Genomic DNA, 57,671 nt, shown 5'->3' with positions numbered 1-57,671 from the left:
TTTGCCACATATGCCGAATCAAGTAATTGTTTGCCGTGCCATTGTCCGAAATCTTTGTAAAGTTTGCCCAATCGAGCAAAATCACGCGCATTGGAAGCAATACAACAATATGCCTTTTCTGTGCCTTCTTTGCCATCTAACTGCCAAAGAGCATCATATTCACAGCCCAAAGGTTCCCAAAGTGATTGAGACAAATATTCGGATAAAGTTTTGCCAGTAGCTTTCTCAATAACCATTGCTAAAAGCTGGGTATTACCGCTTTTATACTCGTATTTTTTCCCTGGGGGGTCAGTCACTTTAAGATTTAATATTATCTCTTGCAAAGGCGCGTCAAAATAAGCCTTGGTGGTAATGGAAAAAGGATTGTAATAATCCTCATTCCAGTCCAAACCAGAAGCCATAGAAGCCAAATCGCCAACGGTAAGTTTGGCAGCTAATCCTTTTGAAAATTCGGGGAAAAAATCACCAACGGGTTGTTGTAAATCTTTGATGTACCCATCAGTAATGGCTTTACCCAACAATGCCGAAACATAAGTTTTCGCCATTGAAAAAGAATTACTCAACGATTTTTGGGTATATCCTTCAAAATATTGTTCGTGCCAAATACTATCATTTTTAATAACTAAAAAAGCTACCGTTTTGTACTTTTGGTGCAGTACTTCTAAAGATTTAGGTATTGGGGCTTGATTGTATTGCGTATGTAAAGCCCAAGGTTCAGTATAGCTTCCTTTTCGGATAACTCGATTATCAAAGCGCTGATAATCTGATAAAAATGCCGTTTTATGCCCTGAACCGTAAATGATACGCATCGCTTTGAAAATATAGCCATACCCCATAGCATACATTCCTCCTACAACAAAAAGCAATAGTAACAAAGCACCTATGACAAATTTTTTTATCTGTTTCATCATACGAAAATCTAATTATGCATTGTCCTTTTTTTGTAAATTTTATCAATTATCAAAGCAATGGCACCATCACCCGTAACGTTACAAGCCGTTCCGAAGCTATCCATAGCAATATAAAGGGTAATCATCAAAGCGACCTGCTGTTGGTCGAATCCTAAAATGGTTTGTAAAACCCCAACGGCAGCCATTATCGCACCTCCTGGAACCCCTGGAGCCGCCACCATAACAATACCCAACATCAGTATAAACCCTACAATAAGTTCAAAATCATAAGGAATTTGTTGAATAATCATTAGGGCAATGGCACAAGCTACTATCTTCATAATGCTTCCTGCCAAATGAATGGTAGCACAAAGCGGTACCACAAAACCTGCAATATCAGGAGAAACTCCGTTAGCTTGTACTTGTTTGAGCGTAACGGGAATAGTCGCTGCCGATGATTGTGTTCCTAAAGCCGTGAAATAAGCAGGCATCATCGTGAGCAATGCCTTAAACGGATTTCTCTTTGCTATAGCCGCTGCTACCAAATACTGAATAAGCAGTAAAACGATATGCATCAGAAAAATAATTCCGACAATTTTCAGAAATACGGATAAGATGGTATATACCTTACCATTAAAAGTCATCTGCGAAAATATTCCTAAAATAAAAATAGGCAAAAGCGGAACAATTACCCTTTCAATTACCTTAATAATAATCTCTTGAAAATCCTTAACTACTTGTACCAAAATAGCCTCTTTTTTAAAGGAAAGTCCCAAACCTATCATAAATGCCAAAACTAAGGCAGCCATTACATCAATAACTGGCGGAATAGGAACCGTAAAAAACGGAAGTAATTCAGGGTAAGTGGTATTATTTTCGGTTATGCCCTCTGTATGCTGTATTAAATCTGGAAAAATAGCATCGCTAACCCAATACGTTGCAAATCCAGAAAAAAAAGTAGAAGTATAGGTAATACCAATTGTGATGAGCAACAATTTACCAGCATTTTTACCCAAATCGGCAATGGCGGGCATAATCAGCCCCATAATGATTAATGGTATGGAAAAGGAAAGAAACTGACTAAAAAGCCCATTAAACGTAGCAAAAATACGATTGAACCACTCGGGGAAAAACTGCCCAAACAATATCCCCAACAAAATAGCAATAATTACTTTGAATAGCAGATTCGAAAAAATTTTTTGGAGCATTTTGTGTTGTTTTAAAGTTGAGATAGAACAAAGGTAATGTTTTTTCAAATACGAATAATCAAGAATGGAATCAATGGTACAAAATAATTCAATTTTAACAAAAAATTAAGTGCTTAAACTAATTAAAGTAATTCAAGCTGTTTATAAACTCCTTGCCGAAATAATACCATATTGTAAGACCTCAAGAGTATAACAGGTTCAACAAATTTACATTCATAGGTTTATAAAAACAACGAAGCTATCCTTTTCGGACAGCTTCGTCTAATTTTTATAAAAACCTAAACATCAATACCTAGTATTCTTTATTAGTTTTTTTATAAATCAAACCACTGACTATCCCATAATTTGGGAGATGTTTTAGGAGCTTTTTGATTTCCATTCAATTCATCTTTAGGATATTCCCAACGTCTCATAATCTCACCATTAGGTACTGGAGCATCAGCTGGTGTTTGAAGGTTAGGGATTTCTTGACCCTTTGTTCCACTTCTTCTTTGTTGTACCCAAGCCTCTAAAGATCTCTCAAATAAATCAACATATTGTTGTTCTCTTAAAACCTTTAATACATTGGAAGAAGTTGTTAAGTTCAATTCTGGTTGTTCCACAAAAGTTTTAATTTTTGCGTCATCTACTTGATAATATTTTAAAGATTGACGCAATCCTTTCTCAAAATAATTCTGAGCTTGTGCATTGTCTTGTGCTACACCTAAACCTCTAGCATACGCTTCGGCTATCAATAAGTTAATTTCTTGGCTACTTAATACCAAATCGGATCGTTCTGGACTAAGAATTGTCTTTTCACTTACAAAAGCATATTTCTTGTTAGGCGCTGTTAGTGTACCAACTGGAGCTCCCCAAAATTCTCCGTTACCTTCTTCTCCAATAACAAAGTATTTCTCCAAACGAGGGTCGTTATAAGGTTTCATAAGCCCATCAATAACTACATCACTTCCGTAAAACCAAGTATTTTTTCCTCCGTTATATTTTTCCAAAAGTCTATATTTCGGATTTTTGTGTCCCGAAGTATTATAATATGGGAACGCTACATTAGAGGAAGGTTCTGTAGCTAATTGTATTGGGTCGGCAACCAAACTTCCGATTAATGCTGCTTTTGAAGGGTCTTTATCTACCATTAAAAAAGCAATTTTCAGTTTTAAGCTATTCGCATATTGCTTCCATTTGTTCATATCCCCAGAGAAGAATAAATCCTCAGTAGTGATTTTTTCACTAGTTGCGTCCACTAAATTAGTAGCTTCAGTTAATAAATCAATCAATTGATTAAGCACCTCTTGTTGTGAATCAAACTTTGGAGAATTTTCTTCTGTCCAAGCCTCTGAATAAGGGATATCTCCATAAATAACTGTTGCCTCATACATTAGGTGGGCGAGTACAATTTTAGCTTGTGCCACAGTATTATTACTCCCTTTATTTTTGGCAAGTTTTATAGCGTCAACAAGGTTTGCTCCTGACGTTGCATAATACATCTTCCAAGTATTTCCTAAAGAGTATGGAGAAATATCGTATCTATCAGCATCATGTCCCCACTCGTCATCAACAGAGTACAATTGTGCACCAATGGAAAGTGGTAATCCACTATCTCCTCCAGTTCTATTTCCGCTCCAAGAAGTAATTGCATATCCAAAAAGGTAGCGAGGTTCTACTTCTGTTGCAGCATTTGGATTTTTATTAACATCTAACCAATCAGAAGAACATCCTCCTAATAGGAATGCCCCTAAAAATCCACCTATTATATATTTTTTTAGTCTCATTTCGTATTCAATTTAAAAATTAACTTTACAACTTACTCCAAAAGTTCTTGTCAAAGGAATGCTGTTAAACTCTACTCCACCTCCTGTTGTACCAGGTCCGAAGAAGTTTAACTCTGGGTCTACGTGAGGTACATTATCTATAATATTCCATAAGTTACGTCCTTCTATTCCAACCATAACTCCTTTAATAAAGGAATTCTCGGGAAGGTATTTTTTAGGCATGTTCCATACTAAACTCACCTCTCTTAGTTTCATATACGAAGCATCATAAACATTTCCTTCTGTATTACTTGTACTGCTGATATGCCCCCAGTAAGTTTGCATATTTTTCACAGGGGTTGCATTAGGTTTGTATCCACCGCCAGCAACTGGATTTACTCCTGTATCGACAAATGTTTCTCCTCTATGTGCTAATGTTTCTTGAACCAAACCAGTTGATCGGAGTGAAGCGGCTGTTCCTGAAAACATTTTACCTCCTTGTTTCCAATCAATTACAGCAGATAAAGTGAAATCTTTGATACGGAATGAATTATTAATACCCAAACGGAAATCAGGATCTATATTACCTAAATTCTTTCCTGTTTCCACTTCTCTTAAACCTGTTTTTTCATTTATAATAATTTCTCCATTATCATTACGTTTCCAAGCAGTTCCAAAAATACTTAAAGGTTCTCCTGGTGCAGCTTTGATTTGTAAACCAGACCAACCACTCGTTACACTATACTCTTTAAGATTACCATCCAATTCAATTATCGTATTTTTGTTTTGGCTGAAATTGAAAGTCGTATTCCATTCAAAATCTTGTGTTTTTATAGGAATTATTCCCAATTGAATCTCAAATCCTTCGTTACGAACTTTCCCTGCGTTAATTTTTTTAGCAAAGAACCCAGTAGATAGAGGTACATCAATAGATATGATTTGATCATCAGTATCAATACGATATACTGTGGCATCAATATTTACTCGGTTATTAAATAATCTCAAGTCTAAACCTGCTTCGTAACTTACTTGATTTTGAGGTTTAAGATTTTTGTTAGGTAGTGTTCTTGGAATTGAAAATGCACTAACTCCTTTATGAGGAAATTCCCCTCCTGCTCCATATTGAGAGAACCAAGTAGATTGAGCTGCATACTCATACTCTAGCAAATAAGGATCTTCATCACTACCAACGTTTGCCCAATTCAGACGAACTTTACCAAAATTCAACCAATTTAAATGCAGGTTTTTAGTAAATACATAACTAAAACTCACTGACGGATAAAAATAACTATTATGCTCTACTGGTAAAGTACTTGACCAGTCATTACGCCCTGTTAAAGTCAAGAAAAATGTATCGTCATAATCTGCACTAATCTCACCATATACCCCATGAATTCTTTTTATAGAGTAATAATTTGTAGGAACATTTGCTTTCGCATTGGCATACGTCAACAAATCAGGAACAATCAATTCAGAAGCTGTATTTCCTTTTCGAGAATATTCTCTTTGGAACACATTATATCCCAGGATAGTATTTAAACCAAATTTATTTCCTAACTTGAAATTTCCCATAGCAATCAAGTCATTATTCAATATACGGGTTCTATAAACCTGATCAGAAAATTTACCTTTTATCTCACCAATAGTTCCTACTGACCATAAAGTATTTCGTTCTTCAATACTTGTATCAATTCCTGATTGGTTTTTAATTGTAAGCCAACTCAATGGTTTTGCTTGAAAAGAAACGGATCCTAAAAATCTTTCATTGTCACTTCCTATTTTATTGTTTTCTAGCACATAATAAGGAATATTTGTTTTTCCAGCACCATCCCAAGAATTAGGTTTTCCTTGTTCATTGTATACATTTTTTCTTAGAAAATCAATATCTGTAGTTCTTGGCATACCCAAAATGCTTCCAATAATAACATTCGGATCATTAGAGCCTTGTGCAGAAAGACCATTTCTTAAACCACGTGTATAAGTACCTGTGATACGGCTATCTAACCACTGATTTAATTTGCGCCCTACATTGAAGGTTAAATCGTTTTTCTTGTAAGAACTGAATGGCATAACACCATTTTGTAAGGTTAAAGTATATCCAAATCGATAATCACTTTTTTCATCACCTCCATTTAAATCAAAACTATGTATTTGGGTAGTTCCTGTATTAAAAAAGTTTTTCACATTATCAGGATATGCTTGTAAAGTTACATCTTGACCTAAAAAGTTTTTCACAGTTTGACCATTTATTTTTTCTCCCCAACCATTAAAGCTAGTCACTGAATATCTTCCGTCAAGACCTTGTGAATATTCATTTTGGTAATCTGGTAGTTTAGCAACTCTATCCATACGGATACTTGTGTTGTACACCAAATTCATTTTTCCTTGTTTTCCTCTTTTAGTTGTAATAATGATAGCACCATTTTTGGCACGAGCTCCATACAAAGCGGTTGCAGCAGCACCTTTAAGTATATCCATTGATTCCACATCTAAAGAGTTAATATCGGCAGCAGCATTTCCATAATCAACAGCCCCTTGAATACCATTAGACAAATAAGTATTGTTAATAGGCATACCATCAACTACAAACAAAGGTTGGTTATCTCCACTTAATGAAGATGCCCCACGTATTACGATTTTAGAAGAACCTCCTACACTTCCTGATTGTTGAGTAATATTGATACCCGCAGCCTTTCCAGCTAAACTATTAACCAAGTTAGGATCTTTGGTTTTTACAATATCTTCTCCACCAATTTTGGAAACCGCGTAACCCAAAGATTTTTCACTACGAGATATCCCCATAGCTCCAGTAACCACAACTTCTCCCAATTGATGAGTATCCTCCTCCATTACCACGTTTATGGTATTGGAATTCCCTACGGTTTTCTCTACATTTTTCATTCCTAAATAAGAGAAAACCAGAATTTTTCCTGGAGCTACTTGTAGTGAGTAATTCCCGTCAAAATCTGTTTCTGTGCCTCGCTGCTCTCCTTTAATTTGAACAGCTACTCCTGGTAATTCTACACCAGAGGCATCCTTTACTGTACCTTTCACCGTTTTTTCTTGTGCAAAGGACAGTTGCAATGCTGTAAAGAACAACATTACCATCCAAGTTAATTTTAATCTCATAGTTATTCTTTTTGAATTAGTCTCGAGGCAAATATTTATCATTTTTTTTGAAAAAACAAATACCTTCTGTTTTAAATAAACTTTTTATCAAAAAAACATTTCAGTTATTCATTATATTTAAAAAACAATTGAGTTAAAAAATTGAATAATAATAATAAATTTATACATAAAAATTATTTTTTAAAAAATAATAAATAAATTCATTGAAATATTATTTCATGTGTTAAATTTTGTATTCATTAATAAATGGGCTGAAAAAATGAACAATTCTATATTTTTATATTCATTTTTCGAAAGCAGAATGCAACTATAATTAGATAATTTTACAAACTTTATTTTATGAATTTATGATTGAATATAAATTTTTTATCTATCTAAGTATTCAATAAAGATACATGTACTAACTTATTAGTCACTGCTTAGAGTTATCAACAATATTGTTAGCTATTTTTTATAAGATTCTGATATTAAAATGTTTATTTTTTTTCTGGAAAAGTTAATAATTTACGATGTAAAATTTCGATAGATTATTTGTCACTGTAAAAAATTTGTACATACAAGGCTTACTACTTACAAAACAAATTTATTTTTATAAAAATATCACTGATTTTTTGAACAGTTATTAACAATCCTATTTTTGAAAGTTATCTTCAAATAGAAAGAAAAATCATTTATTAACATTACTAATAACATTTATATAATAACTGATTTCTAATATATTAAAGCTATAAAGAATGTTTAAAACTGTTGATAAATTGTGAATAACAATATTTCCAAATTTTTTAATTTCATTTTTTCTATACAATTAACAGCCTATAATAATCATCATTTTATTTTTAAATTTTTAAATTCTATTTTTATTATAAATTCAATTGTGGAAAAATTTTAAAAACGTTTTTTTAAAAATATATGTGTACAAAAATTTGTTTTTAACTTATTTATTGTACATTGTACGCTCTTTAAATAATAAAGCAAAAAATATATGGCAAAAAAATCTAAGAAAACAGCTAAAGCTAAAAAACACGACCTTACCAAAGGCATCTTTTCTGTATTGGAAACCAATCAGAATGAGAGTTTTAACTACAAACAAATTGCTGCAAAATTGAACATTACCGATGCCTCCGGACGTAATCTACTCATAAAAAGATTGGTACAACTCAAAGAAAAAAAGAAAATCCTTGAAGTTGAACGCGGAAAATACAAAGCCATTCCAAGTCAGAATTACTATACAGGAACGGTAGATATTACCTCTCGAGGAAATGCCTATGTTATTGTAGATGAGTTAGAAACAGATGTGTTTGTTCCTTCCAATATGCTCAACAAAGCTCTTCACGGGGATTTGGTGGAAGTTTATATTTTTCCTCGATTCCGAAAAGGAAATAAATTAGAAGGCGAGGTTACAAAAATTATCGAGCGTAAAAAAATGCGCTTTGTGGGCGTGGTGCAAATGCAGAAAAATTTTGCTTTCGTCTTGCCAACCGACCACCGAATGTACACCGATATTTTCGTATCGAAAAATGACATTAACGGAGCTGAAAACGGCGATAAAGTCATCGTTCGTATCGAAAAATGGGAAGGAAAATCCAATTCGCCTTTCGGAGTGATTGAGCAAATTCTTGGAAAACCCGGTGAACAATCCACTGAAATGCATTCCATTTTGGCAGAATATGGTTTGCCTTACGAGTTTCCGCACGAAGTGGAAGCCTTTGCAAAACAATTGGACACCTCCATCACCGCTGAGGAAATTGCCAAACGCCGTGATATGCGTAACGTGCTGACTTTCACTATTGATCCGAAAGATGCCAAAGATTTCGACGATGCGCTTTCGTTCCAAATTTTGGAAAACGGAAATTACGAAATTGGCGTACACATTGCCGACGTGTCGCATTATGTCCAAGAAGGAACTATTTTAGATGAAGAAGCCTACAATCGAGCCACTTCCGTGTATTTGGTGGATAGGGTAGTGCCGATGCTCCCCGAAGTGCTTTCTAATTTTGCGTGTTCGTTGCGTCCGAATGAAGAAAAGTACACATTTTCAGCGGTTTTTGAGATGAATAAAAAGGCAGAAATCCTAAATACGTGGTTCGGACGAACCGTAACGCTTTCCGACCATCGTTTTGCGTATGAGGAAGCTCAAGAAATCATTGAAAATTTTGCAGGAGTAGGAGAGAAGCAAGAAAAAGTAGAACTATCTGATTTTCAAATGCCTTCTGAAATTTCAATTCGTAAAGAAGGAAGTTATTCTGTTCCAAAAGATGTAGTTCAAGCCATTTTACTTATGGACGATTTGGCTAAAAAACTGCGTACCAAACGAATGCGATTAGGAGCGATTTCTTTTGACAAAATTGAAGTAAAATTCCATTTAGATGAAAACGATAATCCAACGCACGTATATTTCAAAGAAAGCAAAGATGCCAACAAACTCATTGAAGAATTTATGCTTTTGGCAAACCGAAAAGTAGCTGAATTCATAGCCAAGCAGAAGAAAACTTTTGTGTATCGTATTCACGATGAGCCTGATGACGAAAAATTGATGCAGCTCAATGGTGTGATTTCTCGTTTCGGTTATGGCATCAATATGAAGGACAGAAAGAGTATTACACATTCGTTGAATTCTCTTTTGGAAGAAGTAAAAGGCAAAAAAGAACAGAATTTGGTGGATACACTTGCTATTCGTTCTATGGCAAAAGCCTCATATTCAACGGAAAATATTGGTCATTATGGCTTGGCATTTGATTTTTATACGCATTTTACTTCGCCTATTCGTCGTTATCCTGATGTGATGGTACATCGGCTATTGCAGAAATATTTGGATAATCAACCTTCTGAAAAACAGGAAGTTTATGAAACGAAATGCAAACATTCTTCACAGATGGAAAATTTGGCTTCGTCTGCCGAGCGTGATTCTATCAAATATATGCAAGTGAAATTTATGGAAAATCATAAAAATCAGCATTTTAAAGGAGTCATTTCAGGAGTTACCGAATGGGGTATTTATGTTGAAATTGTGGAAAACAAGTGTGAAGGTTTGGTCAGAGCTCGAGATATCAAAGACGATTATTATATTTTCGATGAGAAGCAATACGCTTTGGTAGGAGAGGTAACTAAAAATATGTATCAGCTTGGTGATGAAGTAGTTGTTCGCGTAAAAAATACGGACTTACTCAAAAAACAACTAGATTTTGAGTTGATGGGAACAAATTAGAAAAATTGATTAATAAAATTATTTTAAGGGATATATAAAATATTATTGCAAATGAATTCTTGTATTAAAAGATAATTTAAAAATTTTGTTATTTTGACTTTTTTATATATTTGTTTTTGATAGCTATAACTAAACTATTTCTGCTATGGAGACAAAAAATCAGTTGATAAAAAAGAAATTTGGATTGTTTTTTTTAATATTCTGTTTGGTTACTTTCTTGATATGGCTTATTTTTCCAGACCAATTGGTTGGGAATATCTATGTTTTAATGGCATATTTAGTAGCAAATTTAATTTTTTTTATATTTTGCATAGATATAAAAAGCGTTCAAATAAAGTAAAATAATTGTAATGAAGTAGGGGAGAGGTCAAAAACTTCTTCCTTATTTTTTTGATTTTTTTTGATTTTTCTTTATTTTTGTTAGCTCACTTTTATTTCATTGATTATAACTATGTTACACGATATATTAGTTGCTTTGCCTTTGGGTTTAATATTAGCTTTTACCATTGGTCCGGTTTTCTTTGTTTTATTGGAAACGGCTATTACTAAGGGTTTTCGTATGGCAATGGTTTTTGATTTTGGAGTTATTCTAGCCGATATTCTCTTTATTTTGATTGCTTATTTTACTACCAGTAATTTATTAGAAAAGATAAAGGACGATCCACGTTTGTTTATGTTTGGAGGTATTATAATGATTTTTTATGGCTTGTTTTCCTTTATTAAAGAGAAAAAGGATTTTAATAAGCAACGAAAAATCAAGGAACAAGGTAGCGAGATTTGTCTTCAAGTAAAGAAGAATTACTTTTCCACATTTGTAAAAGGATTTTTACTTAATTTTATAAATATCGGGGTTTTAGGTTTTTGGTTAGGAATTATTATTGTTTTTGCTCCAAGGTTGGATATGGATACTTATCGCATATCTGTTTTCTTTTCTGCGATTATTCTTAGCTATTTTTTGGTAGATTGTTTGAAGATGTTTTTAGCTAAACAACTTAAAAATAAGCTGACTGCTTTCCATATTCATAAAATAAAACGCATTATAAGTATTGTTTTGTTGGTTTTCGGAGTGTTGCTATTTCTTCAAGGAATTTTCCCAGAAAGTAAGGAAACTATTGGTGAACAATTGAATAAATTTGAAATTTTCAATTAAAATAGGTATAAAAAAAGCAGTTTTTAAAAACTGCTTTTTTTATGAATTTGTTATTTTTTGTAAGATTCGTTCATAGCTTTGATAACTTCAGCGGTGATGTCTTTCTTTTCATCGCCGTAAAGTACACTTCCTCCATCGTTAGCACCAAGTATAAAAGTATATTTTTTCTCTTTTCCGTAATTTTTTACAAACTTTTTTACCTTGTTTACTAAACTATCCATTTGGGTTTGGCTTTCCATTTTAATGCTTTCTTCTTCTTGCATCAAATGTTGTTGTAGCATTTGACTTTTTTGAATAAGTTCATTATACTTTTTTTGTGCTACGTTTTGAGCCAGATTTCTGGATTGTGCATCGAAGGCTTGTGCTTCACTTTGAAATGCTTTTGAAATACTATCTCTTTTTTTCTCGTAAGCACTGATTTTTTCTTTTAGTTTTTCTTCAATGTCTTTTTTCTCTTGATATTCGTTTAGTAGTTTGGTATTGTCAATGTAGGCAATTTTTTCCTGACAAGCCGTCAAAGTAAAGATGGCAATTCCTCCGATTAAAATTTTTTTCATTTCTAAATTTCTTAAATATTGATTCGATTACAAAAATAGAAAAGTTTTTACACGAAATGAAATTATCATAGTGAAATTCATTTTTCTTTTACAAATACTATTTTATGGATTTTTTCTATGATATTTTTAAAAATATAAATTTTATCTATAAAAATCGACCTTCAGAAATGGCTTAAATTTTGATTTTTAAAAATTTTCCGTATAAAGTTATATTTCTACTCGAGATAATCAAAAAAATAGACTTAAAAATAATTTTTCACTTTTTGAAGGACGTAAATATGTGATGAAAACTCTTTTTTTCGCATTCCATAGAGGTTTGAACGCATTCCGTTTACAAATCCTTTGATGAAATTCTTTTTTCCAGTTTTATATTGTTCGGAAAGTATCGATACGTAAAAAGCGTCGAAAAGCATCGGTTTGATTTCTAAAAGTTGAAATCCTTTTGAGGTAAAAATTTTCTGTATGCTTGTTTTTGAAAAATGCCATAAATGACGAGGAACATCATACGCTGCCCAAAATTGTTTATAATGCTGGGCGTCCCACGATTTGTAATTGGGCACGGCTACAATCAAGATTCCGTCTTCTTTTAAGAGTGAATTTATTTTTTGAATTTCGTTTTCTAAGTCGGGAATGTGTTCCAGTACGTGCCAGAGGGTAATTACGTCAAATGATTTTTCTTTTAAATCATCGTAATTCTCAAGCAAACGGATTTGTTTTTTTTTGGCTAATTGTCTTGCTTTTTCATTAGGTTCAATACCTGTGGCTTCCCAATGCATTTGTTTTTTGCAACTCAAAACGAAATCACCAGTTCCTGCACCGATATCTAGTAATTGAATTTTTTGCTTTTTGTACTTAGAAATGATATGTATTTTACTTTTTAAATTGATGTTTTTTACCGCTTGATAAACCTTATCGAACAGCGTTTTTTTACTATCGGTGTGTGAAATATATACATCACTTTCGTAGTATTTACTTAAGTTTTGGGGTAGGGAGGTGGTTTGATATAAATCAAGTTCGGGCTGATAAATGAGTTCAAAAATTTCTTGACTAATACTGTAATCTTTAACCATTATTTTATGCATAAATATCAGATTTTTAATATTTTAGTTATTATTTTACTAATGTTTCACGTGGAACATTGGGAGGTAATGTAAAAAGTATGATATCTTTAAAAATAGGGTATTCTTGTTAGGTTGAGCGTAGTCGAATCCCGGTAACCAAAACCGTTATCATACTTTTTATAATACGACCGAACATTGTTATGATTATATTATTTTTATTGTAAAAATATTTTTTAAATATTAAATAAAGTTGAATTAAACTTGTTTTATTGTTTTTTATGTTCCACGTGGAACAAATTATACTTCGATTCATATAAAAATGATTTTTATATTGTTGTTTTAAAATCTTCTTTAAAATGTTTCACGTGGAACCTTAAATGAAAATTTAAAATAGTTTGGTTTGATAGTTTATTGTATTTTGTTCTAATTCGAGTAATTTTTTCTTTCGCCAAATTCCTCCGGCGTAGCCTATCAAGTTTCCGTCACTGCCAATAACGCGATGGCAAGGAATGATAATCGAAATTTTATTCTTTCCGTTAGCCGAAGCAATGGCACGTATTGCTTTATTATCTCCGTATTTTTGGGCTTGTTTTTTGTAACTAATGGTTTTTCCGTACGGAATTTGTTGTAGTATCCTCCATACTTTCTGCTGAAAAGGGGTTCCTGTAAGGTCTAAAGGAATCGAAAATTGTTTTAGATTGCCATCGAAATAATTTCTGATTTCTGTTTCTAAAAGTATAGTTAATGGATTTTCAGTAAAAACAATTTCTTTATTTAATGAAGTAATGTCTTTTTGAAATGTTTTCTTATCCGTATATTCTAAAAAGCATAATCCGTTTTGGGTGAAAATGCCCATCATTTCACCTAAAGGAGTTTGGATATATTTTGCGATAAGTTTATTTTCCATTGGTTTATACCAGGTTTTAGTTTTTACAAAAGTATGGAAATATATTTTAATGAAATGTTTTTAAAAAGCTTTTACTTTTTAGTTCGATAAAATTGATTATTTTTGGAGGCGTAATGTCAAATATGTGTTATGATAAATAAACGTTTACTGATAAAAAATTTGTTGGGGCATAGTGACGAAAATAGTTTTTATGACCGTAAACGTTTTATTGACTTATCTTCAACGGAAGGAAAAGCTAAATTTTTAAAGCTTGTTTGTGCATTGGCAAATTCCAATCCTAAAAATTCAGCTTTTATTGTGATAGGAGTTGAAGATGATTCACGAAAAATTGTAGGAGTTGATTTTTTTGATGATAGTCGCATACAAAATTTAGTAAATGCGTTTTTAGATAATGCGCCCAATATCGCTTATGAAAATATTATTTTTCCTGAGCTTCCTGAAAATAAGGTAGTGGGTTTGGTAACGGTATTGTCTTCTGGTAAAATATGTTCTTTGCATAAAGGTATTTGGAAGTATCCTGCGGGTATGATTTTTTATCGTGAAGGAAGTAATAGTAAACCCAAAAAAGAAAAATCAAAGCCTAATTTAACTAATGCAACCATTGTTGCTGAGATAGAAAAAAAATCAAAAAATAATATCAAACATAGCCTTGACGGAGTTATTGATTTTATCTATCATAGACATAAAGATTTACAAGCAAATTATTTGGTCTATGAAGAGCAATTTATTTTGTGTTGGGCAGGAAAATCTAAAATTTCCAAAGATAAAACCTATTACACACGTGTGGATATTGAACTGATCAATGAGCAAGTTCGTTTGTTTTTTTCGGCCTTAGATGAAGTTGAAATCAGTTATACTGAAAATAGTTTTAGTATTGTTGAATATATACAACTGGGTATAAACGCAAATCAAAAGTATTATCCGTTGGAAACCACTGATATTTATTTTTTTAATAACGGAAGTTACAAAATAGAACAAAAACTAATTTTTCAGCCACCTGTTTTTGAATCTTCCGTCATTGAAGGCGTCTGGCAAGTCAGTTCAATACTTTTTGATAAAATAGAAAATGAAATGACTTTAAGTGAAAAAGAAAAAGAGCAACTTAAAAGTTTACCATTTGTAGCTTTACTTTGTTATTTAAATGGGGTAGGGGAGGCAAAACAACGTATGGAAAACATACGTCCACTACTTAAAACTATAGATGTTGAGGCTTATATTTCGCTTAAAGAATCTCTTCGAATATTAAGAAAAATAAAATACAATTCATAAATGAGAACCCTTGTTATAGGAGATATTCACGGTGCTTACAAAGCACTTGTTCAGGTATTAGAAAGAGCAAAAATTCAAAAAGATGATTTTCTTATTTTTTTAGGGGATTATGCCGATGGTTGGAGTCAAACCCCCGAAGTGATTCGTTTTTTGATAAATTTGAAATCTACCAATAAGTGTTTGTTCATCAAAGGAAATCACGATGCACTTTGTTTGCAATTTTTGAAAGGAAAACCGATGAGTGATTTATGGTATTTTCACGGAGGAGATGCCACAGAAAAAGCTTATGCTGAAGTTTCTGATACTGAAAAAGAAGTACATATTTCTTTTTTGGAATCCTTGGAAACCTATCATTTAGATCCTCAAAATAGGCTTTTTGTTCACGCCGGATTTACCAATTTAAGAGGAGTTGTTTTTGAGTATTTTCCAGAGATGTTTTATTGGGACAGAACCCTTTGGGAATTAGCCTTGTCTCTTCCTAAGGAAATTGAAAAAAATGACCCATATTATCCAGCACGTCTTAAACTTTATTCTGAAATTTTCATTGGTCATACCCCCACTACGCGTTTTGGAAGTACCGAGCCTATGAATGCTTTTGGTGTTTGGAATGTTGATACGGGTTGTGCTTTCAAGGGTAAAATTACAGTGATGGATATTCAAACTAAACAATTTTGGCAAAGTGACCCCGTTTGGCAATGCTACCCTGATGAGCAGGGTAGAAACAAATCTTAATCTGTTTTTTTTTTAGATACTATTTTTTATAAAATTATGATTTTCAGTTTTTTGATATTTATTTTGGAATCAAAACGGAAATCTTTAAATTTTGTTTGTTAAGTTCGTTTTTTGGAAATACCTTTGCTTTTTCAGTATTTTAGCACACACAAACTAAATTTTTAATTCTTATGCAAATGACGTTTTCGGAAGAAAATTATTTGAAAACAATTTTTCACCTTTCTAATGAAGGCGGAGAAACTGTCAGTACCAATGCCATTGCCGATGCTATGCAGACTAAAGCATCGTCAGTAACCGATATGATTAAGAAACTTTCCGAAAAAAAATTGGTCGATTATAAGCGTTATCAAGGAGTTTTACTAACCAAAAAAGGAACTGAAAAGGCAGTTTCTATTGTTCGAAAGCATCGTTTGTGGGAGGTATTTTTGGTCGAAAAATTAGGTTTTTCGTGGGATGAAGTTCACGAAATTGCCGAGGAATTGGAACATATTCATTCCGAAAAACTCATCGAACGCCTCGATGCTTTTTTAGGTTTCCCTGAAACAGACCCCCACGGCGACCCCATTCCTAACAAAGAAGGAATCATTGAAAAAACGCCTAAAATATTACTTAGTGATTTGGAAATCAATAATAAAGCTGTCTTTGTAGGAGTTAAAAATACTTCCAAAGATTTTTTGATTTATCTCAATAAAATTTCTATTGCTTTGGGCGATGAATTTTCAGTGATTGATAAAGAAAAGTTTGACCATTCAATGACTATTTCTCTTGCAGGGAAAATGGTAATACTCTCATCGGTGGTGAGCCGAAATATTTATGTTCAAAAAATATAAACAACTGTATATGAAAAAAATAACATTACTTTTTGGAGCTTTTCTTTTATTTTCGTGTTCCGATAAGATTTCCTTTACGGAAAAAGTCGTTCAAAAATCAGCTTCCGATTGTGAGAATTGTGGAACGGTTTATTTGACGTATTTGCAATGTGAAAAGCCTTTACAATTTGCCGAAAATTTTAATAAAACCATTCAAAATCGGATTGTTGATTTTGTAGAAATGGATTCCAAAGAAAAACCAAGTGAAATTTCTGGTGAGGCTGCCATAGCCCAAAGTTTGGATAATTTTATGAAAGAATATGCTGATTTACAGCAACATTTTCCTGAAATTGCAGCTTATGAACTCATTTTAACCGATAGTATTGTATATCAAAATAAAAAGATGGTGTCATTAGTTTCTAAAACTTATTCTTTTTTGGGGGGTGCACACGGCTATGAAACCACTACCTACCTCAATTTTGATGCTAAAAACGGAAAAGTAATTCACAATGATTCCTTGTTTTCTGATGTTGAAAAAGTGAAGGAAATTGCTGAAAAACAGTTTAAATCAGAATTTGAAATCGATGATAAAACTGCACTGAGCCAAAACGGATTTTGGTTTGACGATAATACTTTTCATTTACCGCAAAACATCGGTATTTCTGACAAAAGCCTGATACTTCATTACAATCCGTACGAAATTGCTTCGTATGCTGATGGTGCTGTGGTAATTGAAATTCCAATGCAGCAGATTAAACCTTTCTTTCGTTATTAGGCTTTTTAGATTAGATGTTCCACGTGGAAAATGAGTATCAATTCGAGCTAATGAATACTCTTTTAGTTATTTGGTAATTATAAAATGCTTTAGCCTTGGATTTTTATCCTTTTCTTCAAGAAATGTGGATTTTGTAGTTGAATATTAGTTTGAACCCTTGTTACTTGGATTTTTATCCTTTAAAATTTATCCTTTGTAAAACCATAATTCATTAAAAATGAATAAAATATATTATTTAGGAAGTTGTTCTACTTGTCAGCGTATTTTAAAAGAATTACAGCCCAGTTCTAATTTTGAAATTCAGGATATAAAACACAATCCGATTACTGAAAGTGAACTTGATTTTCTTAAAGAAAAGGCAGGAAGTTATGAAAAATTGTTTAGCAAGCGTGCCCAACTTTACAAGCAACGTAATTTGAAAGAGCAATCGCTCACCGAATCCGATTATAAAAATTTGATTTTGGAGCATTACACGTTTCTAAACCGACCAGTTATGGTCATTGATAATGAGGTTTTTGTGGGAAATGCTGCCAAAACCGTAGCATCAGCAAAGTTGGCTATGGAGAGGTTATAAAACCATTAGGTTACAACCCCTAATATCGGCGTGGTCAAATCGTCCTAAAATCTCGAAGCTACCATCTTGAAAGGCTCTGCCCAAGTCTTGTGTGGCAATAAAGCTACACGAGTGTACGTTTGCCAAATCAATGATATTCACGCCTCCGCTTTTACCAAAGGGTTGATAGGATAAGGGGTCGTTTACATCTCGAATTAAAATTTGCATCCAAGGTACGCTTCGGAAAATTCCGTTGCCTGAGGAATAGGCTTGTGAGAGTAGCTCTGTCATTCCGTACTCGGAGTGAATGCTTTCCGTTCCAAAGCCTTGTTTTAAGATATGATGTAAATCTTCTCTAATCAATTCTTTTCTTCTGCCTTTCATTCCGCCAGTTTCCATAACTATGGTATTTTTTAACGAAAAGTTGTATTTTTCTACCAAATCCAGCAGAGCAAATGAAACGCCAATCAGAATGGTTTTTTGTTCTGTTTCTTCTAAGAAATGGAGTTTCTCTGCCAATTGGTCAAGATTGTGTAAAAAAAAGCCACTTTGAGTGTTTTTTGAGCGCTTTATTAAGTCGTCAACCATATAAGTTAAGGAAGAGCCCGTACGTTCCAAATAAGCAGGGAGAAGTGCTAAAAAAGCATAATTGGTTTCATTTGCGTAAAAGTGCCGAAATCCTTGCCGAAAACTTTTTTCATAGATGGAAATATCTTTAACGTAATGCTTTGAGGTGTTACTCCCTGTGGTTCCGCTACTGGTAAATATTTTTGAACTTTTTTGTGTTCCGCTGATTATGGTTTTGGTTTTGAAAAACTCTATGGGCAGAAAAGGAATTTCGTTTACCGAATTTACCTGTTCGGGATTTCGGTTTAAGTAATTGCAAAACGATTGATATACAGGGTTATATTTGTATTGATATCTAAAAATAGCTAAGGCTACATTTTGAAAATCTTCCGAAGTTTTTATGGAAAAAATACGCTCAGTCAAAACCATTATAAAATCAAAATTTCTTGGAGCAAAGGTACGGATTTTCTGCAAGAAAATGTTTTTATCTGTTTTAGGTGTATCTATGGTAAAAAAAATTACAATTGGTGCTTGAATGTACCACTCAAAAAAAATACAAAATAAATTGTAAAAATTTAAAAAAATTATCATCTTTGCTAAACCAAAAGAAAAACTTATACGATAGAAGAAAATACTTAAATCATATTGCGTTTGCTAACGAACCTGTAAGTGAAAAGTCCAAAAATTTCAATGTACAACAGGGAGGTTTAAGCATAACGCTCACGTTGAATGCGTGGGCTTTTGCTTTGCTTTGTTGTACAGGGCTTGGACTCCCTCACTTACAAGTAAATGCAGAGGTCCACTTTTTTTGTGGTAATCTCTTGTTTATCTAAACATTTTGATAATAGTAAACGCAAAAGAATTATGCTTTATTATTAACCATCTTAAAATAAACCAAAATGTTTAGTAAATTAAAAAATTTAGCTTCTTCTATTTCTGAAAATGTTTCAGAATCATTATCCAAATCAAAAGAAAATATTACTTCTGTTTCAAAATCAGCTTTTGAAAGTACTTCTTCTGTATTAAAAGTAACAAAGGATTCTGTTATTTCCGTTTCAGATTCAGCTTTTGAAACTACTTGTCAAACATTCAAAAATACAAAAGAAACACTTGCTTCGGCTTCAAGTTCAGCACTTGAAGGTAGTGCAGAAATTTTGAGTAAAGGAAAAAATTTGGCATTGACTCAAATTGCTGATGCCGATGCTGAGGCTGTCGCAGATATGATTGATATTGCTACTTCTGCAATTCCTTTTATGCGTGTTTTAGATGTTACTGACAAATTTGGAATTACCAATAAAAATGTACTTATTGAAAGAGGAATCAAAGGAATACAAGAGATAGCCAAAAAACAATTAGAAACTTCTAAGCTACCTAATAGCTCTCAAAATTTACTTGCCATAGGGCAGGGACAATCTCCTCCAATGAAATTATACAGCCAACAATTGGAGCAACTTATTGAATTTGCCTTGTTGGATAACGTACTCACCGAACAAGAAAGGCAAGTTTTGTTCCAAAAAGCTGCTTCTGAAGGAGTTGATTTGGCTGAATTTGAAATGATATTACAAGCAAAATTATTAGAAAGAAAACAAAAATCAGAATAATATGAAATTATTTAACAAAATTGTGGATACTTTCACTTCAACAGAATTTGAGGTAGAAAGTTCAATGAAAGTTACAGAACTTACGAAACAATTTAAAGATAAATTTGGTCTTTCATTGCGTGTTTATAAAGGGAAAAAACTCGCCAGTGATGGTAGAATGACACTAAAAACTTTAGACGAAAGAACCACCCAAACCTCAGTAAATTTTAATTCTGATAAGCTAAGAATAAAGGCTACTCAAAAAGTGGGTGAAGTAGAAAAAATGTTTTTAGAACACCTCGGAATTGTAGTCCAAATTGCAGATATTGAAAATAAAAATCTTGTTAATGATACTTTTACTTTGGGCGATGCACGAAGACAAAAATAATTGTTTAATAATTAAAAATTTAAAAAAATGGCAGATTTTACTATCTCAGGAAAAATGAAAGTGAAAACTTTGAAAGCAAATTTCAAAAGTGAATTTGGTTCTACCTTACGTGTGTATAACGGACAAAAATTTGCAGATGACGAAGCTACATTGGCTTCCATCAGGAGAAGTGATGCCAAAGGAGGCGATGTAAAAATTAACGGAAAAATGTTGGTGGGTAATTTTGAAAAAAAGATTTTAGAAGAATTTGGTATTAAAGTACAAGTAGCTACGCCAGATGATTCAAAACTTTCAGAAGATTCAATCACATTAACAGCTTCTGGAAAGTAATTTTTCAATGCGGATTGCTTCTTATAGCAATCCGTATTCTTTAAAAATTATAATAAAATGGGATTTTTTAGTTCACTCAAAGGGCAATTAGGGCGTGATACGGGAAGGTTTATTTCCAATAAAATTTTTGGAAACAAACACGCTTCAAAATATCAACGAGTTAATGACACAGGCAGAAGTTTGCTCGGTAGTGGAACTTCGGTGAAAAGTGACGGAACTATTAAAACGTTTGTTAAAACAAGAAAACAGGCATTTGTCGAACGTAAAAAAGCTGAAATTCAATCAAAAAAAGAAGAAGAGGCATTTGCTCGAAAACAAGTTTTAAAACTCGAACAAAATATTGAGAAGTTAGTAGCCATCAAAATTCCTAAACAAAAACAAGGATTGATTGATACAATGTATAATTTATCTGCTATAATTTCCTCCAATTCTTGGAAAGATACTTTGGAAGAGGAAAATAAACGAGCGAATGACTATGCTGATATTGCTCTCAAAAAGTATGGGCAATGTTTACAAATGCTCAAAATGAAATATCCGAAAGCTACTGAAATACCTCTATTTGAACGAATTTATCGGCAAAAACAACGAAAAGCATTTTTTCAACGTTATTGGGTTTTTGTGTTGATGTTTGTTTTGTTTTCAGTGATGGGCATTTTTGCATATCTTGAAGAAGATAAACCTAAAACACAACAAAAAGAAACTGTTATTGAACGACTTATAGATAAATTTAACAAAAATGAGTAAGGAACTTTACAGAAAAAAGATTGCTGATAAGAAGCAAGATATTATTTCGTTACGAACAAGAATTGACAAATTGCAGGAGGATAAAAAGAAACGAATGGACTATTTTGCCCGAAATATAAAATCAACAACTTCGGCATCAACCAGAGAAAATTATCGAAAAAATAAGGTCAGAGAATCGGAAAAATATACGCGTGATATTGAAAATGTTAAAAAGAAAATTGAAAGCATCAAAAAAGAGATAGAAAAATACAAAAAAATGGTAGCTACTTCAAAATAGGTAATAAATGATAAAAGAATTGATTTTAAGAGAAATATCAAATTATGCTTTTGATGTGAAAAAGGGCATAATCTTTAAAACGTCTAATTGGAATGAAATTTTTACCAATAAAATTTTAATTTCTAAAGAAATAGAAAAAAATAAGCGTTTTGTTTTGGTTCATAAACTTACTTTTGATGATGAAATTTTGTTGGCTTTTCAAAATGGAATATCCGAAAAAGATTCTGTAATCATCACTGAAAAATTTATATCAATTGCTGTAAGTACTTCATCTGATGAAGCTCAAAAAATTTTATGGGAAGATTTACAAAATATTAAAATGGTCAATCATTCAGTAATTTTTCTTTACAAAAATAGAAATCAGGAAGTGGTTGATATTGAGCATCTTTTCGGGAAAAATAAAGAAAAAAGTACAGAATTAACGGCTTTATTTCAAAGAATACTTCAAATAACAAGTGAAGATAGAAGTTCTTTGACATATAAAATTAAGAATGTTTTGAATACTATTTTTATTATTGTATTGATTTTAGGATTTTTAGCTTATTTTATATTTTGGTACGAAGCCCCAGAAAAAGGTGTAAATATTTTTGCTCCATTACGATGGATACGAAAAATATTTTAATGGTTTGTTTATAATCAAGCCATCTGTCACACCTAACACTTTAAACCTTTTCAGCCGACCACGACACTACTTCCACCCCTGATGAATAGTGTGCGGCTATTATGTCTGTCTCACAGAGTTTTAGTTCTGATATATGGTATTGTAAATCAATGTTTTTTAAGATAACTTGATGCAAATCCCACTCACGGTGATGGATGTTAAAACGCAGGTGTTGGTCTTTATCTTGCAAATACAAACAATATTTTTCGGTAAGCCAACAATCAAGTGGTGTTTTTGTGTTGATTTTATCGCCCACCGAAAATTCAACATCTAATTCAAATTCTTTGATTTTGTTTTGATTATGGTATCGGTTAAGAGTTCTTCGGATATTTGACTTTTCATAAGGAAGCCCCGAAAGCATTCTTGCTATTTTTGCCGAAAGTGCTTTTTCAGCTTCAATGTTTAAAAAATAAACGCCCGATTTGTCTTGCTTTTTAACATAGGTGCGGAGGTTTATTTCATAAAAATCAGAAATATAACTCCACGAAGGTAAAAGCCTTGGGCGTATTTTTTCCATTTTGAAAGCCACTAATGATACGTAATAATTTCCCTGAAAATCATCTAATGACAAGCCCAAAGGCACGAGTTTTCTTAAAGAATTATCATCAACTTGGAAATGCAAAAAAAGGGCATCATTCCATTGTTGGTAATATTGCCATTTCCCTTTGGGTAATTGCCAAGGTCGATGTGCAGTATCGGTTAAAAAATCAAAATTTCCCATCAGTAACTGAAATAATTGTTTACAAATATACAAAAAAAGAGATAATTATTTCGTCTTTTACATAGTCGAAAAACACTATGATTATTGAATTTCATAAAAAAATGTAATTGTCATTTGTTTTTGAGATAAAAAAATACGCTGTTTTTCAAATCAAGTGTCGATTGTAAATGCTTTTTTTAGTAAATTTATCGTCCTGAAACATTAAAATTTTTCTACTATGATTATAGGAATCCCTAAAGAGATAAAAAATAATGAAAATAGAGTAGGAGCTACCCCTGCAGGAGTTAAAGAATTGATTAAAAATGGGCATACGGTGTATGTTCAGAAATCGGCAGGAATAGGTAGTGGTTTTTCCGATGAAGAGTATCAAAAAGCAGGAGCCACTATTTTACCCACCATAGAGTCGGTTTATGCTCAATCAGAGATGATTTACAAGGTAAAAGAACCCATTGCTACCGAGTATGAGCTGATTAAGGAAAATCAACTGATTTTCACATATTTTCATTTTGCTTCGGAAGAAGCTCTAACACACGCTATGATAAAGCAAAAGGCGGTTTGTTTGGCTTACGAAACGGTGGAAGCAAACCATTCGCTTCCGTTACTTACGCCAATGTCGGAAGTGGCAGGGCGTATGGCGGCACAGCAAGGTGCTCGTTTTTTAGAAAAACCACAAGGTGGAAAAGGCATTTTGATGGGTGGTGTTCCTGGAGTTAAACCTGCCAAAGTATTGGTTTTGGGCGGAGGTGTAGTGGGTTATAATGCAGCTATAACTGCCGCAGGATTGGGCGCTGAAGTAATCATTGCCGATATTTCTTTGCCCAAACTACGTTATCTGGATAGTATTTTGCCCAAAAACATCAAAACGCTGTACGCTTCGCAATACAATATTGAAAAAGAGCTTCCTATGTGTGATTTAGTTATCGGTGCAGTGCTCATTCCTGGGGCAAAAGCTCCTGCTTTAATCACTCGTGAAATGTTAAAACTAATGACCAAAGGTTCTGTTTTGGTAGATGTTGCTATTGACCAAGGCGGTTGTTTTGAAACTTCGCGTGTAACCACACACAGTCAACCTATTTATGAAGTGGACGGAATAGTTCATTATTGTGTGGCAAACATTCCTGGAGCAGTACCATTTACTTCTACTTTGGCGCTTACTAACGCTACTTTGCCTTATGCCGTATCACTTGCCAATAACGGATGGAAAAAGGCTTGTCAATTTGATAAGGGCTTGGCAGCAGGGCTCAATGTGGTTCAAGGAAAAGTAACCTACAAGGCAGTGGCCGAAACGTTCCATTTGGAATATACCCCAGTGGAAACTTTTCTAAAATAGATTTGTTTTCAAAATACAATAAAACATCGGGTTTTGGAGCTATCGAAAACCCGATATTTTTTGCTCAAATCACTGTGAGGGGGACTATGGGAAAGTGTTTTTGAGAAGGGTAAAGGATAATGTAATGTAGTTTGCACCAATTACCGTGAGGAGAAATCATTACAAAAAAGAAACAAAAGATGAATTTGTTAAGAAAATATTGGGAAAAGCTATCCAAGAATCATATAAAAATCAATTTTGACTATTTATTTAATGTGATTTTTTATATTGTAATGTGTTTAATGTGTATCATTTCAATACATCACTTTATTGTAACATCAGAAGAGGATATTCTTTCAAGTTTGGGTAAATCATTAGAAAAAGCTACAGGTAGAAGGTTACTGAATGATTTATTGTATTTAAAGATGTTAAAAATTATAGGGAAAGAGGGATTTATTGTTATTTTTGTTATTATATTTTTTGTTGTTATTAAAGAATGCCTTTTTAATTTAAGAAAATTCTTAGGCAAAGAAGTTGAAAAAGAGGAAAAAGAAAATGAAGAATAAAAAAAAATAGCAATACAAAAATGTACAAAAGAGTGTGTAAATTCTTTTTGGTCTTTATTTTTAAACTCGCATTTTTTTGCTTATCTTTGGTAACCCAAAAAGAATTAGAACCCAATAAAAACTTTCTATGAAAATATCTGTTGAGTTGACTTTAAGTCCGTTACAATCCGATTTTGAGCCGCCAATCATTCATCTGATAAAAAAGTTACGTAGCTCGGGGTTTGTGGTGCTTGAAAATCCGCTAAGTACTCAAGTTTACGGCGAATATGATAAGGTAATGCAAGTACTTACCACTGAAATTAAAGATGTTTTTGAGCAAATTGAAAACGGACTGATTTACATCAAAATCGTAAAATCGGACAGACACGCTTATGAGCCTCATTTTTAATTGGCTTTTTGACCAGTATAAGGGTGTTGCCACTCATTGGATAGTTCTTGAAGTAATTGGGGTTATTTTCGGGTTATTGAGTGTTTTTTTTGCCAAAAAGCGAAATATATGGGTGTATCCTACCGGAATTGTAAGTACAGTCATATTTGTTTACTTGCTTTGGGAGTTTCGCCTTTTTGGTGATATGATGATAAACGGTTATTATACCGTGATGAGCGTTTACGGTTGGGTGCTTTGGGCTCAAAATAGTCAAGACCAAGTACACGTTGAGGTTTCGGTGATGAACTCAAAAGATTGGGTAATCAGCTTAGGATTAGCTCTTTTTAGTTTGATATTGGTTACCACCGTGTATTTTTTCAAACCCTACATCAATAATTCCTTTTCGATGGAAGGCGTATCGTTAGGATTTGAGTTTTTCAGTCTGTTGGATGGGGTGGATATAATCACTACAGCTATTTTTCTAGTAGGAATGTGGCTGATGGCACAACGAAAGATTGAAAACTGGATTTTTTGGATTGTAGGGGATTTGATTTCTGTACCCTTATATTATTATAAAGGATTGAAATTTACGTCATTACAATATTTAATTTTTACCATAATTGCCTATTACGGATATCGGGAATGGAGGGAAATTTATCGCAAAAACAAACGGATATAGTCCGAGTGGTTTGTTTCGGACCGGAATCTACCGGAAAAACTACCTTGTGCAAGGCTCTTGCCGAAGCATTCGGTACGGTTTGGACGCCCGAGTTTATGCGAATTTATCTGGAAGAAAAATGGCAAAAACATCATCAAAGTTGTTCTTGGAATGATTTGCTTCCCATCGCTTACGGTCAGATGGCGTTAGAAAATGAGCAAGTGCCAAAGGCAAATCGTGTGCTTTTTTGCGATACGGATTTGTTAGAATTGATGACATATTCCAAAATTTACTATCAAGGAAAGTGCCCTGCCGAAATTGAAAAGTACGCCACCGAAAATCATTACGACTTTTATTTTCTGACCGATATTGATGTTCCTTGGGAGCCTGACCCCTTGCGCGACCGACCCAACGACCGCCCTTATATGTTTGACCAATTTAAAAAAATGCTCATAGCACATAAAAAATCTTTTATAACCTTGCGTGGCGATGCCCAAGTCCGCTTGAGAACGGCTTCGGAAATTGTCCGAAAAATACTTTTAAAGCAATGGAATTAACAAAAAATGACCTCAAACAACTCTCCGAGAAAGGCATAACGCCTGAAATGCTCGAGCAGCAAGTAACCCTTTTCAAAAAAGGTATTCCGCCCATACAATTAGCCGCTGCAGCTACTATTGGTAATGGTATTTTGAGCTTCTCAAAGGAAGAAACGGCAAAATATGCCGCCATTTACCAGAAAAAGAAAAAAGGGATTTCAATACTCAAATTTGTACCTGCATCGGGAGCAGCTACCCGAATGTTTAAATCGTTATTTGCTTTTAAAGATGATTTCAATCCTGAAAAAGAATCGTTTAAAGCCTACGTAAACCGTTCGGGAAATAAAGATATGGATATCTTCTTCAAAGGATTGAAAAAGTTTGCTTTTTATTCTGTTTTAAGCGATTATATTGCTAAAAATATCCCCGATTTTGAAACCCAATCCGAAGATGTTCAAAAACATCTTATAGCAGCAATATTACTTGAAAAGCTTAATTATGGCAATTTGCCTAAAGGATTGCTTCCATTTCATCATCATTCCGAAAAAGTGGTTACGCCTTTTGAAGAACATTTCAGAGAATCGGTAATGTATGCCTCAGCAGAAGATATTGCTTATCTGCATTTCACCATTACTGAACAACATACTGAGGCTTTTAAAAAAGAGCTTGATGCCATCAAAGAAAAATTAGAAGCTCGTTATAACATCAAATTTGATGTGTCGTTTTCGTATCAAAAGCCAAGTACTGATACGGTTTCGGTTACTGAAAACAATGAACTTTTCAGAGATGAAAACGAAGCTTTGCTTTTCCGCCCTGCAGGGCACGGAGCCTTGCTTGATAACCTTAATGAGGTAGATGCTGACGTTATTTTTATTAAAAATATTGATAATGTGGTAGTTAAAAAATATACCGATGAAACGGTTTTCTATAAGGAAGCTCTTGCTGGAAAATTACGCGAAGTACAGTCCGAAATCTTCCGAATTCTTAAACGTTTGGATAAGAACAAAATCCGTAAAAAGCAAGTAAACGATATTTTGGACTTTATGCGTGATATAAACATCTGCGTACCTGATTATGTTTATAAATTCAAACGACATTATGCCTTAGATTTTATAAAAGAACAACTGAATCGCCCGATACGTGTTTGTGGTATGGTTAAAAACGAAGGTGAACCCGGTGGGGGTCCGTTTTGGGTAAAGGATACAGAAGGAAATATCAGTTTGCAAATTATTGAGTCGGCACAAGTGAATTTGAATGATGCTCAACAGAAAGAAATTTTCCAACAAGCCACACATTTCAATCCCGTGGATTTGGTTTGTGGTACGAAAAATTACAAGGGCAAAAAATTCAATCTCCACGAATTTACAGACCCTAAACAAGCCTTCATCACAGGGAAAACCTATATGGGCAAACCCTTAAAAGCCTTAGAACGCCCTGGTTTGTGGAATGGTTCTATGGCAAACTGGATTACCCTTTTCGTTGAAGTGCCTTTAATTACCTTTAATCCGGTAAAAACGGTAAACGATTTGCTTAAAAAAACGCATCAAGCATAGAAAGTAAAAAAAATCCGATTCAATTATTGAATCGGATTTTTTTTAATATTTGAGACTGCTAATCAGTTTAAAATCAGAAAAGTCAGGGGTTGACCATTGATATTGAGCAATTTCACGCTCACCAAAAGCAAAGAGTTTACCTTGATAGAAAACCACATCTTTAAAATTACGATTTACAGAATAAACGAGTTCTGGTGCATACGGATTTTCAACAGAAAAGAATTTTAATTTATCATCACAAACCACTAATAAATCACCTTCAAGGGCTAATCCTCTGGGGAAAGATAAGTTCATTTCATAAATAAGTTTGGGTTTGCGTAGATTTTTAACATCATAGATTTGCAGGGCATTGCCTGAATTTCTGCAAAAGGTGCCCGAATGTAGGGTTACGTAAGCAAAATCCAAATCAGAAACTACAGGGTCACAAGCGGTAAAATGTTCTGCCTTGGAAAGCATTTTTGGCTTTTCGGGTTCTTCCACCGAATAAATATACATTCCATTTCGTGAACCAACGAACAGATAATCTCCTGCCGAGAAAAGCGTTTCAATATTAAACCCAATAGGAATACTATTAACTTTGCTCGGGTTTTGAGGCGTTTTTACCTGAAAAACATTCAAATTAGCTTCATCAACTACATAAAGATATGCCCCTTTAAGAGCAAAAGTAGCTAAAGAACCTCCTTTGCCATCATTGGAGGAGTCATTTTGTGAAGCATTTTCTTTATTGCACGAAGTACAAACAAGAAAAACAAAAAACAGTATTATATAACCAATCTTTTTCATCATTTATTTTTTAGGAATCCAATCTACAATTACTTTATTATCATCAATATAGTGAAAAAATCCGTCAGGGGAGCGCATCTGAGGAAAAGCCTTTTTAATGCGTTTGTGCAGGGTAATTGTTCCACTATTCACATCATAGCTAAAAGCCACCAAATCGGTAGCTTGATTCACGTACATCACTTCGTCGCGAATGGCTAAATCAGTAGCCCCAGGAATGCTTAAAAAGGCAACCGCTACTGGGTTTTCAGGGTTCGAGTTGTCATAAATATGAAACCCTTTATGGGTGTCGCCCAAAAATAGCCAATGGTCTTTCAGATAAATTTTCCCTGCATTTTCCATAGGTATGGAAGCTTGTACTTGGATTGATTTTTCAAAATCGGAACGTTCCATAATCAACGGTTCATAACTCGGCGTATCGGGTAAGTGTTCAAAATATGCCGGACAACCCACCAAAAAAATACTTGTCAAAAACAAATACACCAAATGTAATTTAGAAAACATAAGCTCACATTTACAATTATTTGACAAATGTAAGTAATAAAATGATGCTTTTTACATTTGGATGGAAAATAAACTTAAATTGAGTGCGTTGTTATTTTGGCATAAAAATTGGAAAGGCAAGGGTATAGAGTTGTTTTTTAAAACATATTATTATGAAAAAGATATTGGTTTTTGGAGTTTTAGTTCTGTTTTTGGTGGGTTGCTCCGTGAATTATATAGAAGAAAGACGCGATGAAGGTATTAGTCTGGGTACTTTACTCCACAATTACGATTTGTGGTATGTGGATATCAATGCTACCCGAGGACACAGCAAAATTCCGTTTTTGCAAAAAGCCTTTACAATCACCTTTGACCACAGAGTTTTACGTGCTAACAATAATCTGGCAGGTATCGGTAAAGATAATGGTGGATATGGTGTCGAAATCGGAAGTTTTTTCACTCGTGGCAATGTACTTGAAGTGCAACATCGTACAGACGGTGTCTATCGTTTTGATGTGGTACAAGTAGATGCTACAACTATTGATTTATATGATTTGGGTTCCAATTTGGTGTATCGTTTGGTAGGGTATCAAAAGCATAATTTTAATTATGATATGCTTTTTTATGATAATATCCGTTATTTTTTACAAGAATATGGCATTTGGCGTAAAGTGTATTCCAGCAAAGAAGGAGCTCTTAATCCTTTTGATAGCGAAAATTACTTGCATTTTGTTATGGGAGATGAAGGTCTTTTTAAATCGTCAAAAACAGCTCCTGATGTGCCACTAAGCTCCGTTTTTTGGAATTTTCACGGAAGATATACCATAAGTAATATTCATGGCGAAAATAATGTAAAACTTTTAGAGTTGGATTATGGACGTGACATTGAGCGATTTGAGCTTCGTGTTTTGTCAAACGATGAAAAAATTGAGCTTTTTCACATCAATTCAGAAACGACTTATGAGTTTGTTGGAAACGATTTTATAGCCATTTTCAGACCTAAATCAAACCTTGAAGAACAAACTCGTGAACGTTTCAAAGATATTCTTCCTACTGTAAAACACAAAATACAAAAACCGTAAAGATTATGTTTTTGGTTATAAAAAAGAGGCTATCGGAAGATTTTTCGGATAGCCTCTTTTGATTATTTATGAAATGTTTATTTAATATCTTTCAATTCACAAATAGGTATTGGATTCATTTTGTGTTGGTTTGCACGATTTAGGCGCTTGTAAATCTGAAAGACTTCTTTCTCACGTCCTGAAAAATCATCGGCAGTTTTGCCTTTCTCATCTTGCAGCATTGCCCATTCCAGCTCATCATACGAGGCTTTGAGTTGGTCTTCGTCGCTTCTGTCATCGCCAAAAAGCCCATCGGAAGGTTTTGCTTGAAGAATTGATTTCGGAATGTTCAAATATTTTCCTAAAAGATAAACTTCACTCTTCATTAAATCGGCAATCGGGCTAACATCTACGCCTCCATCGCCATATTTGGTAAAAAAGCCAACGCCAAAATCTTCTATCTTATTCCCTGTCCCTACAACAATATATCCTTCTAATCCAGCAAAGTAGTAAAGTGTAGTCATTCTTAGTCTTGCTCGGGTATTTGCCAAAGCCATTTCGTAAGACGATTTGTCCGTCGGTGGAATTTGGGCTACAAATTGGTCAAAAACGGGAGTCAAATCTACTTCAAGGCTGGAAACATTGGTGTAGTTTTTCTTCAAAAAATCGATGTGCTGCTTAGCTCTTGATACGTGACTTTCAGCCTGATGTATAGGAAGTTCAAGACAAAGTGTAGGCAGACCGGTTTCAGCACAAAGCGTGGAAACCACTGCGGAATCCACCCCGCCTGAAATGCCGATAACCAGCCCTTTAACACGGGCATTTTCAGCATAATATTTCAGCCACTTAACAATGTGTTTTGCTACTTTTTCCGTATTCATAATGCTATTTTTTATCCGTTGTAAAAGTATTCAATTTACCCTCTTCGGTGATGACTAAAAGTTGATGACTGAAAGGGCTTTTTATCGAAATTTCCCAGCGTGTTGGTGTTTGACTAAATTTGGGGCGTATTTTCTCATCCCACACAACGATTCCTTGCTTTAACGCTTTTTGAAAATTCGCATTGTTTTTCGCTTTCTTTGTATGATAGAGGCTATAAAGATAACGTTTTAGGGCTTCGTCTTTCGGAATTTCAAAATGATCTTCAGTTCCTACCTGCTTTTCGGAGAAGAAAACATATCCCCACAATTCAGGTTCGTGCATACTGATTTTCCATTGTGGCGACCATACCCAATTGTATTCGGGTAAGAGTTTTCCGTTTCGGTCTTTTTTTCGGTAATATTTTCCGTTTTTTAGGTCGAAATCCCAATGAACACGAGAGAAGTTCACACGCCAGAATTTGCCCGTAGGGAGGTTATTCTGCATATGTGCCTCACGCATTGCTGCCCACGGAATAGCTACTTCAACACTCCAATAATGGTCGGTATCGTTCGGATTGTTTAGAGTTCCTTCGGTGTGTATGGCAGAGCGTAATCCGTTGATATCCCAGCCATCTAATACTTTGTTATTTTCCCGATAGGGTTTGGTTAAGAACAAATCCCAAACGGTGTTTAAGGCATTGATTTCAAATTCGTAATAGTTGTGTGAATCGTTATCGGGGTCTAAGAAAATTTCAAAATCGTTGTTGTGGAAGATGACCGTATCACGTTCTTTGAGGGTTGCCCAAAGGTGTGGGTCTTCCATTTTTGCGAAGAAGTAAAAGTGTGTATCGTCATATAACATTTTTACTTGTGTTTTGTATTTTGGGGTTTTATTGCCTTCAATGTCGATGAACTCATCGGTGAATTGAACTAATTGCCATACTCTTTCAATGTCTTTACCATCAATGGTAATCGGCTCTTGGGTATGGTAAGCAATGTACGACTTGGGTTGCGGAGCTACTTGTCCCCAAGCCCAATGTGTAATAAAAAGCAGAAATAGTATCTTTTTCATAGGATTATGTTAAAAAAAGAGAGGATAAAATTCTGAAAAAGAACTTTATCCTCTGCTCAAAGCGTTTTACAAACTATTGTTTTTAGTAAATTCAATAATTTCCGAAATACGACCGAAAGCTACACCAACTACCGTATCGGCAGCTCCGTAGTAAACAGCTACTTTATCCTCTTCAATAGAATGCAACGCTGCACAAGGAAATACAACATTCGGTACATCGCCTGTTAATTCGTAAATTTCAGCAGGAGCCAATAGATAAGGCTGTGTACGATATTTAACCTTACTTGGGTCGTTTTTATCCAAAATAGCAGCTCCCATTGAGTAGCGATATCCGTTAGCCGTTCTGATTACTCCGTGATAAAACATCAACCAACCTTCATCGGTAAGTATAGGCACTGCACCAGCACCGATTTTTAAACACTGCCAAGCACTATCTTCAAACGGAGTTACTTTCATAACACAACGATGTTCACCCCAATATTTCATATCAGGGCTGTAGCTGATATATATATCTCCGAATGGTGTATGTCCATTATCACTTGGTCGTGAAAGCATTGCGTATTTCCCGTCGATTTTTTCTGGGAACAGTACTCCATTTCGGTTGAAAGGCAAAAACGCATTTTCGCATTGGAAAAATTCCTTAAAATCGTATGTGTAGGCAATCCCGATGGTAGGTCCGTGATAGCCATTACACCAAGTAACCCAATAGCGGTCTTCAATCCACGTAACGCGAGGGTCGTATTTGTAATCAGAATCAATCATTTGTGTATTTCCTGCTTTCATTACAATGGGTTCGTGATTGATTTCCCAATTGATTCCGTCTTTACTGAAACCTGCAAAAATATTCATTTGTACCGCTTTGTTATCACAACGGAAAACTCCTGCAAATCCGTCTCCAAAAGGAACTACAGCACTATTAAAAATACTATTGGAAGTTGGGATGTGATATCGCCCAATGATTGGATTTTGGCTGTATCGCCACATAACATCTTTGCATCCTTCAGGACGCTCTTGCCAAGGCATTTTGAACTGGTTTGTCATACTGAAATATGTATTTTTTAAAATTATTTTTAAGCATCAAACGAAGCAAAAGTACGAAAAAAATATGAGGATTTTTTTGCTTTAAGCCAAACACTAGGTCAAAGGCACGAAATACTATTTTTATAGCATTATAATTCAAACCACATACAAACATCTTTTTTCTACATTTAGATGTGGTTTCAAACTCAATTTACAGAAAATTTATGTTTTTTATTAACCTTCAAGGTCAAAAAAATGGTTCAAATAAACGAATTAAGGTTGATCACTTCGTGGCTTTGACCTACATAAAATACATTAACTGTGTTTTATTACAATTTTTTTACTACCTTTGAAGAATATATAAAAAAAACATTATGCATTCGGTAAAAGAATATATTGACAAGCACAAAGAAAGATTTGTAAATGAGCTTATTGACTTGCTTAAAATCCCTTCTGTAAGTGCTGATTCGGCACACTCGCAAGATGTGATTAACACGGCTGAGGCGGTAAAAGAAGCTCTTGAAAAGGCAGGTTGTGATCGGGTAGAAATTTGTCAAACCCCTGGTTATCCTATCGTTTATGGCGAAAAAATTATTGACCCTAAACTTCCTACCGTTTTGGTCTATGGACATTACGATGTACAACCTGCTGACCCTATTGAACTTTGGACATCTGACCCTTTCGAGCCTGTTATCCGCAAGACTGAAATTCACCCTGAAGGAGCTATTTTTGCCCGAGGTGCTTGTGATGATAAAGGACAAATGTTTATGCACGTAAAGGCGTTGGAGTATATGACCAAAAACAATGCTCTGCCTTGTAATGTCAAATTTATGATTGAAGGAGAGGAGGAAGTCGGTTCCGAGAGTTTGGGTTGGTTCGTACAGCACAATCAAGAAAAACTCCGTAACGACATCATTTTGATATCCGACACGGGAATGATTTCAAAAGAAGTTCCTTCCATAACCACTGGGCTACGCGGATTGAGCTATGTTGAGGTTGAGGTAACTGGAGCCAATCGTGATTTGCATTCAGGGCTTTACGGAGGAGCGGTAGCTAATCCTATCAATGTGCTTTCCAAAATGATAGCCTCATTACACGACGAAAACAATCATATTACCATTCCTGGATTTTATGACAAAGTAGAAGAACTTTCCGAGCAAGAGCGCCAAGAAATGGCAAAGGCTCCTTTCTCTTTAGAGGCTTACAAAAAGGCTTTAGATATTGATGCCGTTTATGGAGAAAGCGGATACGTAACCAATGAACGTAATTCCATTCGTCCTACCCTTGATGTAAACGGAATTTGGGGTGGTTATACGGGCGAAGGAGCCAAAACGGTTATCCCGAGTAAGGCTTTTGCTAAAATTTCAATGCGCCTTGTACCCAACCAAGACTGGGAAGAAATCACACAACTGTTTAAAAATCATTTCGAAAGTATAGTTCCCGAAGGGGTTCGCGTGGTGGTTAAACCCCATCACGGCGGTCAGGGTTATGTGACTCCTACCAATACTGTGGGCTATCAGGCGTGTGCCAAGGCTTACGAACAAACTTTTGGCAAAAAGCCAGTGCCTGTACGCTCGGGAGGAAGCATCCCCATTGTGGCACTTTTTGAAAAGGAATTGAAAAGTAAATCCATTTTGATGGGCTTTGGGTTGGATAGCGATGCCATTCACTCGCCTAACGAGCATTTTGGGTTATTTAATTTCCTTAAAGGAATTGAAACCATTCCTTGGTTTTATCAGTATTTTACAGAAATGTTTTCCGAAGAAAATAAATAGCTGTAAACAAAGGCAATCTTAAAAGGGTTGCCTTTGTTTTATATCTTTTTTTGATATTTAAAAACAAAGTTATGCCTATTGTAGAGAGTTTGTATCGTCCTTCGTATTGTTTTCGAAATATGGACGTTGCTACCATTTATTCGGGGAAATTTCGAAGGGTTAGTAACATAAAGCAGTTTCGTGAACGATTGGAACTTATTGATGGTGATTTTTTAGATGTTGATTGGAGTTACGCTGGTGAAAAAAGTCTGCGTTGTGTGATTTTGCTTCACGGATTGGAAGGCTCTGCCCAACGACCCTATATTTTAGGCGCGGCAAAAATGTTTAATCAAAACGGATTTGACGCTTGCGCTATGAATTTCAGGGGTTGTAGTGGTGAAGATAATCGCCTTTTTTCTACCTATCATTCTGGAAAAATACAAGATTTATCCTTTGTTATTCAGTATGTTATTGAAAAGGGCTATTCTGAAATTGTGATTAAAGGATTTAGTATGGGAGGAAATATCAGTTTGCTTTATGCCGGAAGTACAAAGCAACTTCCTACACAAATAAAGGCTTTTGTTGCCGTTTCAACACCTTGTGATTTGGCAGGATGTTCTGAAAGATTACTGCATTGGCGGAATTGGCTTTATGCCGAAAATTTCCTTATAGGGCTTAAAAAGAAGGCTTTTCAAAAACGGAAAAAATTCCCTAACCAAATGGAGGTTTCAGTCCTCAAGGGTATAAAAACGCTTCGTGATTTTGATGAAATATACACTTCAAAGGCACACGGATTTAAAAATGCTGACCATTATTACGCTCAATGTAGTTCACTATTTGTACTTGAACAGATTAGTACCCCAACGCTACTAATAAATGCCCAAAACGACAGCTTTTTATCTGAAAATTGTTATCCGTATGCAATAGCACAAAAGAGTTCCGCCGTATTTTTGGAAACTCCAAAATACGGCGGACACGTTGCTTTTTATGATAATAAAAATATTTTTTATACCGAAAAAAGAGCCCTTGAGTTTGCTAAAAACTTTTGTAAATGAGTCTTTAAGCGTTCTGTATCATATAGGCGGTATAACCTAAATAAAACAGTAACAGAATGAGCGCTTGTAAACGCCCAATTTGGTATTTACGCCCAATGAACATTGACAGAAATAGGAAGGCTGTTCCGCCCAATAAAATATATAAATCGGTATTGAAAGAATCATTGTAGGTCATTGGCTGTATCAATCCGCTTACCGACAAAATCAGTAACAAATTGAAAATATTAGATCCTACCACATTGCCAATAGCAATATCACTATTTTTTTTCCAAGCAGCAGCGATAGAGGTAGCCAATTCGGGCAAGGAGGTTCCTAAAGCCACTACAGTAAGTCCAATGATTTTCTCACTCAACCCCAAAACGGTAGCAATTTCTACGCTGTTATCCACCACTAATTTTCCGCCGATAACCAAACCGGCTAAACCACCTAAAATTCGTACCCAAATGCCTAAGTTAGAAAAGGTTTTTTGGGGAATTTCTTCAGCAACTTCTTCCTGATTTTTGGTTTGCCGAAATATGTAAATCATAAAGGCTATAAAACACAAAAGCAAGAAACCTGAATCCCAACGTGAAATTTCTCCATCAGTGAATAAAAAGAAACCATTGCCCAATAGAAGCAAAAGTACAGCAACTAAGAAAGAAATAGGGATTTCACGCCAAGCCGTTCCGCGTTGTACGTACATCGGGAAAATGACACCCGAGGCGCCTAAAATAATAAAAAGGTTAATATTATTGCTTCCTACAACATTACCTAAAGCAATATCGGAAGAACCACGAAGTGCCGCTAAAATACTCACAATGAGTTCTGGAGCAGAAGTTCCTAAAGCTACAATGGTAAGCCCAATAACAATATCTGGAATATTATGCTTTTTTGCTAGTGCTGCCGAACCACTTACCATATAGTTGGCTCCTACAATAAGAGCCACGAACCCTAAAATAACCAATGAAATAGGTACAATCATTCTTTATCTGTTTTTATTACAACGGGGCGAAAGTAATAAAAAAATAAAAAACCAAGATAATATTATTTAATATACTGAAAAATAGATTTTTAAAAATATTTAAGATAAAACAAATTTTTGTAGAATTTGTTTTAATTCAATGAAATTCAATTATTTAACCAATATTTAGAATAACAATACTTCAGGTGGTAGTGTAACAAAAAATCTTTGTTTTTTTGTTTGATTGTACTTATTTGTGCAATCGGTCAAAGCCTTTACCATAAACGCCACTAACGTTAGCTTTGGTTACAAAAGCCTCAGGGTCAATACTTCCCACCAAACGGAAAATAGCGGTGGCTTCAGTGCGTCGGGCAATGACGATGATTACTTTTTGAGGAGTTTTTGAATACCAACCCATACCATCAACTACTGTACATCCGCGATTGATTTCGGTATTGATATGAGTAGCTATGGTTTCATAATGCTTTGAAAATATGAATAGTTGCACTGATTGTCGCGCTCCGTTCATTACCATTTCTACCATTTGCCACATTAAGGGTAATAGAACTAGTCCTAAAATGGTTTTTTCTAAAGAATCTTCCGTTTTTTCTAAAATAAAATAAGAAGAAATTACCACCAATACATCAACGATAAGCATAATTCGGGCCAGGCTAATGCGATAGTATTTGGTTACTAAAAAACCAATGATGTCAGCACCTCCAGTACTTCCGTTTGCTGAATAGACCAACCCAAGTCCTGTCCCAGCGAAAACACCGCCCACCAATACCGATAAGAAACTATCGCTAACCCAAGGATTCTCAGTAAAATAAGGCTGTAAATAGTTCTCACCAAACATAAACATCAATGAGAGCATACCGATACCGAATAAAGCACGAAAAACGAACTCTTTACTGATAGCTTTATAGGCTATAATTAGTAAAAAAGCATTGGCAATCAAATTGGTTTTCCAAACCTCAAAATCACTTACATATTTAATGATGATTGCTACTCCCGAAAGCCCTCCGGTAACAATTTTATTAGGAAGAATAAATCCGGTAACGCCAATGGTAAAGAGTGCTAATCCTGCAATGATGGTAAAAAAATCTTTGATGTAAAAAGATTTTAAATAGGTCACGGTTTTACTTTTTTTAATCATAACTTTAAAATGAAAATTTGCAAATGCGATGGCAAAATTATTTCTATTTTTTGATACATAAATCTATTTTGAGAAATATTTTTTCAAGTTCCAAATTTGAAGTTTCAAAATTTTAGGCCTTTATGTTTCCTTGTTGCTCGTGTTCTTGTCCTCTTGGATTCTTTATTTTTAATTACACGCTAACTCCAAACCAATACCCAACTAAAGCACTTATTCCCATAGCCATAGTTCCCCAAAAAGTAACTCGATAGATGGCCTTAAATACACTTGACCCACCTGCTTTTGCTGCAACAGCTCCCATTAAGGAAAGGAATAAAATGGTAAATCCGTAAAGTGCATAATACATATAGTTCATCGGGAATAAAAAAGTAACCAATAGCGGAAGTGCACCTCCCACCAAAAAGGAAGCTCCTGAAGCTAATGCTGCTTGTGTGGGATTGGCTTGATTGATTTCGTTGATGCCTAATTCGTCCCTAACGTGTGCCCCTAAGGCATCGTGCTCGGTGAGTTCTCGTGCGACCAATAGTGCCGTTTCCTTTTTTAGTCCGCGAGTTTCATAGATTTCTGCCAAACGATGCAATTCGGTTTCGGGCATATCCTCAAGTTCTTGTCGTTCTCGTTCAATATCTGCTTTTTCAATATCGGTTTGAGAACTTACCGAGACGTATTCGCCTGCTGCCATAGAAAGTGCTCCTGCTACAAGTCCTGCTACAGAGGCCAAAACAATAGGTTCACGAGTGGTACTGGCTGCTGCAACGCCAATGGCTAAACTGGCTATGGAAATGATACCATCATTAGCGCCCAAAACAGCAGCACGTAACCAATTACTGCGGTGTATGTAATGCTTAGCTAAATAATCTTCTTGTTTCATTATTGTTTTTTTACCGAGACACAAATATAAATATCAACATCGATAATGCAAATAATCGGAAAATAAAAAGAGGTTCTTTAATAATAGGATTGGCTATGTTTGATATTTTTTTCTAAAAATAAAGAAAACGCTCTAATTTTGAGTGTTTTAAAGTTTAAGAATTGATAATATCTTTGAGCCACTGCGGAATTAAATGCTCCTCTCGTGGAAAAGTTTTTAAATCATCAATGTATTTTTCTTTACTGGGTTCAATATCAAACTTTGGTTTCTCGTCATATTCAAAATGCGTATGAAATTGTCCATTACTTTCAATTGTGAGAAATGCCGAAAACCAAGCTCCTTTTTCAGGTGAAAGTTTGTACATTTCTTCTCTTAATTTTAATGCTTCAAAAGCCACATCAGAACCAAAAGAAATAAAATTTCCTTTCTCTTCATAAAACGCCTTCACTTCTACAAATTTTCGTATAGCAGTGATATTTATGGAAATATTTTCCCAATACTCAGAGGATACTTCCCCAATGGCTTTTTTACATAACTCTGTTAAGTGTTTTTCTATCGTATTCATATTCAATTAATTTATAATTGTCCTTTTATTTATTACTCCATCAATTACTTCTGTAATTTTAAAACTTGAAGGTCTTGCGGAGTTATCACTATAGATAGGCAGTGCCGTTGGTAAAGCCTTTTCATCTAAATTTCAAACGCAATATTCGGATAATCTTGCATTAGTTTTTGTTTGGCTTTTTCAATGAGGTCAATCTTCGGGATGTCGGTGTCTTGAATCCTAAAGATGTACTATCGGAAAATAGAAAAGAGGCTCCCTAAAAGGATAAAGTTAGCCTCTTTAATAATTTGGTAATGCAGTTATTTATATACCTTCTTTACGTATATTTCCTTTATTTAAATTTATTTTTGATAGCACACGAGCCCACTTTTCAGAAACCCACTTGTCTGATTTTTGCAATTTATAACTAATAGAAAGTGTATTGTTTTCATCTTCCAATTGGTATTTTAATTCAGAAACGGTTTCTACCATTGTTGGGTCACTAAGTACGGTTCCTTTTATGTATTCCTTAATCATTCCATCTTCTGAGATTTCATAATTACCATACAATGTTATGGCAAAAAAGCTACTTTTTTCAAACATTCTCACTAAGAAAAAAGTACCATCTTCATTGTAGATTTTCATATTTGGTAGCGGAATGAATTTTACCTCTTCTCCCATTCTGAGCTCTCCGACCAATTGCCATACCCCAACAACAGACTCCGATTCAACAAGGTGTTTTTTGATATTTTTGTTTTGTGCAACCCCATTAAATGCAAATAGCGTCAAGAAAAGAATAAATAATCGTGTTTTCATAAAAGTTTAGTTAATTTTTGATTTTAAGTTCCAAAGTTAAAAAAATATCTACTTTTTTCAAAAAGAGTTATTTTAAAATTTTATCCTCCTTATAATCAATCAGTAAGAGTAACATTTATTCAAAAAAACAAATTTTCATATTTTTTAAAATATGATTAACTGACGATGACCACCTCAACACCTTTGCTTTCAAGGGCTTCTAAAAAGGAGCGGTCGGCTTTACTATCGGTAATAAGCATATCAATTTTTTCGATGTCGGAAATGATACCAAAGCCTATTTTGTGCATTTTCGAGGCATCGGCAAGTACGATGGTTTTGTCGGCACGATTCATCATCATTTTGTTTAGGTGTGCTTCTCCTGCATTTGTAGTGCTTATACCTTGTTCTAAATCAATGCCTTCTACACTTAAAAAAAGCGTATTACACGAAAAATTGTGCAAGGTTTCTTCGGCTAACACTCCCATAGTTGAGGTTGAACTTTTACGTACTTCTCCGCCTAAGTGTACAATATTTATGTTTTTCTGTTTACAAAGCTCTAAGGCTACACGCATTGAAGGAGTTAATATGGTCAAATCCTCATAATGATTAAGCATTCGTGCCAAAAAGTGCATTGTGGTTCCTGACGAAATGATGATAAAATCACTTTCGTGAATGAATTCCATAGCCTTTGTGGCAATTTTCATTTTTTCCTCTACGTGTATGCTCTCTTTTTCAAAAACGTCTTGTTCAAAGGCGTATCGAGCTTGTTTACTAGCTCCGCCGTGCGTACGATAGAGATATCCAGCTTCTTCCAAAATGGTCAAATCCTTACGAATGGTAACCAGTGAAACATTAAGAGATTCACCAAGTTCATTTACAGAGATGTATTTTTTGGTTTCGAGCCGTTCTAATATTTTTTGTTGCCTTTCGTTAAGAATTTTCATAGCTGTTTTGTTTAGTGATAAAATTTTGAATATCAAAAAAAGACAATCCAAGCGGATTGCCTTTTAAAAATTATTTTACAACAATTACGAAATAGTTTTTCTTTCCGCGCTGTAATAGAACAAACTTGTTGTTTATGAGGTTTTTGCTTGTGATAAGGTAATCTTCCCCAACTTTTTCTTTATTTACTGAAATGGAATTTTCTTTCAGAGCCCGACGTGCTTCCGAATTCGTTTTGATAAAGTCAGTTTTAGCAGAAAGTGCCGCAATCATATCTAATCCGTTTTCAATGTCTGATAAAGATATTTCGGCTTGAGGAACGCCTTCGAAGACATCTAAAAACATTTTGCTGTCAAGGACTTTTAAATCTTCGGAAGTAGAATTTCCAAACAGAATTTCTGAAGCCTTTACGGCGTTGTCATAATCCTCACGAGAATGTACCATTACGGTGATTTCTTCGGCTAATTTTTTCTGTAAAATTCGCAAATGCGGTGCTTCTTGATGTTGTTTTGTCAGTTGGGCAACCTCTTCTTGCGTAAGCATCGTAAAGATTTTGATATACTTTTCAGCATCTGCATCAGAGGTATTGAGCCAATATTGGTAAAACTTGTACGGCGAGGTTTTTTCAGGGTCGAGCCAAATATTTCCTCCTTCGGATTTGCCAAATTTTGTTCCATCGGCCTTGGTAATGAGCGGACAAGTCATTGCATAGGCTTTTCCACCTGCAATTCTTCTAATCAGTTCGGTTCCTGTGGTGATATTTCCCCATTGGTCAGAACCGCCCATTTGCAAAGTCAATCCATTTTCGCGGTACAGATGCAAGAAATCGTAGCCTTGCAACAATTGATACGAAAACTCGGTAAAAGACATTCCCTCTGTATTTTCAGTAGGGTCAAAGCGTTTTTTTACCGAATCTTTTGCCATCATATAATTCACGGTGATGTGCTTCCCAATATCACGAATGAAATTTAAGAATGAAAAATCTTTCATCCAATCGTAATTGTTGACCAAAATAGCTCTGTTTTCGGCTTTACTTTCAAAATCAAGGAATTTTGAGAGTTGTTTTTTGATTCCAGCGATGTTATGCTCTAAAACCTCGTTGGTCAAAAGGTTTCTCTCCGCCGATTTTCCTGATGGGTCGCCCACCATTCCCGTAGCACCGCCCACGAGTGCATAAGGTCTATGCCCACAATTCTGAAAATGCTTGAGCATCATCACCCCCACCAAATGCCCAATGTGGAGCGAATCCGCCGTTGGGTCAATTCCCACATACGCCGAGCGTACGCTCTCTAAAAGATGTTCTTCCGTTTCAGGCATTATATCCTGAATCATTCCACGCCATTGTAATTCTTGTATGAAGTTTTTCATTATTCTAAAATAAAGTTTTATGCAAAGATAAAAATATGCTGTGATTTATTAAATCAATCCGCATAAAGATACAAAAAACTGCCTCCGTTTTTTGAAGGCAGTTTCATAAACAATTATACAAATATGGTTATTGAGCTGATGTTTACTGGTTTTGTGTCAATTTTGTAACCCATTCACTCCACGTTTTAGCATCTTCGGCTGTCATTTTAGAAAGATACTCTTGTGACTTGGTTGCCCATTCTGTAGCTTTAGTTTGAAGTTGTTGTACCTTTTCAGCACTTCCTGATTTTACCGCTTCTGATACTTCTTTGTAATAGTTGGCGTATTCATCGGCAAATTTTTGTACTTCGGGGCTTTTAAATTTAGGAACCTCAACAGATGAAACTGCTTTTTTTGCGTCATCAACCAAATTTTCAGCAGTCTTTTTTACTTCATTTGTAGCCTGCTCTGCTTTTTTCTCTACCTTGTCCATAGCATTTTCAAGTTCTTTTGCTGCTTTTTCGGTGGTATTTTTACAAGAAACCACCAACACTGATGCTGCCAATGCGCTTAAAATCAATTTTTTCATAAGATAAATTTTTACTAATTAAAAATAATGAGGTAAAGGTATTATTTCTTTCTCAAAGAAACTAATTTTTTAAGAAAATATTATCATTAAGGTAAAAAATTGGGAATGGGTATTGGCAAACTTCCTGCACTAACCGATTTTTGGGTAAGTTCCACAAAGGCAGACCATAAGGCGCCATCATAAACGTTTTGGTCAAGTGCAAGTCCATTTTTTAGGCAATGTACCAATCGGTAATCCATACGGATGTCCATAGGTTTTTGTTCGGGTAATTTTTGACACAAATCTTCGGTTTGTTTTATTAGAAGCGGTTTGTTTTCTTCCATTATTTTTTGAGTGGCTTCGGCGGAAAGAGGCTCCATTCCGTTGGGGTCGAAAGTGATTTGTTCGGCGGGATATTTTTCTACAAATCCGCAAGTACCACTAATTAGGTATCGCCTTGAGTAAGGGCGTGGACTCGTTACATCGTGCTGAAGTACAATGGTTTTACCCAGTTGAGTTTGAATTAAAGTGGTGTTCATATCGCCCATCGTATAAGATATTTGAGCTTGTTGCGAATTTTTTCCAAAGGTATTTTCAGCGTAGTGTTTCATTCCTAAGGTTGCCGATGACATTGAAACTAATTTTACCAGATGGTCGGTGCGTAATATATTCATCGCTTGGCAAATAGGACCAATACCGTGTGTTGGGTAAGGATTTCCATTATACCATTGGCTGTATTTAATACGCCATTGCCCTCGCAGGGTGTCTCGCTCATTTTGCAGGAAATTCAATTTTCTTAAATCGTGGATATATGCCCCTTCAGCGTGTACGATTTCGCCTAATAATCCTTTTTTGATGAGGGATAAGGTGGTCATTTCAAAGGTGTCATAACAAGCATTTTCAAGCATCATACAGTGCCGTTGGGTTTGTTCGGCAGTGAGTACGATTTTTTGGCAATCGGCTACGGTCATTGCCAAAGGGACTTCAATGGCGACGTGTTTTCCGCATTGCATTGCAAAAACGGCCATATCAGTGTGCCATTCCCACGGAGTAGAGATATAAATCAAATCTATTTCAGGTAGCTGACAAAGTTTTTGCCAACCGTTTTCCTCCGAATAAAAAATAGGCTTTTTTTCGGAATTTTCGGTAATTTGCTTGGCTTTGTCGATGTACTCTTGATGAGGGTCGCAAACCCCACCGATGTTCACATCAAGCAACATATATCTTTTTAAAGCTTCTATTCCTCTGATACCAATTCCAATGAAACCAACGGTTAAATTAGGAATAGGAGCTACTTTTAAATCAAAAACACTTTTACGCATTTTATTTTGTTAAAAACACAAAGCTACGAAAATACCCAATGTTTTTGAAATAAAAACGCTTTCTTGTTAAAATTTTACCAAACAAAGGAAACTAATTTGGTTTTTTCAGTTTCCTTGCTATTTTTGTACCGAAAAACAAAACGATGGCAAAAGAACAACTCATTACAATAGCACGTGACCTTCTGATTGATTTAGGTATCAAATCCGTTACGATGGACGATATCGCCCGAAAAGCGGGAGTTTCCAAAAAAACGCTTTACAATCACTTTAAGGACAAAACCGACCTTGTCCGAACGGTGGTTATGTCCGTTAGTAAGGAACTCAACGAACAAATCAAAGTAATTATAATCAATGAACAGAATCCCATCAAGCAACTTTACGAGGTGGAGCGTTTCTTTTCGTGTCAGCCTGTGATTACAAATAATTCACCTCAAAAACAACTACAAAAGTATTATCCGAAAATCTATAAGGAGATGAAAAACAAACAATTGGAAGAGGTTGGCGGATTAATTCTGGAAAACTTAAAAAGAGGTATCGAATTGGGAATGTACCGAAAAGATATCAACTTAGATTTCACAATGCGATTGTACCTACACATTATGATTGAATCGGGTAATGATTTGCTCTTTTTCAAGGATTATGATAAAAACATCATCTCGGCAAGTTATTTGGAATATCACATTCGAGCCATCGCCACCCCGAAAGGCGTTACCACGTTGGAAGAAATTTTAAGAAGAGACAAAAAGAATTAAAAACTAAAAATCATACAATTAAAAAATTCATAATAAATACAATGAATCATAAATTTATTTTTATTTTACTGATTTTCTGTGGATTGTCAGGATTTTCGCAAGAAACTCAAATATATCGATTTTCATTAGAAGAAGCCGTTACTTTTGCCATTGAAAACAATTTAAAATCCAAAAATGCAGCAGCAGACATTGAAGCTGCTCGAAAAAAGAAATGGGAAGCCACCGCTACAGGATTGCCTCAAATCAATGCAAAAGTAGATTATCAACACTTTTTAAAACAACAAGTTACACTTATTCCTGCGGAATTTTTCGGAGGACAGAAAGGCGAATTTGCCGAAGCCACTTTCGGAACGAAGCAAAACGTAAATGCTTCTGCCACGCTTTCGCAATTGATTTTCGATGGCTCTTATTTAGTTGGTTTACAAAGTGCTAAGGTATATTTACAAATTTCAGAACTTTTTAAACAGAAAAGCGACATCGAACTACGAAAAACCGTTGTTGATGCTTATGCCAATGTGCTACTTTCGGAAGAAAGTATCCGAATTTTAGAAGAAAACAAGCGTGTTTTGGAGAAAAATTTGAACGAAACCAAAGCTATTTTTGAAAACGGATTGGGCGAAGAAGAAAATGTGGAACAGCTACAAATTACATTGGCGAACATCAACAATAACTTAAACAACACCAAGCGTTTGTACGAACTTTCCAAAAAAATGCTCAACATCACTTTGGGTTTAAATTTGGAAGACCAAGTGCAACTAAAAGACAATTTGGAGCAACTCACAACACAAACAATAACCGAAAGCATTGAAAATGAAACAAATTTCAATTTGGAATCGAATATTGATTTTAAAATTGCTTCCAATAGCGTACGTTCGCAGGAATTGTTGGTGAAGTTCGAAAAAAGTCAATCTTTGCCTCGTTTGAGTGCGTTCCTCAACGGAACATACAACGCGTTCGACGACAAATTTTCATTTTTCGACACGAACAAAAGATGGTTCGGGAGTGCTCTTTTTGGTGTAAGTTTAGAAATCCCGATTTTCAGTTCGTTTATGCGTTCAAGTAAGGTACAACGCTCTCAAATTGAATTAGAAAAGTCAAAAAACGATTTGAATCTAACCAAACAACAATTGCAAATGCAACACGATAAAGCATTGAGCGACTTGCAGTTCGCCATAGAAGAACACCAAACCTTGCGTGAAAATTTGGATTTAGCAAAACGAATCGAAAACAAAAATCAAATCAAATACACCGAAGGTTTGGCAACGAGTTTCGACCTGCGTCAAGCTCAATTGCAACTCTATGCTGCTCAACAAGAATTCCTGCAATCAATGGTTAATCTGTTAAATAAAAAAGAAGTTTTAAAATCGTTGCAGGTTAATTAAGAAAACGAAAAAATTATGAATATCGAACCTACAAATTATACTAATTTAGTTTCAGAAATAGGAAACTTGCTTAAAAAAGGAAGAGAACAAGCCGCTACTTCTGTTAATACAATTTTGGTACATACCTATTGGTTGATAGGTAGATATATTGTGGAGTTTGAACAAAAAGGAAAAGAAAAAGCAACTTATGGAAGTGAACTTTTAGAACGATTATCAAAAGACTTAACCACTGCGTATGGGAAAGGATTTAGTAGATCTAACTTATTTTATATGAGAAAATTATATATAAACTTCCCAAATAGTGAGACATTGTCTCACAAATTGAGTTGGTCTCATTATTTTGAAATTCTGAAAGCGGAACAGCCTTTGGCGATTAAATTCTATACCATTCAGGCAGAAAAAGACAATTGGAGTGTAAGGGAACTTAAAAGACAAATGAAAAGTATGCTTTTTCATCGCTTAGCATTGAGTAAAGATAAAAAGGGCATTTTGGAATTGGCTGAAAAAGGACAAGAAATACACAAACCTCAAGACATACTGAAAGACCCTTATGTTTTGGAATTTTTGAACCTGCCGATGCAACATCAATATTTAGAAAGCGAATTAGAAGGTAAATTGATTTCTAATTTACAAGATTTCTTAATGGAATTAGGAAAAGGGTTTACTTTCGTTAAAAGGCAATATAGAATTTCTCTTTCAGGAAATCATTTTTATGTAGATTTGGTATTTTACCATCGTATTTTAAAATGCTTTGTGCTTATAGATTTGAAAAGAGGAGAGGTAAATCACCAAGACATAGGACAGATGAATTTATATCTAAATTATTTTCAAAAGGAAGAAAATGTAGAGGGAGATAATCAGCCAATAGGTATTGTATTAGGAGCGTACAAAGATCATATTTTGGTAGAATATGCAACAGAAAACATTAGCAATCAGCTTTTTGTAAGTAAATATCAATTATATCTTCCTGAAAAAAAAGAATTAGAAAGAGAATTGGAAAAATTGTTGTAAAAACGATGAATTTTATTTTAAGTAAATTTGAAGATACTGATTTTGAGTGTTACTTTCAATTGGTTAGCGATATTCGTGTAATGGAGATGATTACCGAACGAGCTATTCCGTTAGAGGAAGCGAAAAGTGACTTTGATAAGGAATTGACGAAAAACCAAATACATCCCGATTTTGGAATTTTTAAAATTATAAATTGTGAAAATCAATCTTTTGTAGGATTTGCAAAATTAGAGATTGAAGCATCGGATAGCAAAGAAGCCGAATTAGGCTATATGATTTTACCCGAATTTTGGGGTAAGGGCGTCGCAGGAAAAGTCGCCAAATATTTGGTTGATTTTGCTCAAAATCATCCGCAAATAGAAGAGCTTTTTGCTATTATCGACCCTAAAAATATTCCTTCGAGGAAGATATTAATAAACAATCATTTTGAACATCAGGAATATAAGGATTTTGACGGATTGCCCGGAGAAATTCTTAGGCTGAAATTCAAAAATAAAACATAATTACAAAAATTATGAACCTAAAAGATATATTAAACTACCGTCGTGCCGTGCGTTTGTATGACGAAACCCAACCCATTGAAACGGAAAAAGTCCGCGAATGTTTGGAATTGGCACAGCTCGCTCCCACAAGCTCCAATATGCAATTGTGGGAAGCCTATCACGTTACCGACAAATCCGTTTTGGCGAAACTAACCGAAGCCTGTTTGTCGCAAAGTGCTGCAAAAACGGCTCAGCAAATGGTGGTTTTCGTCACTCGGCAAGATTTATATAAAGAAAGAGCCAAAGCCATTTTGGAGTTTGAAAAAGGCAATGTACAACGCAACAGCCCTTTGGAAAGACAAGCCAAGAGAATAAAAGACCGAGAAACCTATTATGGCAAATTGATGCCTTTTTTATATCGCAGATGTTTCGGGCTATTAGGTTGGATTCGCAAAATAATGGTGCTGAGCATTGGACTATTTCGCCCGATAGTAAGGCAAGTTTCCGAAGCCGAAGTACGAACCGTAGTGCATAAAAGTTGTGCATTGGCAGTACAAACTTTTATGATAGCAATGGCAGAAAAACAATACGATACCTGTCCGTTAGAAGGATTTGATAGCAAATTGGTTAAAAAAGCGTTGAAACTTCCTTCCGATACAGAAATCAATATGATTATCACTTGTGGCATCCGAAAAGATGGCGGCATTTGGGGCGAAAGATTCCGTGTTCCGTTTGAAGAGATATATCATCAGGTGTAAAAAGTCAGCAGAAAAAATGGAAAATAACATAAAAATATTTGAACAGAAAAAAGTGCGTTCGCAGTGGGACGAGCAACAAGAAAAATGGTGGTTTTCCATCGTTGATGTGATTGAGGTTTTAACGGGAACCGACAGACCTCGAAAGTATTGGAGCGACTTAAAAGCCAAACTTAAAAAGGAGGGAAGTGAGTTGTCCGAAAAAATCGGACAACTGAAAATGCTTTCTTCTGACGGAAAATATTACAAAACCGATGTTGCTGATACTGAACAATTGCTAAGACTTATCCAATCCGTACCCTCACCCAAAGCCGAACCTTTTAAACTTTGGTTGGCTCAGGTAGGTAGCGAACGTTTGGACGAAATGCAAGACCCCGAAATTTCCATAGACCGAGCTTTACAACAATATCTTCAACTCGGGTATTCCGAAAATTGGATTAACCAACGGCTAAAAAGTATTGAAATTCGTAAAGAACTTACCGACGAGTGGAAAAAACGAGGTGTAAAAGAAGGACAACAATTCGCCACCCTAACCGATATTATTACCAAAACTTGGTCAGGCAAAACTACCAAAGAATACAAAGTTCTTAAAGGATTGAAAAAAGAAAATTTGCGAGATAATATGACTAACACGGAGCTTATTTTAAATATGTTAGCCGAAGCCTCTACCAAAGATATTTCACAAGTCACACAACCCGAAACCTTTGAGCAAAATATTGCTGTGGCTCAGCAGGGTGGTAATGTTGCCAAAGTTGCTCGAGAAGAGCTTGAAGCCCGAACAGGCAAAAAAGTAGTTTCTTCGGCAAGTGCAAAAAAAATGTTACAAAACAAAAATAATTCAAACAACAAATAAAATCAGATATAATGAAATACATTAACATTCAGCTTATTGTTTCCGCTTTGGTGTTGTTGGCATCGTGCGGAAAAACCAAAAATCCGTCGGTGGAAGAGGTCATCGCGAAGGGTTCAAAAACGGAAATCCGTCAGAAAAGAGATGAAATTTCTGCAAAAATAAAAGAACTCGAAACGCAAATCGCTTCCCTTGATGCTTCCCTCAGCAAATTCCCCGAAGAGGGGTCGGCTCAGGTGTTGGTATCGCTTTTGGAAGTGAAAGATACACTTTTCAACCACTTTTTGGAGTTGCAAGGAACGATAAAAACCACTCAAAATATCACCCTAAATGCGGAATTTGGAGGCGTTTTGGAAAGAATACACGTACAAAAAGGACAAAACGTGCAAAAGGGACAACTTTTGGCGTCAATTCAAGATGGAGGAATTTCCCAACAATTAGCTCAACTGAAAATCCAAGCCGAACTAGCAAAAACTACTTTTGAGCGTCAATCGCGATTGTGGGAGAATAAAATCGGGTCGGAAATTCAATATTTACAAGCCAAATCGGCTTACGAAACGCAACAAAGTGCTGTGGAACAAATGCAAAAACAGGTTGCCAAAGCCAATATTTACGCTCCGTTTTCGGGAGTAATCGACGATGTGATAACTGACGTGGGAACGGTGGTTGCCCCTGGAATGCCCGTACTTCGACTCGTAAACTTATCGGATATGTATTTGGAATCGGAAGTGCCTGAGCAGTACATCGCTAACGTGAAAAAAGGTTCACAAGCCAAAGTGGATATTTCCGTTTTGGGCGAACAACTCGACACCAAAATAAGCCAAGTTTCCAATTTTATCAATCCTGCAAATCGTTCATTTAAGGTTGAAATCCGTTTGCCTAACAAAAATAACGCTATCAAACCTAATATGACGGCTCGTTTGCAAGTAAATGATTATCAGAATAAAGAAGCTATCTTACTGCCAACGGATATCATTTCGGAAAATGCACAAGGCGAACAATATGTTTTTCTTGCCAAAAAAGGAGACAATGAAAATCAGTATGTTGCTGAGCGTGTTGTGATTTCTACCGGAAAAACGCAAAACGGATTTACCGAAATTCTGTCAGGAATTCAAAAAGGAGATAAGGTTATTCGCGAAGGAGCGAGAAGTGTGCAAGAAGGACAACGTGTTTCGACTTTGTAAGGTTCAGATTTTTGATTCGTCCGACAGGAAATGAATTTTTACTGATAGGAAATCAATTCTGACTAACAAGAAATCGATTCTGACCGACAGGAAATGAATTCCGACTGACAAGAAATCGATTCTGACCAACAGGAAATGAATTCTGACCAACGGGAAATCGATTCCGACCGACAAGAAATGGATTCTGACCGGTAAAAATCCATTTCTGACAAGTAAATATTCAATTATTATTGGTAAAAATTTATTGATGAGCGGCAAAAATCGATTTATATCAGGTAAAAATAGAATTGGTGACGATGATTCTAAAAATAAATCTAGAATATGAACTCAAATATTCATCAAATAGAAGTAAACACCCGTGAGGATTTCGCAAAGTTTTTGGAAATGCTTAAAAATAATCTTGAACATCATCCGCAGGATTGGGAAAACACCACATTACCTGATTTTTTGGACGCTCTAAGCCGATATACAGAAGATATTCAGCAGTATTACGTCAACACCAATCAGCATATTGATGCAGATATTCCTAATTGGAGCGTTTTTGCCGATATTTTTAAAGGTGCAATGCTATACGAATAGCTAAAATCACAACAATAATCAACATAATAAAGAAATAAAACCCATATCATACTATGAGTAATATCAAAGATAAAGAGTTCAAGATGTCGTCTTGGGCAATTGACAACAAATTCACCATTTACGTGATGATTTTTATCTTTTTCCTTGCCGGAATGTTGGCGTATATGAATATGCCTCGCGAGAGCTTTCCGGAAATTAAAGATACGAAGATTTACGTCAGTGTTGTCTATCCGGGCAATACCGCCGAAGACATTGAAAGACTGATTATTGACCCATTGGAAGAGAAGCTCAAAGGGGTAAGTAATCTCAAAAAAATACAATCCTCCTCACAGGAAGATTACGGAATGATAACCCTCGAATTTACCGAGAAAATCACCATCGAAAGTGCGCTGCAAAAAGTAAAAGATGAGGTAGACAAAGAAGTATCCAACGAGGATTGGCCTACCTTCAACGGAGCGAAAGTGGAACCCAATGTGTTTGACATTACCATCTCGGAATTTATCCCGATTTTGAATGTAAACATTGCCGGAAATTACCCTACCGCTAAGCTCAAAGAATTTGCCGAGCAGATGCAAAAGAAAATTGAAAATCTGCCCGAAATAAAAGAAGCTACCATTCGCGGAGCTCAGGAAAAAGAGGTAGAAGTTGCCATTGATATGTACAAAATGATGGCATCGAAGGTGAGCATCGACGATGTGATTAATGCCATTGGCAGAGGGAATGTAACAATGTCTGCCGGAAATCTCATCGCTTCGGGGCAAAGACGTACCATACGAATGGTGGGCGAAATTGAGCAGCCTTCCGATTTGAAAAACTTTATCGTAAAGTCGGAAAAAGGCATCGTATTCTTGGGCGATATTGCCGAAGTTTCTTTCCGAGATAAGGACAAAACCACGTATGCTCGTGAGTTTGGTCAGGGCGTGGTGATGCTCGACGTGAAAAAGCGTTCGGGCGAAAATATGATTCAGGCAAGTGAGAAAATCAAAGAATTAGTAGCCGAAATGCGAAGCGATTTTCCGAAAGATTTATCGATAACCATTGCCAATGACCAATCACAACAGACTGAAAATATGGTAAGTGACCTGAGCAACAACGTCATTTTCGGGGTGTTCCTCGTTGTGGGCGTACTGATGTTCTTTTTGGGCTTTAGAAACGCACTTTTTGTAGGATTTGCTATACCGATGTCGATGTTTATGTCCTTTATGATTATCAATGCTTTGGGCTACACGCTCAACACGATGATTCTCTTCGGACTGATTATGGGATTGGGAATGCTTGTCGATAACGGAATTGTGGTGGTTGAAAACGTTTACCGACTGATGGAAAAAGAAGGAATGAGCAGATACGAAGCCGCCAAAGCAGGTATCGGAGAGGTTGCCGTGCCTATCATCATTTCTACTTTAACCACCGTTGGGGCATTTCTACCTTTGGCAATGTGGCCTGGCATTATGGGAGATTTTATGATGTACTTCCCTCTGACGCTTTCCATTGTGTTGGGGTCGTCACTTTTTGTTGCCATCTTCTTCAATTCGATGTTGGTATCCGAATTTATGGACATCAACGAAAAAGTATTAAGCGTTAAGCAATTGGTGAAAATCAGTATTTTGCTTTTCGTTATCGGAACCTTCATTTTACTTGTTGGAGGAGCGGTTCGAGGCTTAGGAACGGTGCTTTATTTCACTATCTTTTTGCTCTGGTCGTACAAATATTTCATTAAAAAATTGGCGGATAACTTCCAACGAAAAATCCTTACTTGGATGGAGGATATGTACGAAAGAACACTTCGTTTTACACTTCGCGGAAAAAATCCGTATATAATGGTTGCTTCTACGTTTGCGTTGCTTATCGTGTCGTTTGTGTTGTTTGGCTGGTCGGTTGGGACAGGGCGTACAAGTATAAACTTCTTCCCTGATAACAAACCCAATCAAATTATCGTTTACATCGAATATCCTGAAGGAACAGACATTGAGAAAACCAACGCAGTAACGCAAGACATTGAAAAACGAATATATACGCTACTCAATAGCGACCAATACCGCGATGGTGATTACAACTTTATGGTAGAATCGGCTGTGGCTCAAGTGGGTGAAGGAGCAGGAAATCCTTATACCGATGGAGCTTCGTCGGCTGAAATGCCCAATAGAGGGAAAGTAACGGTAACCCTCCGTGAGTTTAAATATCGTCGAGGGCAGGATTCAGAGGAGCTTCGTGCGAAAATTCAATCCGATTTGCGTGGTGTTTACCCTGGGGTTTCCATTTCGGTAGAAAAAGACCAAAACGGACCTCCTGCTGGGCATCCGATAAATATCGAACTTCGTGGCGAAGATTACAATGAACTGATTGTTACCGCCGAGCGTATGCGTGATTTTATCAAACAGAAAAACATAGCAGGAATTGACGAACTGAAAATAGATGTCAACAAAAATAAACCTGCCATAGAGGTTGAAATCGACCGCGTAAAAGCAGGGGAATTAGGGGTTTCTGTCGGGCAGATTTCCAATCAGTTGCGTCGTTCCGTATTTGGGGAGAAGGCGGGAGTTTACAAAGAAAAAGGCGACGACTACGATATTTACGTTCGTTTTAATCGGGCAGACCGCTACAATACCAATGTTTTGTTCAACCAACATATCATCTTTAGAGATGCCAATACTGGGGAATGGCGACACGTTCCGATATCTTCTGTAACGAAATATAAAAATACCTCGTCGTTCAGTACGATAAAACACAACAAAACCGATAGGGTGGTAACGTTGTATTCGGCTTTAAGCCCTGGATTTAGCGATGCGAGTGCTATTGTGCGGCAAATTCAGCAAGAGATGAAAAACTTCGACCTTCCGCAAGAAATCAAAATTGATTTTACGGGACAGATTGAGGAACAAAACAAGGAAATGGCTTTCCTTTCAACAGCACTTCTTATCGCTGTGGGGCTGATTGTTTTCCTTTTGGTGTATCAATTCAATTCAATAGTGAAACCAACGCTGATTTTCATTACGATATTACTGAGTTTCACGGGAGTTTTCTTAGGACTGATTATTACAGGACAGCCTTTCGTTATTCTGATGACGATGATGGGAATCATTTCCTTAGCGGGAATTGTAGTAAACAATGGTGTGGTACTGCTCGATTATACACAACTACTTATCGACCGCAAAAAGGAAAAAATGGGCTTGAGTGTGTATGACAAAATTGATAATCAGTCGGTTTACGATGCTATCGTATCGGGCGGAAAAGCTCGTTTGCGTCCTGTTTTGCTTACTGCTATCACGACCGTACTGGGGTTAATACCTCTTGCTATCGGGTTTAATATTAACTTCTTTACGCTATTTGATTCACTAAATCCGAATATCTATTTTGGGGGAGATAACGTTATCTTCTGGGGACCATTGGCTTGGACGGTTATCTACGGACTGGTATTTTCAACATTCCTTACGCTGATTGTTGTTCCGGTGATGTTCTACCTGACTTCAAAATTTTCAAATCGCTTTGGAAAGGTTTACAAACAAGATAATGAGGGAAATACAATTCTGGTAGAGAGATAAAGGGACGAGTTAAAAGGATAAAGTAGAAAGTAGAAAGGATAAAGTTAAAAGTGTCAAGAAACAAGTGACAAGATTTCTACTTTGAGTTTTAAAAGGCACATAGATTAATTATAAATAGACTCGAACTATGTGGTAAATGATTTATCAAATGAAAAGGGAGAATTTATATAAATTCTCCCTTTTTTGTTTGTTATCATTGTAATCCAATGGTTTAAAATCGTTTTAAATATTATTTTATTATGTATTGTTTTGATATAAATTGAGTAGCTCGAAATGCCCCTAACGGATTATCATTGGCGTCTTTATTATTGATAATATTACCGATTACCGATGCAGGAGGTGTTGAAAAAGGGCTGGAGCCATTTGAGGTAATTTCTAAAATGCGATACATATAACCGAAATAATCTTCTGAAATACGATAAATTTCAAAATTGAGGGTGTCTTTAGGCTTTAGTTTCTCATCAGAATAGATAAAAAATAAATTATTTTTTGAGAAAAATTTACCATTCAAATCAATATAAGCAGGGAACTTACTATGTGGCGATTTGATTTTTACTAAATAATAGTTGTTTTTTAGTTGGTCATCATCTTTAAAGAAACCTCTGATTTCCATAGCATTGCCAAAAATACCTCCTTTATCCTTTTGTTGAAAATCAACGTGTTGGGGCATCGGATAGAGTTTGTCTTTGGCGGTGTATGTTTTTCCTTGATAATCTACACGAAGCGTGTAAGACATATTCAAAGTAGGTGAAAAAGTATTACAAACGTACTCTCCTGTTTTTACTTGCTCAAAGTCAAAAATCTTACCTAAGGAATCAGTTACCGTAACCTTAGCACCAGAAACCTTCGGGGCTATCGAATCCTTACTAAAATAAGGGTACGTTGTGGATAAGGTTATGGTTTGCTCATTGCCTTTGGTTCCGTGTTGCCAATCAATGGTGGCATCAATTACCAGTTTTGGTGCTGCTGTTTCCAAATCAACATTAACCACTTTTTGGCAGGAAGCAAAACAAGCTATGAAAAGTAATGACGAAATTGTTTTAAAACCACGCATATCTATCGTTTTTAAAATTTAAAATTATAAGAAACACTCGGAACAATTCCGAATATGGAAAGCCTTGTGGCTTCATTTTTACCCGTTTCAGCATTTTGACTAAAACTCATTGAAAAGGTATTCATCCGATTATAAACGTTATATATGCCAAAAACCCATTCGTTTTTCCACTTTCGGTCTTTATTTTTTGAGGGGGTATAAGTTGCTGAAATATCCAATCGATGATATGTGGGTAAGTTGTTGGTGTTACGCATTCCGAAGTTAGGTACATAAATGCCTTGATAGTCATATCGAGCATTAGGAAAGGTTACGGGCATACCACTTTGAAACACGAAGGTTGCCCCAAAATCCCATTTTTTATTAAGATTATACAAAGCCGTTACCGATAGGTCGTGGGTTTTATTATAAGCGGTTTTGTACCAGTTGCCAAAATTAATTCCTGTTTCGGTGGCATTTCGGGGTTTTACGCGTTGCTCGGCGTTGGATAAGGTGTAGGAAATCCACCCCGTTAATTTTCCAGTGTTTTTTTTCAGATAAACCTCAAGTCCATAGGCTTGCATTTCTCCAGAGAGGATTTCTTGTTCCAAAAAATTGTTTGCCGTAAGGTTGGCGCCGTCAATATAATCCAACCGATTTTGTACGGTTCGGTAAAAGGTTTCTACTTCCAAACTGTAATTCCCGTCTTTGAAATTAGAGGTATAGCCTAAGGCAGTTTGGTCTAGCAATTGAGGTTTTGCATACCTGCCCGAGGGCATCCAAATATCTTGTGGAATGGGTGAATTTCGGTTAGAAATAAGGTGTAGATACTGAGCCATTTTATTGTATCCTAACTTAATCGAATGATTATCATCGAAAGCATAGGTTAGCGTTAGGCGAGGTTCAAAATGGCGGAAAGCATCAATTACTTTATGTCTTCCAAAAGCGATGCTATCAATAGGCTTTTTGGAATAGTATCGTTTTTCTTTTGTGCTATAACCTACGGGTTGGTTGTCTTGGTAAAGCCTTATATTTTCGGCTCCTAGACGATAAAATCGGCTGTGGCGCAATCCGTAAGCTACAGAAATTTCAGGAGTGATTTTGGTTTCACCTTCAAGGTAAAGAGCCGTTTCTAAGGCATATTTTTTGTCTAATTTATCGGCTTTTATTTTTGATTTTTCGTCGATGGGGGTTACTTCACCAGGGTTAAAATCGTGATAAATTGCTCCAAATCCGTAGCCCAATTTGGTTTTTTCGGACAAATAATGCTTAAAATCATACTTCAAATTA

56 protein-coding genes (2 of these 56 running past the window's edge) are annotated in these 57,671 nt (G+C 35.4%); 31 read left to right on the top strand and 25 right to left on the bottom strand.

Annotated features, from left to right (window positions below; genetic code table 11):
* From CGC47_RS07220 to CGC47_RS07205, 4 genes are all read right to left on the bottom strand, one after another.
* On the bottom strand, positions 1-899 hold the 5' portion of the coding sequence (locus CGC47_RS07220; RefSeq protein ID WP_095900386.1) for a serine hydrolase domain-containing protein. The gene continues 238 nt to the left of window position 1, outside the view; 899 of the gene's 1,137 nt are visible here — the first part of the coding sequence; it begins with the start codon at positions 897-899; the stop codon falls past the left edge of the window.
* Between the two features lie 20 nt (positions 900-919).
* The gene (locus CGC47_RS07215; RefSeq protein ID WP_095900179.1) at positions 920-2,098 is read right to left on the bottom strand and encodes a dicarboxylate/amino acid:cation symporter; all 1,179 of its coding nucleotides are present in this window, start codon (positions 2,096-2,098) and stop codon (positions 920-922) included.
* A gap of 314 nt (positions 2,099-2,412) precedes the next feature.
* Positions 2,413-3,864 carry a SusD/RagB family nutrient-binding outer membrane lipoprotein gene (locus CGC47_RS07210; protein WP_042001201.1) on the bottom strand — a complete coding sequence of 484 codons (1,452 nt, stop codon included), beginning with the start codon at positions 3,862-3,864 and terminating at the stop codon, positions 2,413-2,415.
* Positions 3,865-3,876: 12 nt separating this feature from the next.
* Entirely contained in the window at positions 3,877-6,972 is a 3,096-nt protein-coding gene (locus CGC47_RS07205; protein ID WP_157799866.1) for a SusC/RagA family TonB-linked outer membrane protein, read from the bottom strand.
* 982 nt (positions 6,973-7,954) lie between these two features.
* Here CGC47_RS07205 and rnr point away from each other — a divergent pair.
* Positions 7,955-10,177: a ribonuclease R gene (rnr, locus tag CGC47_RS07200; protein ID WP_041998582.1), complete on the top strand. Its 2,223-nt coding sequence runs from the start codon at positions 7,955-7,957 to the stop codon at positions 10,175-10,177.
* 451 nt (positions 10,178-10,628) lie between these two features.
* Positions 10,629-11,327 carry a LysE family translocator gene (locus tag CGC47_RS07190; protein ID WP_041988338.1) on the top strand — a complete coding sequence of 233 codons (699 nt, stop codon included), beginning with the start codon at positions 10,629-10,631 and terminating at the stop codon, positions 11,325-11,327.
* A gap of 50 nt (positions 11,328-11,377) precedes the next feature.
* Here CGC47_RS07190 and CGC47_RS07185 read toward each other — a convergent pair whose 3' ends face one another.
* The 3 genes from CGC47_RS07185 to CGC47_RS07175 form a co-directional block, all read right to left on the bottom strand.
* Entirely contained in the window at positions 11,378-11,884 is a 507-nt protein-coding gene (locus CGC47_RS07185; protein ID WP_013996120.1) for an OmpH family outer membrane protein, read from the bottom strand.
* Positions 11,885-12,126: 242 nt separating this feature from the next.
* Positions 12,127-12,957: a class I SAM-dependent methyltransferase gene (locus CGC47_RS07180; RefSeq protein ID WP_095900385.1), complete on the bottom strand. Its 831-nt coding sequence runs from the start codon at positions 12,955-12,957 to the stop codon at positions 12,127-12,129.
* Positions 12,958-13,330: 373 nt separating this feature from the next.
* Positions 13,331-13,852 carry a methylated-DNA--[protein]-cysteine S-methyltransferase gene (locus CGC47_RS07175; RefSeq protein ID WP_041998597.1) on the bottom strand — a complete coding sequence of 174 codons (522 nt, stop codon included), beginning with the start codon at positions 13,850-13,852 and terminating at the stop codon, positions 13,331-13,333.
* A gap of 129 nt (positions 13,853-13,981) precedes the next feature.
* On the opposite strand from CGC47_RS07175, the gene CGC47_RS07170 reads away from it, so the two are divergent.
* From CGC47_RS07170 to CGC47_RS07150, 5 genes are all read left to right on the top strand, one after another.
* A complete protein-coding gene (locus CGC47_RS07170) occupies positions 13,982-15,121 on the top strand; it encodes an ATP-binding protein (protein ID WP_095900176.1) in 1,140 nt (379 codons plus the stop codon).
* A complete protein-coding gene (locus tag CGC47_RS07165) occupies positions 15,122-15,853 on the top strand; it encodes a metallophosphoesterase family protein (protein WP_095900175.1) in 732 nt (243 codons plus the stop codon). It abuts the gene before it with no gap.
* 176 nt (positions 15,854-16,029) lie between these two features.
* Positions 16,030-16,683 carry a metal-dependent transcriptional regulator gene (locus CGC47_RS07160; protein WP_041913718.1) on the top strand — a complete coding sequence of 218 codons (654 nt, stop codon included), beginning with the start codon at positions 16,030-16,032 and terminating at the stop codon, positions 16,681-16,683.
* 10 nt (positions 16,684-16,693) lie between these two features.
* Complete coding sequence (locus CGC47_RS07155) at positions 16,694-17,437, top strand: DUF3298 and DUF4163 domain-containing protein (protein ID WP_169922909.1); 744 nt, start codon at positions 16,694-16,696, stop codon at positions 17,435-17,437.
* A 217-nt stretch (positions 17,438-17,654) separates the two neighbouring features.
* Positions 17,655-18,011 (top strand): arsenate reductase family protein, encoded by a 357-nt coding sequence (locus CGC47_RS07150; protein WP_042000772.1) that lies wholly within the window; start codon positions 17,655-17,657, stop codon positions 18,009-18,011.
* Here the strand turns inward: CGC47_RS07150 and CGC47_RS07145 are convergent.
* The gene (locus tag CGC47_RS07145) at positions 18,006-18,986 is read right to left on the bottom strand and encodes a LuxE/PaaK family acyltransferase (RefSeq protein WP_042000876.1); all 981 of its coding nucleotides are present in this window, start codon (positions 18,984-18,986) and stop codon (positions 18,006-18,008) included. The two genes, CGC47_RS07150 and CGC47_RS07145, sit on opposite strands and share 6 nt — an antisense overlap.
* 470 nt (positions 18,987-19,456) lie before the next feature.
* Between CGC47_RS07145 and CGC47_RS07135 the strand changes: the two genes are divergently transcribed.
* The 6 genes from CGC47_RS07135 to CGC47_RS07110 are packed head-to-tail and all read left to right on the top strand — an operon-like array spanning position 19,457 to position 22,498.
* Complete coding sequence (locus CGC47_RS07135) at positions 19,457-20,158, top strand: hypothetical protein (RefSeq protein ID WP_042000777.1); 702 nt, start codon at positions 19,457-19,459, stop codon at positions 20,156-20,158.
* A gap of 1 nt (position 20,159) precedes the next feature.
* Positions 20,160-20,525, top strand: coding sequence for a hypothetical protein (locus CGC47_RS07130; protein WP_013998495.1), 366 nt, complete (start codon positions 20,160-20,162; stop codon positions 20,523-20,525).
* Between the two features lie 27 nt (positions 20,526-20,552).
* The gene (locus CGC47_RS07125) at positions 20,553-20,855 is read left to right on the top strand and encodes a hypothetical protein (RefSeq protein ID WP_013998494.1); all 303 of its coding nucleotides are present in this window, start codon (positions 20,553-20,555) and stop codon (positions 20,853-20,855) included.
* A gap of 57 nt (positions 20,856-20,912) precedes the next feature.
* The gene (locus tag CGC47_RS07120) at positions 20,913-21,599 is read left to right on the top strand and encodes a hypothetical protein (RefSeq protein ID WP_095900172.1); all 687 of its coding nucleotides are present in this window, start codon (positions 20,913-20,915) and stop codon (positions 21,597-21,599) included.
* Positions 21,592-21,876, top strand: a complete 285-nt coding sequence (locus tag CGC47_RS07115) for a hypothetical protein (protein ID WP_013998492.1) — start codon at positions 21,592-21,594, stop codon at positions 21,874-21,876. Before CGC47_RS07120 ends, CGC47_RS07115 begins: the two co-directional genes overlap by 8 nt.
* A 7-nt stretch (positions 21,877-21,883) precedes the next feature.
* Positions 21,884-22,498, top strand: coding sequence for a hypothetical protein (locus tag CGC47_RS07110; protein ID WP_042000786.1), 615 nt, complete (start codon positions 21,884-21,886; stop codon positions 22,496-22,498).
* Positions 22,499-22,538: 40 nt separating this feature from the next.
* Here CGC47_RS07110 and CGC47_RS07105 read toward each other — a convergent pair whose 3' ends face one another.
* A complete protein-coding gene (locus CGC47_RS07105) occupies positions 22,539-23,258 on the bottom strand; it encodes a YqjF family protein (RefSeq protein WP_042000789.1) in 720 nt (239 codons plus the stop codon).
* 217 nt (positions 23,259-23,475) lie between these two features.
* Here CGC47_RS07105 and ald point away from each other — a divergent pair, with 217 nt between their 5' ends.
* The 6 genes from ald to CGC47_RS07075 all read left to right on the top strand — a co-directional run bounded on the left by ald (position 23,476) and on the right by CGC47_RS07075 (position 28,247).
* Positions 23,476-24,588, top strand: coding sequence for an alanine dehydrogenase (ald, locus tag CGC47_RS07100; protein WP_042000792.1), 1,113 nt, complete (start codon positions 23,476-23,478; stop codon positions 24,586-24,588).
* A gap of 179 nt (positions 24,589-24,767) precedes the next feature.
* Positions 24,768-25,133, top strand: coding sequence for a hypothetical protein (locus CGC47_RS07095; RefSeq protein WP_095900171.1), 366 nt, complete (start codon positions 24,768-24,770; stop codon positions 25,131-25,133).
* 127 nt (positions 25,134-25,260) lie between these two features.
* Complete coding sequence (locus CGC47_RS07090) at positions 25,261-25,521, top strand: hypothetical protein (RefSeq protein WP_042000797.1); 261 nt, start codon at positions 25,261-25,263, stop codon at positions 25,519-25,521.
* A complete protein-coding gene (gene pnuC / locus CGC47_RS07085) occupies positions 25,505-26,179 on the top strand; it encodes a nicotinamide riboside transporter PnuC (protein WP_013998367.1) in 675 nt (224 codons plus the stop codon). The genes CGC47_RS07090 and pnuC overlap by 17 nt, the downstream gene beginning before the upstream one ends.
* Positions 26,143-26,715 carry an AAA family ATPase gene (locus tag CGC47_RS07080; protein ID WP_169922910.1) on the top strand — a complete coding sequence of 191 codons (573 nt, stop codon included), beginning with the start codon at positions 26,143-26,145 and terminating at the stop codon, positions 26,713-26,715. Before pnuC ends, CGC47_RS07080 begins: the two co-directional genes overlap by 37 nt.
* Positions 26,706-28,247 carry a DUF4301 family protein gene (locus CGC47_RS07075; RefSeq protein ID WP_042000800.1) on the top strand — a complete coding sequence of 514 codons (1,542 nt, stop codon included), beginning with the start codon at positions 26,706-26,708 and terminating at the stop codon, positions 28,245-28,247. Before CGC47_RS07080 ends, CGC47_RS07075 begins: the two co-directional genes overlap by 10 nt.
* Positions 28,248-28,289: 42 nt before the next feature.
* On the opposite strand, the gene CGC47_RS07070 is transcribed toward CGC47_RS07075, so the two are convergent.
* Together CGC47_RS07070 and CGC47_RS07065 are read right to left on the bottom strand one after the other, a co-directional pair.
* Positions 28,290-29,033 (bottom strand): LVIVD repeat-containing protein, encoded by a 744-nt coding sequence (locus tag CGC47_RS07070; protein ID WP_013998370.1) that lies wholly within the window; start codon positions 29,031-29,033, stop codon positions 28,290-28,292.
* Positions 29,034-29,531, bottom strand: a complete 498-nt coding sequence (locus CGC47_RS07065; RefSeq protein WP_042000803.1) for a hypothetical protein — start codon at positions 29,529-29,531, stop codon at positions 29,034-29,036. It lies immediately after the preceding gene.
* A 152-nt stretch (positions 29,532-29,683) separates the two neighbouring features.
* Here CGC47_RS07065 and CGC47_RS07060 point away from each other — a divergent pair, with 152 nt between their 5' ends.
* Entirely contained in the window at positions 29,684-30,592 is a 909-nt protein-coding gene (locus CGC47_RS07060; RefSeq protein WP_095900170.1) for a nicotinic acid mononucleotide adenyltransferase, read from the top strand.
* 77 nt (positions 30,593-30,669) lie between these two features.
* Here the strand turns inward: CGC47_RS07060 and nadE are convergent, their stop codons facing one another.
* The 3 genes from nadE to CGC47_RS07045 form a co-directional block, all read right to left on the bottom strand.
* Positions 30,670-31,452, bottom strand: coding sequence for an NAD(+) synthase (gene nadE, locus CGC47_RS07055; RefSeq protein WP_042000807.1), 783 nt, complete (start codon positions 31,450-31,452; stop codon positions 30,670-30,672).
* Between the two features lie 4 nt (positions 31,453-31,456).
* Positions 31,457-32,503 (bottom strand): carbohydrate-binding family 9-like protein, encoded by a 1,047-nt coding sequence (locus CGC47_RS07050; protein ID WP_042000810.1) that lies wholly within the window; start codon positions 32,501-32,503, stop codon positions 31,457-31,459.
* A gap of 66 nt (positions 32,504-32,569) precedes the next feature.
* Positions 32,570-33,544, bottom strand: a complete 975-nt coding sequence (locus tag CGC47_RS07045; RefSeq protein ID WP_041913703.1) for a glycoside hydrolase family 130 protein — start codon at positions 33,542-33,544, stop codon at positions 32,570-32,572.
* Positions 33,545-33,897: 353 nt separating this feature from the next.
* Between CGC47_RS07045 and CGC47_RS07040 the strand changes: the two genes are divergently transcribed.
* Both CGC47_RS07040 and CGC47_RS07035 read left to right on the top strand, forming a co-directional pair.
* Positions 33,898-35,298, top strand: a complete 1,401-nt coding sequence (locus CGC47_RS07040; protein ID WP_095900169.1) for a dipeptidase — start codon at positions 33,898-33,900, stop codon at positions 35,296-35,298.
* Between the two features lie 71 nt (positions 35,299-35,369).
* A complete protein-coding gene (locus CGC47_RS07035; protein WP_042000813.1) occupies positions 35,370-36,332 on the top strand; it encodes a YheT family hydrolase in 963 nt (320 codons plus the stop codon).
* A 4-nt stretch (positions 36,333-36,336) separates the two neighbouring features.
* Here CGC47_RS07035 and CGC47_RS07030 read toward each other — a convergent pair whose 3' ends face one another.
* The 9 genes from CGC47_RS07030 to CGC47_RS06990 all read right to left on the bottom strand — a co-directional run bounded on the left by CGC47_RS07030 (position 36,337) and on the right by CGC47_RS06990 (position 44,817).
* A complete protein-coding gene (locus CGC47_RS07030) occupies positions 36,337-37,293 on the bottom strand; it encodes a calcium/sodium antiporter (RefSeq protein WP_013998383.1) in 957 nt (318 codons plus the stop codon).
* Between the two features lie 229 nt (positions 37,294-37,522).
* Entirely contained in the window at positions 37,523-38,428 is a 906-nt protein-coding gene (locus tag CGC47_RS07025; RefSeq protein WP_013998385.1) for a YitT family protein, read from the bottom strand.
* Positions 38,429-38,600: 172 nt separating this feature from the next.
* Positions 38,601-39,299: a VIT1/CCC1 transporter family protein gene (locus tag CGC47_RS07020; RefSeq protein WP_013998386.1), complete on the bottom strand. Its 699-nt coding sequence runs from the start codon at positions 39,297-39,299 to the stop codon at positions 38,601-38,603.
* A gap of 154 nt (positions 39,300-39,453) precedes the next feature.
* The gene (locus CGC47_RS07015; protein ID WP_095900168.1) at positions 39,454-39,864 is read right to left on the bottom strand and encodes a hypothetical protein; all 411 of its coding nucleotides are present in this window, start codon (positions 39,862-39,864) and stop codon (positions 39,454-39,456) included.
* A gap of 303 nt (positions 39,865-40,167) precedes the next feature.
* Positions 40,168-40,659, bottom strand: a complete 492-nt coding sequence (locus CGC47_RS07010; RefSeq protein WP_013998472.1) for a DUF4488 domain-containing protein — start codon at positions 40,657-40,659, stop codon at positions 40,168-40,170.
* 155 nt (positions 40,660-40,814) lie between these two features.
* Positions 40,815-41,582 (bottom strand): DeoR/GlpR family DNA-binding transcription regulator, encoded by a 768-nt coding sequence (locus CGC47_RS07005; protein WP_042000819.1) that lies wholly within the window; start codon positions 41,580-41,582, stop codon positions 40,815-40,817.
* A gap of 70 nt (positions 41,583-41,652) precedes the next feature.
* Positions 41,653-42,948 (bottom strand): tyrosine--tRNA ligase, encoded by a 1,296-nt coding sequence (gene tyrS, locus CGC47_RS07000; protein WP_095900167.1) that lies wholly within the window; start codon positions 42,946-42,948, stop codon positions 41,653-41,655.
* Between the two features lie 142 nt (positions 42,949-43,090).
* Positions 43,091-43,516: a hypothetical protein gene (locus CGC47_RS06995; protein ID WP_095900166.1), complete on the bottom strand. Its 426-nt coding sequence runs from the start codon at positions 43,514-43,516 to the stop codon at positions 43,091-43,093.
* Between the two features lie 86 nt (positions 43,517-43,602).
* Complete coding sequence (locus CGC47_RS06990) at positions 43,603-44,817, bottom strand: Gfo/Idh/MocA family protein (RefSeq protein ID WP_042000825.1); 1,215 nt, start codon at positions 44,815-44,817, stop codon at positions 43,603-43,605.
* 143 nt (positions 44,818-44,960) lie between these two features.
* On the opposite strand from CGC47_RS06990, the gene CGC47_RS06985 reads away from it, so the two are divergent.
* The 9 genes from CGC47_RS06985 (at position 44,961) to CGC47_RS06945 (ending at position 55,351) form a co-directional block, all read left to right on the top strand.
* Positions 44,961-45,569 carry a TetR/AcrR family transcriptional regulator gene (locus tag CGC47_RS06985; protein WP_095900165.1) on the top strand — a complete coding sequence of 203 codons (609 nt, stop codon included), beginning with the start codon at positions 44,961-44,963 and terminating at the stop codon, positions 45,567-45,569.
* A 41-nt stretch (positions 45,570-45,610) separates the two neighbouring features.
* Positions 45,611-46,951, top strand: coding sequence for a TolC family protein (locus tag CGC47_RS06980; RefSeq protein WP_042000828.1), 1,341 nt, complete (start codon positions 45,611-45,613; stop codon positions 46,949-46,951).
* Positions 46,952-46,966: 15 nt separating this feature from the next.
* Positions 46,967-47,962 (top strand): PDDEXK nuclease domain-containing protein, encoded by a 996-nt coding sequence (locus CGC47_RS06975; protein WP_095900164.1) that lies wholly within the window; start codon positions 46,967-46,969, stop codon positions 47,960-47,962.
* Positions 47,963-47,967: 5 nt separating this feature from the next.
* Positions 47,968-48,465, top strand: coding sequence for a GNAT family N-acetyltransferase (locus CGC47_RS06970; RefSeq protein ID WP_042000834.1), 498 nt, complete (start codon positions 47,968-47,970; stop codon positions 48,463-48,465).
* A gap of 11 nt (positions 48,466-48,476) precedes the next feature.
* Positions 48,477-49,202: a nitroreductase family protein gene (locus CGC47_RS06965; RefSeq protein WP_095900163.1), complete on the top strand. Its 726-nt coding sequence runs from the start codon at positions 48,477-48,479 to the stop codon at positions 49,200-49,202.
* Positions 49,203-49,218: 16 nt separating this feature from the next.
* Complete coding sequence (locus tag CGC47_RS06960) at positions 49,219-50,052, top strand: BRO-N domain-containing protein (RefSeq protein ID WP_042000882.1); 834 nt, start codon at positions 49,219-49,221, stop codon at positions 50,050-50,052.
* Positions 50,053-50,063: 11 nt separating this feature from the next.
* Entirely contained in the window at positions 50,064-51,233 is a 1,170-nt protein-coding gene (locus tag CGC47_RS06955; RefSeq protein ID WP_042000837.1) for an efflux RND transporter periplasmic adaptor subunit, read from the top strand.
* A gap of 321 nt (positions 51,234-51,554) precedes the next feature.
* Positions 51,555-51,812: a DUF7660 family protein gene (locus CGC47_RS06950; RefSeq protein ID WP_042000840.1), complete on the top strand. Its 258-nt coding sequence runs from the start codon at positions 51,555-51,557 to the stop codon at positions 51,810-51,812.
* A gap of 53 nt (positions 51,813-51,865) precedes the next feature.
* Positions 51,866-55,351 carry an efflux RND transporter permease subunit gene (locus tag CGC47_RS06945; protein ID WP_042000843.1) on the top strand — a complete coding sequence of 1,162 codons (3,486 nt, stop codon included), beginning with the start codon at positions 51,866-51,868 and terminating at the stop codon, positions 55,349-55,351.
* Between the two features lie 229 nt (positions 55,352-55,580).
* Here the strand turns inward: CGC47_RS06945 and CGC47_RS06940 are convergent, their stop codons facing one another.
* Positions 55,581-56,405, bottom strand: a complete 825-nt coding sequence (locus CGC47_RS06940; RefSeq protein ID WP_042000846.1) for a DUF4249 domain-containing protein — start codon at positions 56,403-56,405, stop codon at positions 55,581-55,583.
* An 11-nt stretch (positions 56,406-56,416) separates the two neighbouring features.
* Positions 56,417-57,671, bottom strand: the 3' portion of a protein-coding gene (locus CGC47_RS06935; RefSeq protein ID WP_095900162.1) for a TonB-dependent receptor. The gene runs 1,115 nt beyond the window's last position; 1,255 of the gene's 2,370 nt are visible here — the last part of the coding sequence; its start codon lies off the right edge, out of view; it ends in the stop codon at positions 56,417-56,419.

The sequence above is a fragment of the Capnocytophaga canimorsus genome (assembly GCF_002302565.1).
Classification (GTDB): Bacteria; Bacteroidota; Bacteroidia; order Flavobacteriales; family Flavobacteriaceae; genus Capnocytophaga; species Capnocytophaga canimorsus.
The sequence above is the reverse complement of the archived record's forward strand: the minus strand, read 5'-3'. Positions and strand labels throughout refer to the sequence as shown.

Bases quoted from the DNA above. Each gene is read 5' to 3' on its own strand.
- CGC47_RS07075 (WP_042000800.1), top strand. From the start codon at position 26,706: ATGGAATTAACAAAAAATGACCTCAAACAACTCTCCGAGAAAGGCATA.
- CGC47_RS07125 (WP_013998494.1), top strand. From the start codon at position 20,553: ATGGCAGATTTTACTATCTCAGGAAAAATGAAAGTGAAAACTTTGAAA.
- CGC47_RS07160 (WP_041913718.1), top strand. From the start codon at position 16,030: ATGACGTTTTCGGAAGAAAATTATTTGAAAACAATTTTTCACCTTTCT.
- CGC47_RS06995 (WP_095900166.1), bottom strand. From the start codon at position 43,516: ATGAAAAAATTGATTTTAAGCGCATTGGCAGCATCAGTGTTGGTGGTT.
- CGC47_RS06940 (WP_042000846.1), bottom strand. From the start codon at position 56,405: ATGCGTGGTTTTAAAACAATTTCGTCATTACTTTTCATAGCTTGTTTT.
- CGC47_RS07115 (WP_013998492.1), top strand. From the start codon at position 21,592: ATGAGTAAGGAACTTTACAGAAAAAAGATTGCTGATAAGAAGCAAGAT.
- CGC47_RS07155 (WP_169922909.1), top strand. From the start codon at position 16,694: ATGAAAAAAATAACATTACTTTTTGGAGCTTTTCTTTTATTTTCGTGT.
- CGC47_RS07165 (WP_095900175.1), top strand. From the start codon at position 15,122: ATGAGAACCCTTGTTATAGGAGATATTCACGGTGCTTACAAAGCACTT.
- CGC47_RS07070 (WP_013998370.1), bottom strand. From the start codon at position 29,033: ATGATGAAAAAGATTGGTTATATAATACTGTTTTTTGTTTTTCTTGTT.
- CGC47_RS06970 (WP_042000834.1), top strand. From the start codon at position 47,968: ATGAATTTTATTTTAAGTAAATTTGAAGATACTGATTTTGAGTGTTAC.
- CGC47_RS07210 (WP_042001201.1), bottom strand. From the start codon at position 3,864: ATGAGACTAAAAAAATATATAATAGGTGGATTTTTAGGGGCATTCCTA.
- CGC47_RS06985 (WP_095900165.1), top strand. From the start codon at position 44,961: ATGGCAAAAGAACAACTCATTACAATAGCACGTGACCTTCTGATTGAT.
- CGC47_RS07175 (WP_041998597.1), bottom strand. From the start codon at position 13,852: ATGGAAAATAAACTTATCGCAAAATATATCCAAACTCCTTTAGGTGAA.
- CGC47_RS07005 (WP_042000819.1), bottom strand. From the start codon at position 41,582: ATGAAAATTCTTAACGAAAGGCAACAAAAAATATTAGAACGGCTCGAA.
- CGC47_RS06980 (WP_042000828.1), top strand. From the start codon at position 45,611: ATGAATCATAAATTTATTTTTATTTTACTGATTTTCTGTGGATTGTCA.
- CGC47_RS07025 (WP_013998385.1), bottom strand. From the start codon at position 38,428: ATGATTAAAAAAAGTAAAACCGTGACCTATTTAAAATCTTTTTACATC.
- CGC47_RS07060 (WP_095900170.1), top strand. From the start codon at position 29,684: ATGAAAAAGATATTGGTTTTTGGAGTTTTAGTTCTGTTTTTGGTGGGT.
- CGC47_RS07145 (WP_042000876.1), bottom strand. From the start codon at position 18,986: ATGGTTTTGACTGAGCGTATTTTTTCCATAAAAACTTCGGAAGATTTT.
- CGC47_RS07150 (WP_042000772.1), top strand. From the start codon at position 17,655: ATGAATAAAATATATTATTTAGGAAGTTGTTCTACTTGTCAGCGTATT.
- pnuC (WP_013998367.1), top strand. From the start codon at position 25,505: ATGAGCCTCATTTTTAATTGGCTTTTTGACCAGTATAAGGGTGTTGCC.
- CGC47_RS07110 (WP_042000786.1), top strand. From the start codon at position 21,884: ATGATAAAAGAATTGATTTTAAGAGAAATATCAAATTATGCTTTTGAT.
- CGC47_RS07010 (WP_013998472.1), bottom strand. From the start codon at position 40,659: ATGAAAACACGATTATTTATTCTTTTCTTGACGCTATTTGCATTTAAT.
- CGC47_RS06960 (WP_042000882.1), top strand. From the start codon at position 49,219: ATGGAAAATAACATAAAAATATTTGAACAGAAAAAAGTGCGTTCGCAG.
- CGC47_RS07015 (WP_095900168.1), bottom strand. From the start codon at position 39,864: ATGAATACGATAGAAAAACACTTAACAGAGTTATGTAAAAAAGCCATT.
- CGC47_RS06945 (WP_042000843.1), top strand. From the start codon at position 51,866: ATGAGTAATATCAAAGATAAAGAGTTCAAGATGTCGTCTTGGGCAATT.
- CGC47_RS06975 (WP_095900164.1), top strand. From the start codon at position 46,967: ATGAATATCGAACCTACAAATTATACTAATTTAGTTTCAGAAATAGGA.
- CGC47_RS07045 (WP_041913703.1), bottom strand. From the start codon at position 33,544: ATGACAAACCAGTTCAAAATGCCTTGGCAAGAGCGTCCTGAAGGATGC.
- rnr (WP_041998582.1), top strand. From the start codon at position 7,955: ATGGCAAAAAAATCTAAGAAAACAGCTAAAGCTAAAAAACACGACCTT.
- CGC47_RS07040 (WP_095900169.1), top strand. From the start codon at position 33,898: ATGCATTCGGTAAAAGAATATATTGACAAGCACAAAGAAAGATTTGTA.
- CGC47_RS07215 (WP_095900179.1), bottom strand. From the start codon at position 2,098: ATGCTCCAAAAAATTTTTTCGAATCTGCTATTCAAAGTAATTATTGCT.
- CGC47_RS07020 (WP_013998386.1), bottom strand. From the start codon at position 39,299: ATGAAACAAGAAGATTATTTAGCTAAGCATTACATACACCGCAGTAAT.
- CGC47_RS07035 (WP_042000813.1), top strand. From the start codon at position 35,370: ATGCCTATTGTAGAGAGTTTGTATCGTCCTTCGTATTGTTTTCGAAAT.
- CGC47_RS06955 (WP_042000837.1), top strand. From the start codon at position 50,064: ATGAAATACATTAACATTCAGCTTATTGTTTCCGCTTTGGTGTTGTTG.
- CGC47_RS07135 (WP_042000777.1), top strand. From the start codon at position 19,457: ATGTTTAGTAAATTAAAAAATTTAGCTTCTTCTATTTCTGAAAATGTT.
- CGC47_RS06965 (WP_095900163.1), top strand. From the start codon at position 48,477: ATGAACCTAAAAGATATATTAAACTACCGTCGTGCCGTGCGTTTGTAT.
- CGC47_RS07030 (WP_013998383.1), bottom strand. From the start codon at position 37,293: ATGATTGTACCTATTTCATTGGTTATTTTAGGGTTCGTGGCTCTTATT.
- CGC47_RS07170 (WP_095900176.1), top strand. From the start codon at position 13,982: ATGATAAATAAACGTTTACTGATAAAAAATTTGTTGGGGCATAGTGAC.
- CGC47_RS07050 (WP_042000810.1), bottom strand. From the start codon at position 32,503: ATGAAAAAGATACTATTTCTGCTTTTTATTACACATTGGGCTTGGGGA.
- CGC47_RS07120 (WP_095900172.1), top strand. From the start codon at position 20,913: ATGGGATTTTTTAGTTCACTCAAAGGGCAATTAGGGCGTGATACGGGA.
- CGC47_RS07090 (WP_042000797.1), top strand. From the start codon at position 25,261: ATGAAAATATCTGTTGAGTTGACTTTAAGTCCGTTACAATCCGATTTT.
- CGC47_RS07065 (WP_042000803.1), bottom strand. From the start codon at position 29,531: ATGTTTTCTAAATTACATTTGGTGTATTTGTTTTTGACAAGTATTTTT.
- CGC47_RS07095 (WP_095900171.1), top strand. From the start codon at position 24,768: ATGAATTTGTTAAGAAAATATTGGGAAAAGCTATCCAAGAATCATATA.
- CGC47_RS07105 (WP_042000789.1), bottom strand. From the start codon at position 23,258: ATGGGAAATTTTGATTTTTTAACCGATACTGCACATCGACCTTGGCAA.
- tyrS (WP_095900167.1), bottom strand. From the start codon at position 42,948: ATGAAAAACTTCATACAAGAATTACAATGGCGTGGAATGATTCAGGAT.
- ald (WP_042000792.1), top strand. From the start codon at position 23,476: ATGATTATAGGAATCCCTAAAGAGATAAAAAATAATGAAAATAGAGTA.
- CGC47_RS06990 (WP_042000825.1), bottom strand. From the start codon at position 44,817: ATGCGTAAAAGTGTTTTTGATTTAAAAGTAGCTCCTATTCCTAATTTA.
- CGC47_RS07080 (WP_169922910.1), top strand. From the start codon at position 26,143: ATGGAGGGAAATTTATCGCAAAAACAAACGGATATAGTCCGAGTGGTT.
- CGC47_RS07205 (WP_157799866.1), bottom strand. From the start codon at position 6,972: ATGAGATTAAAATTAACTTGGATGGTAATGTTGTTCTTTACAGCATTG.
- nadE (WP_042000807.1), bottom strand. From the start codon at position 31,452: ATGAATACGGAAAAAGTAGCAAAACACATTGTTAAGTGGCTGAAATAT.
- CGC47_RS07185 (WP_013996120.1), bottom strand. From the start codon at position 11,884: ATGAAAAAAATTTTAATCGGAGGAATTGCCATCTTTACTTTGACGGCT.
- CGC47_RS07190 (WP_041988338.1), top strand. From the start codon at position 10,629: ATGTTACACGATATATTAGTTGCTTTGCCTTTGGGTTTAATATTAGCT.
- CGC47_RS07130 (WP_013998495.1), top strand. From the start codon at position 20,160: ATGAAATTATTTAACAAAATTGTGGATACTTTCACTTCAACAGAATTT.
- CGC47_RS06950 (WP_042000840.1), top strand. From the start codon at position 51,555: ATGAACTCAAATATTCATCAAATAGAAGTAAACACCCGTGAGGATTTC.